This window comes from Thermobacillus xylanilyticus, assembly GCF_907165215.1.
GTDB lineage: Bacteria > Bacillota > Bacilli > Paenibacillales > Paenibacillaceae > Thermobacillus > Thermobacillus xylanilyticus.
In genome coordinates, this window is sequence record NZ_CAJRAY010000043.1 from 110,190 (window position 1) to 167,860 (window position 57,671).

44 protein-coding genes (1 of these 44 only partly in view) are annotated in these 57,671 nt (G+C 63.1%); 11 read left to right on the plus strand and 33 right to left on the minus strand.

Annotated features, from left to right (window positions below; translation table 11 throughout):
• The 3 genes from KJQ12_RS09555 to KJQ12_RS09565 form a co-directional block, all read right to left on the minus strand.
• Positions 1-1,712 (minus strand): extracellular solute-binding protein (locus KJQ12_RS09555; RefSeq protein ID WP_213484478.1); only part of this gene is annotated, 1,712 nt, incomplete at its 3' end.
• A gap of 72 nt (positions 1,713-1,784) precedes the next feature.
• Positions 1,785-2,672, minus strand: a complete 888-nt coding sequence (locus KJQ12_RS09560) for a carbohydrate ABC transporter permease (RefSeq protein WP_015256053.1) — start codon at positions 2,670-2,672, stop codon at positions 1,785-1,787.
• 28 nt (positions 2,673-2,700) lie between these two features.
• Positions 2,701-3,660 (minus strand): ABC transporter permease, encoded by a 960-nt coding sequence (locus tag KJQ12_RS09565; protein ID WP_041854570.1) that lies wholly within the window; start codon positions 3,658-3,660, stop codon positions 2,701-2,703.
• Between the two features lie 233 nt (positions 3,661-3,893).
• Between KJQ12_RS09565 and KJQ12_RS09570 the strand changes: the two genes are divergently transcribed.
• Positions 3,894-4,832 carry an aldo/keto reductase gene (locus KJQ12_RS09570; RefSeq protein WP_213484479.1) on the plus strand — a complete coding sequence of 313 codons (939 nt, stop codon included), beginning with the start codon at positions 3,894-3,896 and terminating at the stop codon, positions 4,830-4,832.
• Between the two features lie 231 nt (positions 4,833-5,063).
• On the opposite strand, the gene KJQ12_RS09575 is transcribed toward KJQ12_RS09570, so the two are convergent.
• The 6 genes from KJQ12_RS09575 to KJQ12_RS09600 form a co-directional block, all read right to left on the minus strand.
• Positions 5,064-6,524: an HD-GYP domain-containing protein gene (locus KJQ12_RS09575; RefSeq protein ID WP_213484480.1), complete on the minus strand. Its 1,461-nt coding sequence runs from the start codon at positions 6,522-6,524 to the stop codon at positions 5,064-5,066.
• Between the two features lie 157 nt (positions 6,525-6,681).
• On the minus strand, positions 6,682-7,197 hold the full coding sequence (locus tag KJQ12_RS09580) for a hypothetical protein (protein ID WP_213484481.1): 516 nt from the start codon (positions 7,195-7,197) through the stop codon (positions 6,682-6,684).
• 32 nt (positions 7,198-7,229) lie between these two features.
• Positions 7,230-9,197: an ABC transporter ATP-binding protein gene (locus tag KJQ12_RS09585; protein WP_213484482.1), complete on the minus strand. Its 1,968-nt coding sequence runs from the start codon at positions 9,195-9,197 to the stop codon at positions 7,230-7,232.
• A complete protein-coding gene (locus KJQ12_RS09590; RefSeq protein ID WP_213484483.1) occupies positions 9,190-10,938 on the minus strand; it encodes an ABC transporter ATP-binding protein in 1,749 nt (582 codons plus the stop codon). Before KJQ12_RS09590 ends, KJQ12_RS09585 begins: the two co-directional genes overlap by 8 nt.
• Positions 10,939-10,946: 8 nt before the next feature.
• Entirely contained in the window at positions 10,947-12,203 is a 1,257-nt protein-coding gene (locus tag KJQ12_RS09595; protein ID WP_213484484.1) for an MFS transporter, read from the minus strand.
• Between the two features lie 133 nt (positions 12,204-12,336).
• The gene (locus KJQ12_RS09600; protein WP_213484485.1) at positions 12,337-13,749 is read right to left on the minus strand and encodes a PDZ domain-containing protein; all 1,413 of its coding nucleotides are present in this window, start codon (positions 13,747-13,749) and stop codon (positions 12,337-12,339) included.
• Positions 13,750-13,859: 110 nt separating this feature from the next.
• Here KJQ12_RS09600 and KJQ12_RS09605 point away from each other — a divergent pair, with 110 nt between their 5' ends.
• From KJQ12_RS09605 to KJQ12_RS09640, 8 genes are all read left to right on the plus strand, one after another.
• On the plus strand, positions 13,860-15,761 hold the full coding sequence (locus tag KJQ12_RS09605) for an LTA synthase family protein (protein WP_213484486.1): 1,902 nt from the start codon (positions 13,860-13,862) through the stop codon (positions 15,759-15,761).
• Between the two features lie 250 nt (positions 15,762-16,011).
• Positions 16,012-16,212 (plus strand): PspC domain-containing protein, encoded by a 201-nt coding sequence (locus tag KJQ12_RS09610; RefSeq protein ID WP_213484487.1) that lies wholly within the window; start codon positions 16,012-16,014, stop codon positions 16,210-16,212.
• A gap of 87 nt (positions 16,213-16,299) precedes the next feature.
• Positions 16,300-16,992 carry a PspA/IM30 family protein gene (locus KJQ12_RS09615; protein WP_213484488.1) on the plus strand — a complete coding sequence of 231 codons (693 nt, stop codon included), beginning with the start codon at positions 16,300-16,302 and terminating at the stop codon, positions 16,990-16,992.
• 156 nt (positions 16,993-17,148) lie between these two features.
• Positions 17,149-17,691, plus strand: coding sequence for a PadR family transcriptional regulator (locus tag KJQ12_RS09620; protein ID WP_213484489.1), 543 nt, complete (start codon positions 17,149-17,151; stop codon positions 17,689-17,691).
• Positions 17,692-17,844: 153 nt separating this feature from the next.
• Positions 17,845-18,552 (plus strand): ABC transporter ATP-binding protein, encoded by a 708-nt coding sequence (locus tag KJQ12_RS09625; protein WP_213484490.1) that lies wholly within the window; start codon positions 17,845-17,847, stop codon positions 18,550-18,552.
• Positions 18,553-18,589: 37 nt separating this feature from the next.
• On the plus strand, positions 18,590-19,339 hold the full coding sequence (locus KJQ12_RS09630; protein WP_213484491.1) for an ABC transporter permease: 750 nt from the start codon (positions 18,590-18,592) through the stop codon (positions 19,337-19,339).
• A gap of 150 nt (positions 19,340-19,489) precedes the next feature.
• A complete protein-coding gene (locus tag KJQ12_RS09635) occupies positions 19,490-20,611 on the plus strand; it encodes an ATP-binding protein (RefSeq protein WP_213484492.1) in 1,122 nt (373 codons plus the stop codon).
• A gap of 70 nt (positions 20,612-20,681) precedes the next feature.
• Positions 20,682-21,575, plus strand: coding sequence for a J domain-containing protein (locus KJQ12_RS09640; RefSeq protein WP_213484493.1), 894 nt, complete (start codon positions 20,682-20,684; stop codon positions 21,573-21,575).
• A gap of 57 nt (positions 21,576-21,632) precedes the next feature.
• On the opposite strand, the gene KJQ12_RS09645 is transcribed toward KJQ12_RS09640, so the two are convergent.
• The 14 genes from KJQ12_RS09645 to KJQ12_RS09710 form a co-directional block, all read right to left on the minus strand.
• Complete coding sequence (locus KJQ12_RS09645; RefSeq protein ID WP_213484494.1) at positions 21,633-22,727, minus strand: AbrB family transcriptional regulator; 1,095 nt, start codon at positions 22,725-22,727, stop codon at positions 21,633-21,635.
• 551 nt (positions 22,728-23,278) lie between these two features.
• On the minus strand, positions 23,279-25,603 hold the full coding sequence (gene yicI, locus KJQ12_RS09650; RefSeq protein WP_213484495.1) for an alpha-xylosidase: 2,325 nt from the start codon (positions 25,601-25,603) through the stop codon (positions 23,279-23,281).
• Positions 25,604-25,673: 70 nt separating this feature from the next.
• Positions 25,674-26,645 (minus strand): 2-hydroxyacid dehydrogenase, encoded by a 972-nt coding sequence (locus KJQ12_RS09655; protein WP_213484496.1) that lies wholly within the window; start codon positions 26,643-26,645, stop codon positions 25,674-25,676.
• 4 nt (positions 26,646-26,649) lie between these two features.
• Entirely contained in the window at positions 26,650-27,483 is an 834-nt protein-coding gene (locus KJQ12_RS09660) for a carbohydrate ABC transporter permease (protein WP_213484497.1), read from the minus strand.
• Positions 27,484-28,404 (minus strand): carbohydrate ABC transporter permease, encoded by a 921-nt coding sequence (locus KJQ12_RS09665; RefSeq protein ID WP_244860540.1) that lies wholly within the window; start codon positions 28,402-28,404, stop codon positions 27,484-27,486.
• Between the two features lie 79 nt (positions 28,405-28,483).
• On the minus strand, positions 28,484-29,767 hold the full coding sequence (locus KJQ12_RS09670) for an ABC transporter substrate-binding protein (RefSeq protein WP_213484498.1): 1,284 nt from the start codon (positions 29,765-29,767) through the stop codon (positions 28,484-28,486).
• 178 nt (positions 29,768-29,945) lie between these two features.
• Positions 29,946-31,001, minus strand: coding sequence for a LacI family DNA-binding transcriptional regulator (locus tag KJQ12_RS09675; protein ID WP_213484499.1), 1,056 nt, complete (start codon positions 30,999-31,001; stop codon positions 29,946-29,948).
• A gap of 223 nt (positions 31,002-31,224) precedes the next feature.
• Positions 31,225-32,913 carry a glycoside hydrolase family 13 protein gene (locus KJQ12_RS09680; protein WP_244860542.1) on the minus strand — a complete coding sequence of 563 codons (1,689 nt, stop codon included), beginning with the start codon at positions 32,911-32,913 and terminating at the stop codon, positions 31,225-31,227.
• A gap of 141 nt (positions 32,914-33,054) precedes the next feature.
• Positions 33,055-34,065 carry a LacI family DNA-binding transcriptional regulator gene (locus tag KJQ12_RS09685; RefSeq protein ID WP_213484500.1) on the minus strand — a complete coding sequence of 337 codons (1,011 nt, stop codon included), beginning with the start codon at positions 34,063-34,065 and terminating at the stop codon, positions 33,055-33,057.
• Between the two features lie 106 nt (positions 34,066-34,171).
• Complete coding sequence (locus tag KJQ12_RS09690; protein WP_213484501.1) at positions 34,172-35,008, minus strand: ABC transporter permease; 837 nt, start codon at positions 35,006-35,008, stop codon at positions 34,172-34,174.
• The gene (locus KJQ12_RS09695; protein WP_244860543.1) at positions 34,992-35,801 is read right to left on the minus strand and encodes an ABC transporter permease; all 810 of its coding nucleotides are present in this window, start codon (positions 35,799-35,801) and stop codon (positions 34,992-34,994) included. The genes KJQ12_RS09690 and KJQ12_RS09695 overlap by 17 nt, the downstream gene beginning before the upstream one ends.
• On the minus strand, positions 35,798-36,814 hold the full coding sequence (locus tag KJQ12_RS09700) for an ABC transporter ATP-binding protein (RefSeq protein ID WP_213484502.1): 1,017 nt from the start codon (positions 36,812-36,814) through the stop codon (positions 35,798-35,800). Before KJQ12_RS09700 ends, KJQ12_RS09695 begins: the two co-directional genes overlap by 4 nt.
• A 279-nt stretch (positions 36,815-37,093) precedes the next feature.
• Positions 37,094-38,446: a GH1 family beta-glucosidase gene (locus KJQ12_RS09705; protein ID WP_213484503.1), complete on the minus strand. Its 1,353-nt coding sequence runs from the start codon at positions 38,444-38,446 to the stop codon at positions 37,094-37,096.
• Between the two features lie 48 nt (positions 38,447-38,494).
• Positions 38,495-39,658, minus strand: a complete 1,164-nt coding sequence (locus tag KJQ12_RS09710) for an NAD(P)-binding domain-containing protein (protein ID WP_213484504.1) — start codon at positions 39,656-39,658, stop codon at positions 38,495-38,497.
• Positions 39,659-39,844: 186 nt separating this feature from the next.
• On the opposite strand from KJQ12_RS09710, the gene KJQ12_RS09715 reads away from it, so the two are divergent.
• Positions 39,845-40,132 carry a hypothetical protein gene (locus KJQ12_RS09715; protein WP_213484505.1) on the plus strand — a complete coding sequence of 96 codons (288 nt, stop codon included), beginning with the start codon at positions 39,845-39,847 and terminating at the stop codon, positions 40,130-40,132.
• 260 nt (positions 40,133-40,392) lie between these two features.
• Here the strand turns inward: KJQ12_RS09715 and KJQ12_RS09720 are convergent, their stop codons facing one another.
• Complete coding sequence (locus tag KJQ12_RS09720; protein ID WP_213484506.1) at positions 40,393-43,776, minus strand: EAL domain-containing protein; 3,384 nt, start codon at positions 43,774-43,776, stop codon at positions 40,393-40,395.
• Between the two features lie 280 nt (positions 43,777-44,056).
• On the opposite strand from KJQ12_RS09720, the gene KJQ12_RS09725 reads away from it, so the two are divergent.
• Positions 44,057-47,053 carry a DEAD/DEAH box helicase gene (locus tag KJQ12_RS09725; RefSeq protein ID WP_213484507.1) on the plus strand — a complete coding sequence of 999 codons (2,997 nt, stop codon included), beginning with the start codon at positions 44,057-44,059 and terminating at the stop codon, positions 47,051-47,053.
• 52 nt (positions 47,054-47,105) lie between these two features.
• On the opposite strand, the gene KJQ12_RS09730 is transcribed toward KJQ12_RS09725, so the two are convergent.
• The 9 genes from KJQ12_RS09730 to KJQ12_RS09770 form a co-directional block, all read right to left on the minus strand.
• The gene (locus KJQ12_RS09730; RefSeq protein ID WP_213484508.1) at positions 47,106-47,861 is read right to left on the minus strand and encodes an AAA family ATPase; all 756 of its coding nucleotides are present in this window, start codon (positions 47,859-47,861) and stop codon (positions 47,106-47,108) included.
• 99 nt (positions 47,862-47,960) lie between these two features.
• Positions 47,961-48,953: an ABC transporter permease gene (locus KJQ12_RS09735; protein WP_213484509.1), complete on the minus strand. Its 993-nt coding sequence runs from the start codon at positions 48,951-48,953 to the stop codon at positions 47,961-47,963.
• Positions 48,950-50,470, minus strand: a complete 1,521-nt coding sequence (locus KJQ12_RS09740) for a sugar ABC transporter ATP-binding protein (RefSeq protein WP_213484510.1) — start codon at positions 50,468-50,470, stop codon at positions 48,950-48,952. The genes KJQ12_RS09735 and KJQ12_RS09740 overlap by 4 nt, the downstream gene beginning before the upstream one ends.
• A gap of 80 nt (positions 50,471-50,550) precedes the next feature.
• Entirely contained in the window at positions 50,551-51,708 is a 1,158-nt protein-coding gene (locus tag KJQ12_RS09745) for a sugar ABC transporter substrate-binding protein (protein ID WP_213484511.1), read from the minus strand.
• 381 nt (positions 51,709-52,089) lie between these two features.
• Entirely contained in the window at positions 52,090-53,763 is a 1,674-nt protein-coding gene (locus KJQ12_RS09750; protein WP_213484512.1) for a transposase, read from the minus strand.
• Positions 53,764-54,179: 416 nt separating this feature from the next.
• Positions 54,180-55,049, minus strand: a complete 870-nt coding sequence (locus KJQ12_RS09755; RefSeq protein WP_213484513.1) for a protein phosphatase 2C domain-containing protein — start codon at positions 55,047-55,049, stop codon at positions 54,180-54,182.
• Positions 55,050-55,065: 16 nt separating this feature from the next.
• Positions 55,066-56,013 (minus strand): MTP-1 family protein, encoded by a 948-nt coding sequence (locus tag KJQ12_RS09760; RefSeq protein WP_015256097.1) that lies wholly within the window; start codon positions 56,011-56,013, stop codon positions 55,066-55,068.
• Between the two features lie 31 nt (positions 56,014-56,044).
• Complete coding sequence (locus tag KJQ12_RS09765; protein WP_213484514.1) at positions 56,045-57,127, minus strand: glycoside hydrolase family 130 protein; 1,083 nt, start codon at positions 57,125-57,127, stop codon at positions 56,045-56,047.
• 43 nt (positions 57,128-57,170) lie between these two features.
• Positions 57,171-57,671: the 3' portion of a carbohydrate ABC transporter permease gene (locus KJQ12_RS09770; protein WP_213484515.1), read on the minus strand. It continues 375 nt past the right edge of the window; the window shows 501 of its 876 coding nt (coding positions 376-876); the start codon falls outside the window, past its right edge — the gene reads right to left on this strand; its stop codon occupies positions 57,171-57,173.

Below are 57,671 nucleotides of genomic sequence, written 5' to 3' on the forward strand. Positions count from 1 at the left end.
CACTCGAGGAACTCGGCCAGCTTCTTGACATTCTCTTCGTATTTCATCTGACGGTAGGCCTGGAGCTTCTCCCAGCCGGCCTTTTCGCGCTCGGCGAGATACTCGTTCCAGATCTTGTCGAACTCGGCTTCGCTCTTCGCGAGCAGCAGCTTCGGCAACGCCTTGCCGAACTCCTGGTCGATCTTCGTCTTCGCGATGCCTTCCTCGGAGTTGGCCGGCGGATCGAGCAGATCGAACTGCGAGAAGCTGTACGTCTTGCCCTTCGTCCAGTCTTCCATCTGCTTGAACGGCTCGACCGAAGGCGGCGCCCACTGAAGATTCATGTTCGTGTCCATCAGCATCCAGAACGTGAAGGAAGAGCCGTACTGCTTGTCGAAGGCCGAGCGGTCGGTCTGGAGCAGCTCGAGCGCCTCGGGCAGGAACTGGTCCTTGCCGTCGATCGTGTCATAGGAGACGCCCTTCTCGCCGAGATACAGGTCCTTCTGCCCTTCCTCGCTGATCAGGTAGGTGAGGAACTGGATGGCGCGCTCCTTGTCCTTTACGTCCTTCGAGATGAGCGTCAGCGTCCAGCCGGAGATCGACGGGCCCGCCAGTGTCGGCGGATCGAGGTTCGCGTTCGCCGGACCGTCGATGGCGATGTACACCGAGTTCGGATCGTTCGCGTACAGCACGTTCTGCTGCGCCGTGAAGTCCGAACGCTGATACAGCATCGCGAAGTAGCGGCCCTGGGCGATCTTCTCCTCCATCTGCGGACGCTTGTCGATGAAGATGTCCTTCGCGAGCAATCCTTCCTCGTTCGCCTGGCGGAACACTTTCAGCCAGCGCACATATTCCGGATCGGTCTGCCGGTCATACAGCTTGCCGTCCTTCTCATACGGAATCGCGAGGAAGTTCTGCAGATAGTCCTGCAGCGAGTAGTTGCCGGTTTCGCCGAACTCGTGCAGCCCGATCGGGATCAGCGGCTGCCCGTTCACTTCCGGGAACATTTCCTTCGCCCTTCTCAGCGCGTCGAGGAATCCTTCCGGCGTCCGCATGTCCGGCTTGCCGAGCGCTTCGTACATGTCCTTGCGCACGACGAACGTCTGGTTCGACGTATAATGCTCGCCGTACAGCTCGTAGTCCTTCGGCGACGACGACGCGTTCGGATAGCCGTACACGTTGCCGTCCGGCTGCGTGTACCACGACAGTTTCGCGGGGTCGGCGACCTTGAAGAAGTACGGGTCGTACTCTTCGGCCAGCTTGTTCAGCGGCAGGACGAGACCGCCTTCGATCATCCGCTTCACGCCGTCTTCATTCCAGCCGAGCGTGATGAAGTCGGGCAGCTTGCCGGACGCGATCATCGCGTTCAGCTTCTCGTTCTCGTTGCCGGCCGGGACGATGAAGTTGATGACCACGCCCGTCTTCCGCGTGACGTATTGGGACGTCGGATCTTCGCCCCATTTGCTCGGGAACCAGGCGAAGTTGATGTACCAGTCGAATGTAATCGGGTCGGTATTCGACTTCCAGCCCGGCTCGTCTCCTGACGGCTTCGCGTCGCCGCCGCCGGAATCTCCGCCCGTATTCTGGTTCTGCGAAGTGCTGTTGTTCGCCGTGCCGCCTCCGTTGTCGCCGGCGTTCGTGCTCTTGCCTCCGCCGGAACACGCGGCGGCGAGCGTCAGGATGAGCGCCAGGACGAGCGTCATGGCCATGAATCTCGTGCTCTGTTTCCGCATGAAGCGCATTACCCCTCTTTCTTGTGTCGTCGTTTATGGCATGAAGCCTGTTTCCAGGTCCGGAAACCCGTGTCACCCTTTGATCGAACCGATCATGAGGCCCTTCACGAAATATTTCTGCAGGAACGGATAGACGAACACGATCGGCAGCGTCGTCACGACCATCGTCGCAAGCTTGATCGACTGGCTCGTGACGGTCCGGTTGATGCCCGGCCCGACGCTGGCGACGATCTGGTTCGAGCTGCTCTGCGCGACGACCCGGTACAGGAACGTCTGGATCGGCTGCAGATCCGGATTGTTGATATAGATCATCCCGGTGAAGTAGTCGTTCCATTGCCAGACGCCGTGGAACAGCGCGATCGTCGCCACGACCGGCATCGACACCGGAATGATGATCCGGACGAAGATCGCCAGGTCGTTCGCGCCGTCGATCCGTGCCGCTTCCTCCAGCCCGTCCGGGATTTCCCGGAAGAAGGCGAGGAAGATGATCAGATCGAAGAAGCTGAACAGCGACGGAATAATGTACACGGCGAACTTGTCAAGCAGGCCGAGATCGCGGATGAGCAGGAACGTCGGAATGAGCCCGCCGCCGAAAAACAGCGTCACCGTGCCCATCATCATGTAAAATTTCCGCCCGATCAGCTCCCGGCGCGAGAAGGCGTAGGCGACCATCGCCGTGAAGAACACGTGGCAGACGACGCCGATCACCGTCTTCGCGGCCGTGACCCCCATCGCGGTCATGATGCCCGCATTGGCGAAAACAGCTTCATAGTTGTCGAGGCTGAACTTGCGCGGCAGCCAGTAGATGCCGCCCCGCATGGCATCCTGTCCGTCATTCAGCGAATTGACGAGCACGTACCAGATCGGGTAGAGCGTCACGAAGCAGAGGACGAGCATGCCGATGACGTTCGCCGCGTCGAAGATCTTGTCGCCCGTTGACAGTTGTTTCCGGGTAAGCATGGGGACACACCTTCTTTCCTCACGGATGTCAGAACAGTCCGGTGCCGTTGATCCGCTTCGTCACGCTGTTGGCGGTAAGCAGCAGGATCAGGGCGACGATCGATTTCAGCAGGCCGAACGCCGTCGCGTACGAATACCGGCCCGACTGCAGCCCGACATGGTACACATACACGTCGATCACGTTGCTGGCGCTCTCGTTCAGCGAGTTGCGCAGGACGAGAATCTGGTCGAAGTTCGAGTTCAGCACGCCGCTGACGGCGAGAATGAACAGGATGGTGATCGTGCCGCTGATGCCGGGAATGGTGACGTAGCGCATTTTCTGGAACCGGTTCGCGCCGTCGATGGTTGCCGCTTCGTACAGTTCCGGCGATACGCCCGTGATCGCGGCCAGGTAGATGATCGCCGACCAGCCGAGCTCCTTCCAGATGTCCGAGGTGATGACGATCGTCCAGAACCAGGACGGCTCGGCGAGGAAGTAGATCGGCTCGTCCAGAATGCCGAGCGCCATCAGCAGCTTGTTGATGAGTCCCACATCCGCCAGCCATGTCGCCAGGATGCCGCCGAGGATAACCCAGGACAGGAAGTGCGGCAGATAGGAGATCGTCTGCACCGCTTTCTTGAGCCTGAGCGAACGAAGCTCGTTCAGCAGGAGCGCGAACAGGATCGGCAGCGGGAAGCCGACCGCCAGCCGGATCAGGCTGATGCCGAGCGTGTTGCGGAGCACGCGCGGCAGCTCGTCATCCTCGAGCACGTCCCGGAAATGTTCCAGGCCGACCCACGGCGATTCGGCGATCGAACGGATGATGTCGTAATCCTTGAACGCGATGATGATGCCGTACATCGGGATGTAGTTGAAGATGAACATCCACGCCGCTCCGGCCAGCGCCATGAGCTGCAAATACCGCTGGGCGGCCAGCTTGCGCAGCAGCTTGACGAATTGCTGCCGGCGCGTCAAGGATGCTCGCTGAAGGTTAGCCTCAAGCTCCATGTCCAATCGCGAATCCCTCCCGAGTGCGGCCGCGCCCGCCGGGTGTCGGCATTTCGCCGGGCGGGGCCGTACAACCATTTTAAAGCGGCGGGCTGCGGGAGATAAGGGCGCTTTTTTTCAAACGGGTTGCAAGATTATAGGTCGGATTATGACGGTATCTTCCGTTCGTCCGATCCACTATAATCACAACAAGGACATCATTTCCATGCGGAATACGGGAGGAGCATGCGCCAATGGAGACAATTCGCATCGCGGGAGTGGAGAAGCCGGTTTCGCGGCTGATCAAGGGAACCGACTATTTCCGGCACAGCGATTACGAGACGGCGGCCGCCAATCTCGACGCATTCCTGGCGATCGGCGGCAACACGGTCGATACCGCGCGCATCTACTGCGGCGGCGAGAGCGAGGAAGTGCTCGGGCGGTACATGGAGGAGCGGAAGGCGCGGGACCGCTTCGTCATCCTGACGAAAGGCGCGCATCACGATGAGCGCGGCCCCCGGGTCAACCGGGAAGCGATCCGGGAAGATCTGCTCACCAGCCTGGAGAAGCTCAGGACCGATCATGTGGAATTGTACGCCTTGCACCGGGACGATCCGAACGTGCCGGTCGGGGAAATCATCGAAGCGCTCAACGAGCATATCGAAGCGGGCCGGATCGGGGCGATCGGCGGCTCCAACTGGACGTGGCAGCGGCTTCGGGAAGCCAACGCCTGGGCAGAGGCGCACGGACTCGTCGGGTTCGCGTTCAGCAGCCCCAACCTCAGCCTGGCCAAGGCGAACGAGCCGTTCTGGCCCGGCTGCGTTTCGGCCGATCGGGAGACGCTCCGGTGGCATGAGGAAGCGCAGATGCCGCTCCTGTCCTGGTCGTCGCTCGCGCGCGGCTTCTTCTCGGGAAGGTTCAGTCCCGTTCGGCGGGACGATCCGGACATCGTCCGGGTGTTCTACAGCGACGCGAACTGGGAGCGGCTGCGCCGGGCGGAGCAGCTCGCGCGCGAGAAAGGCGCGTCGGTCGTGCAGATCGCGCTGGCCTGGGTGCTGAACCAGCCGTTCCCGACCTGCGCCCTGATCGGCGCCCGCAACGCGGAGGAGCTGCGCTCCTGCCGCGAGGGCATGAACATCAAGCTGACGCGGGAAGAGCTGGACTGGCTCGATCTGATCGCGGAGGAACGGTGACTGGCCGGCCGGATGCCGCATAAGGTTGCGGGATAAGCGAAGATTTTTCTTCTATTTCGGGGAATCCGGGAATTTTCTCCGGAATAGCGGAAATCTCTTCGCTTATTTTTCTGATTTCATCCAATTTCGGTCGATTTCGAAGAAATAAACGAATTGATTTCGCCTATTCCGCCCCTCGCAGCCAAATCCGGCAAAATAGAAGAAATTTCTTCGCTTATCCGCGCTCGCCGCTCACGTCGCCCCCGTAGCCGGGACGGCCGCGGCTTTGACAGCGGCAGCCTTGCCGCGCATGGCGCGGAAAAATTGCGGATCATCCTCGGCCAGCGCCACCCAGGCGTCCACACACCTTGGATCGAACTGTCTGCCGCTCTCCTTCACGATGATCCTCATCGCATCTTCATGGCTCATCGCGGCCCGATAGGCGCGCGAGGAAGTCAGCGCGTCATAGACGTCCGCCACCGCGGCGATCCGCGCCAGCATCGGAATCGCTTCGCCCTTCAGCCGGTCCGGGTAGCCGGTTCCGTCCCACCGTTCATGGTGCGAGCGGATGATCTCCAGCTCCTCGGACATGAAGCCGAGCTGCTTGCACAGATTGTACCCGTAGACGGGATGCAGCTCGATGACCGCCCGCTCCTCCGGCGTCAGCTTGCCGGGCTTGTTCAGCACTTCGTCGGGAATGAACAGCTTGCCGACATCGTGCACGATGCCGCCCTGCGCCAGCGCCCGCAGCATCCGCGGCTGCACGCCCATATGCTCGGCGAGCCGCAGCGCGTACATCGCCACCCGGTAGTTGTGCCCCGCCGTGTAGGCGTCCTTGTTCTCGGTCTGCGCGATGAGCGACCGGACGCTCGGCGAAATGGACGATTCGATCAGGCCGCGGGGATCGGGTCGGAACAGCGTCTTGAACAATCCCGCGACGGACGGCTGCCCGATATATTGCACCACGACGCCCCCGACCATGATGAGCACCGACCCGAACAGGGTGAAATGGTACAGCCACCAGCTTGCTTCCCACACGGTTCCGTACACCATGATCATGATCGAGACGATCAGCAGGCCGGAGCTGCAGACGATGCCGAGATGAATCGGAAAGCGGGTCATGACATACAGCTTGCGGTAACGGTACATGGCGAACAGGCAGAACGCCGCCGTAAGCGCGCAGGGCACCCAGTGAGGCGCGGCGGGATGGGACAACAGCCGTTCCATGCGCCCGGCATTCGCGACGGCCAGCAGGATGCCGAGCGCGAGGACGGCGCTCCATGCCGGCAAGAGCGCGCGCTGCAGGCGCGACAGCCAGCGCACGACGGCCAGGTCGGTCGGCAGCGCCGACAGGAACACCCAAGCCGAGGCGATGACGACGCTGAGACTTCCCGCCAGGGCGGGCAATGCACGGCCTTCGGACACGACGAACCCCGGCGTCGACAGGCCGTGCAGCATGAACAATCCCGCCAGGGAAATAAACCCGATGGACAGGAAGGTAATATTCACGTTGCGAAGCTTGATTCCGGCCACCCCGACGGCTATCGACACCAGCATCGCCAGCAGCGATACGATGGCTACGATGTAGAAGTGGCCGACCGGGTGCTCCAGCTTCGCATGCGGGTGCGAAAGTTTGTCAATCGCGAAGAAGGCGCCGAGCGAAATGCCGATCAGCAGGCCCGGCGCAAGCCAGGACCACAGTTTCGTGCGCATGGAACCCCTCCCCTGCCGATCAACAAGGAAATATTTCCAAGTTATTGTCAATTACTTTCAGTATAATCGCTTCCGGCGCGCTGATAAATGTTCAATCTCACAACGCACAAGAAATCGCCGCCCGTCCTCCGTCAGCGGAGGCGGGCGGCGATCGCGATCATTCATAATAAAAATCCAAAGCGCCGATGCGTTCGCCATGTTCATCCTTGATCAAGATCGTGTACGCTGCTTGCTGCGCGAGCGGTTCTTCCGGCAAAAAGTTGAGTTTTTGCAGACCCCGGGCATAGAACCGCTCGCTGCCGGAAACCAGCAGCCGGCCCGGTACGTTCTCTCCATCGGCATCAAGCAGCGCGATTTCATACTTCTCCTGCTCGTCATCGCGGAAGATATAGCCGAAAGCCAGCTGCTGCAGCCCGGGATAATACAACACGTTCGTGAGTTTGATCCCTCTGCGGCCATACTCTGCCAGCCGGGTTTTGGTTCGGACGGGCTTTTCGTCCACCTCGGCAGTTTCCCCGGGCAAGATAATATAGGAACCGTACAATTGATAATGCCTGCTGATGACTTCCAATTTTGCAGCGGGATAACCGAGGAGCAGAAGAATCAGCAGCACAATCCCCGTTACGCAGATCACGAGCAATTTTTTCTTCTTTTTATCTCCCACCGGAACCATGATCCCTTCATCACAATATGTTGTTTGCCGGCTCACCCGACCGTGGCGGTCTGCGCCTGCTGCCGGGAATGGCGGTACAGCTCGGCATAATACCCTTTCTTGGCGAGCAGCGACTCGTGGTTGCCTTCCTCGACGATGCGCCCGGCGCGCATGACAATGATGCGGTCCGCGTGCCGGATCGTCGACAGCCGGTGCGCGATGACCAGCGTCGTCCTTCCTGACGAGACGCGGTTCAGCGCCTGCTGCACGAGCCGTTCCGTATGCGAGTCCAGATTGGCGGTCGCTTCGTCGAGGATGAGGATTTTCGGCTGAAAAACAATGACGCGCGCGAACGAAATCAGCTGCCGCTCGCCGGCGGACAGACCGCTTCCCCGCTCCGACAGCCGCGTATCATAGCCGTCCGCAAGCCGCATGATCATCTCGTCCGCTCCGACGAACCGGCACGCCTCGATCACCCGCTCCCGGCTGATCTCTTCCCGGAACAGGCGGACGTTGTCGACGATCGTCCCCGAATAGAGGAACGGTTCCTGCTGCACGAGCCCGACGATCCGGTGCAAGGTATCGAGCGGCAGGCGCCGGATGTCGACGCCGTCGATCTCCACGCTCCCCTGATTCACGTCATAGAAACGGGCGAGCAGGCTGACGAGCGAACTTTTGCCCGCTCCGGTCACGCCGACGATGCCGATGAACTCGCCGGGCCGGATATGCAGGTCGAGGCCGTGCAGCACCTCCTGGCCGTCGACGTACGAGAAGCGGATCCGGTTGAAATCGATCCGGCCGCGCACGTCCTCCCTGTCGAGCTTGGCCGCCGCCTCGGGCGCGGGGTCGCGCACCTCGGGCTGGACGGAGAAAATCCGCCACAGCCGCTCCATCGACACCATCGTCGACTGCAGCGTGTTCCATTGCTGGGTCAGCGCGTTGATCGGCTGGAAGAACTGCCGGATATACGTAATGAACGCGTAGAGCACCCCGAATTCGAACTTCTGGTGCAGCACGGCGTAGCCGCCGAGCCAGACGGCCGCCGCCACCGCGGCGTTGCCGAGCAGGTCGAAGGAGCGGTTGAACAGGATCGTCGCCCGCACTTCGCGCAAGTTTTCCTTGAGATAGGTCCGGTTCGATTCGGTGAACCGCCGGTTCTGCTCCTCCTCCTGATGGAACGCCTGGATCAGGCTCATGCCGGACAGGTTCTCCGCGGTGAACGCGATCAGCCGCGACAGCTGCGCCCGCGAGCGGTGGTACGCGCTGCGCAGCATGCGGCGGAACAGCAGCGCGATGGCCCCGATGACCGGGATCAGGATCAGCGCGTACACCGCCAGTTCGGCGTCCAGATAGAACATGAAGCCGATAGTCATGAGGATCATGAGACCGTCCCGGACGAGGCTGAGCAGCACCTGGGTGAAAAACTGGTTGATCGTCTCCGTGTCGCTCGACTCGTTCGTCACCAGACTGCCGATCGGGTGCCGGTCGAAGAACGACATCGACTGGCTCGTGATGTGGCGGAACAGGTCTTTGCGCAGCTGCGCGACGATTGCCTGCCCCGCCCGCTGAAGCAGATTGCTCTGCAGATAGGAGAAACCGAATCCGACAACCGCGAGCAGCGCGTACGCCGCCCCGAGCCCGATAAGGACGGGGATGCCGGACGAGCCGAGCGGGATCGTGTCGTCGATCGCCGTCTTGACGATGACCGGCTGCAGCAGATCGGCCGCGATCGCCAGGAATGTGCACAGGAAGCCGAGCAGGAACTTCCGGCGGTGCGGCCGCGCGTAGCCGAGCAGCGCCCGGATCGCCCGCCGGCGGTGCAGCGTCGGCTGCGGCGGTTCGCCGGATGGCCGCTCGTCCCCCGGCCGCGCCTCCGGTCCGCCGGGCTTCGCCGCGCCGGACTGCCGTGCGCCGCCGGACGGCGCCGCGTCGGACTGCCGCGCGGTGCCGGGTTGCGCGGTCAGACCGCCGGACGGCGCGCTCTCGGCCGGCGCCGGATTGCCGCGTTTCTCGTCAGCCATGGACCACCGCCTCCTCTCCCTGCAGCCGGGCCAGCTCCGCGTAATGGCCGCCCAGGCGCATCAGCTCGCGATGCGTCCCCCGCTCGACGATCCGGCCGCCGTCCATGACGATGATCAGGTCCGCATGCATGACCGCGCTGATCCGGTGCGCAATCATCAACGTCGTCTTGCCGCGGCGGGTCTTCCGCAAGTTGTGCAGGATGCGCGATTCGGTCACGGTGTCGACCGCGCTGACGCTGTCGTCCAGAATGAGGATCGGCGCTTCCTTGATCAGCCCGCGGGCGAGGCTGGTCCGCTGCCGCTGGCCGCCGGACAGCGTGAGGCCCCGCTCCCCGAGCTTCGTGTCGAAGCCGTCCGGGAACCCCGCGATATTGTCGTAAATGTCCGCCAGCCGTGCCGCGTCCTCGATCCGCCCACGCGATTCGGCGCGGTTGTGGAACGCGATGTTGTCCGCGATCGTCGTGCTGAACAGGAAGCCGTCCTGCGGCACATATCCGATGGCGGTGCGCAGACTCTCGAGCGTCGTCTCCCGGATGTCCTGTCCGGCGAGAAAAATGCTCCCGCGCGGCGGATCGTAGACGCGCAGCAGCAGCTTGACGAGCGTCGTCTTGCCGCTGCCGGTCCGGCCGACGATGCCGACCGTCATCCCCGGCCTTACGTCCAGCGTGATGTCCGACAGCGCCGGCCGTCCGGCGCCCGGATAGGTGAAGGTCAGGCCGCGGATCTCGATGGCCGCGGCGTCCTTCGGCAGCGACCGGGCGCCTTCCGCATCGGCGATGTCCGGCCGGATCGCAAGCAGCCGGTTCAGCCGCTCGAGCGAGGCGCGGGCGCGCTGCACCATGTTGATCACGTTGCCGATCTGCTGCAGCGGGTTCGCGATCATGCGCAGATACAGCGTCAGCTCGACGAAATGGCCGAGCGACAGTCTGCCCTGCAGCACGAGCACGCCGCCCCAGGTCATCGCCACCACGAGCGCCATGGCGCCGGCCAGCGGCAGCGACGCCTGGAACTTGCCGCTGAGCTTCACGAGCTCGTGCTGGTTCTCGCGGATCCGGTCGACCGTTTCTCCGAACCGCGAGCGGGCGATCGGCTCCGCCGCGAACGTCTTCGTCACCTTGATGCCGCCGAACTGCTCTTCCGCCGATTCGGTCATCGCCGCCAGCGATTCCTGCACCTTGAGCGACTGATTGCGGATGCGCGGGCCGAACCTGACGACGAGGAACGGAATGGCGCCGAGCGGCAGAATGCTGACCGCCAGCACATGCAGCGGAATGCCGCTCAGCAGCATGATGGTCACGGAGGAGCACAGCAGCACGACGGCGTTCGTCAACTGGTTGAAGCCGTTGGCGATCGACTCCCGCACCGTCGTCACATCGTTCATCACGTAGCTGAGCAGTTTCCCGATGCCGTTCTTCGAGAACCAGGCTTCGCTTAAGCCCGTGAAATGCCGGAACAGCCTCTGGCGCGTCGCAAACTCGAAATAGCGGCCGAGCCGATGATTGATGTACTGGCCGACGCCGAACAGGACGCAGTAGCCGGCACCGATCGCGAGCAGCTCCAGGCCGCTGCGGCGCACCGCTTCGGCGGTCAGGCCGGACGCTTCCACCTGATCGGCGAAGTCGCCGAGGACGGCCGGATACAGCGCATGGATCATGTTCGCCAGCGCGATGGAGAGCGCCGCCAGCACGTAGTAGAACCCGTATTTTCGGATCTGCGCGAGGATTAGACCAGGTTTGCCCAACCGGATGTTCACCTGCTTTCTGCCGGCTGCCGCCCCGGCTTTTCGACAAGGAAGACGATCAGCGTCTGCGTGATCGCCGCTCCGAACAGGACGACCGGAAGCTGCGCGGACTCGAGGTCGCCCGCGAACACGAGCAGCGCCGCGATGGACAGGACGCGGCCGGCGTTCAGGAACGTCTCCCGCATGACGACGGCTTCGTTGCGAAGCTGGCCTTTCAGCGGCAGCAGCGCGATTTGGCGATAGTAATGGTTCGACAAGGTATTGTGCATCAGCGGATTGCTGAGCGAGAACAGGATCATGAACACGGCGACGGTCCAGAACGTGAAATCGATGAACAAGAAAGCGGCGCCCAGCGAGACGCCGACCGACGACAGCAGGACGTACAGCCTGCCGAGATGCTCGCGGGCGAAGCGCGAGATGATGAAGCTGGACAGAATGACGAGCCCGGAGAAAAAGATCGTCAAATAGCCGACCCAATCCTCCCGCCCGACCGTTTTGTACAGCATGATGTTCGGCAGAAACAGCGTGATGCCCTGGAACAGCCCCCACAGGAAGAACGCGAGGAGCGCCTTCAGCCAGTCGGGCTGTCTGCGCAGCGCCAGCGGCACCAGATTCATGTAGAACGCCTTGTGGCGCAATTCCGAAGGCCGGATGCGCAGGCTGATCAGCGCCGCGGCGACGAACAGGACGAGCGACAGCGAGAACGTGGCCAGATAGCCCGTAAGCCCTTCCATCATGCCGATGATCGTGCCGGCGACCGCCGGACCGGCCAGCCCCGCCAGGTTGAAGAAGGTTGTGTTGAGCCCGAGGAACCGGATCCGGTTCGCGCCGGTGGACACGTCGTACATCAGGACGAGATAGGCCGTCCAGTACATGCCGGAAGCGAAACCGTTGAAGAGTCCGAACAGGATGTAATATTTGACCACGGCCGTGCCGGCGGCGATGACCAGCAGGTAGAACAGCGCCGTGAGCACGATGCCGATCCGGTACGTGACGAGCCGGTCGGTCCGCTTCGCGAGCCAGGCCCCGGCGAGAAATCCGACGGGGGTCAGCAGGAACACGATGATGTTGTAAATGCCGTTGACGGCAAGGTCCTCGGTCAGACGCCACAGATACAGGTTCAGGAACAGGCCTGCCATCGAAGCGCCGAACTGGAACAAACTGTGGATGCCGATCGTCAGGACCGCTTCGGCTGACAGGCGCCGGCTCGGATCGACGGTGCTTCCCGCCCGCGCAAGCGCCTTCATCCGGGACCATAAGCCCATGCTGTCTTCCCCTTCCGGTGCCATTGTCCGGTAATGCCGCTTGCCCCCTATTGTAGACCCCCCTGCCGTGAAAGCAAACGGAACAAGGCCGGCTCTGGCGCGTTCTCGCGTCATACCGGCCCGTTATCCCGCATTATCCGCCGCTTTTCAGCCAATTGAGCACGTCATCCAGCGTCTCGACCGGCACGATGGTCAGGTCCGGCGCGCCCCGGCGCGCCTCTTCCTCCTGTCCCGCCGGCACGAAGAAGACGTCCGCGCCCGTCCGGCTGACCGCATACGCCTTCTGCCGGACGCCGCCGACCGGGCCGATGACGCCGCCCGGGCCGATCGTGCCGGTGCCCGCGACGTGCAGTCCCCCGGTGACGCCGCCCGGCGTCCATTGGTCAAGCAGCGCGAGCGCCAGCATCGCCCCGTGCGACGGGCCGCCCTCGTGCATGAAATACCGCCGGTAGGCGATGCCGTCCGGCACATCCGGGTCGAGCGCGTTCTCGACGATGATGCCGAACACCGCCCGCTCCGGCTCGTCTTCCGCCGGCCGCGTCGCCGCCGTGACGACCGTCTCGGTCCCGCCCCGCAGCACGGTGAGCCCGGCCGGCTCGCCCGGCGCAATCTGCCGCATCGCCTCGGTCAGGTCGGCGATGGACTGGACGGCGCGGCCGTTCACCGCCGTAATGATGTCGCCCGCATGCAGCACGCCCGCGGCCGGGCTGTCCTTCAGCACGGCGGTGACGCGCGCGCCCCGCATGCGGATGCCTTCGCCGCGGCCCGCCCGCTCCCCGGCGATGGCGGCGCCCGCGGCTTCCGCATCGAGCTTCAGGCTGCGGACGAGCTCGTCGTATTCGGCGAGCGGCATGCCGATGGTCTCGATCGGCTCGAATTCGTAGTGGGGGAAGAGCCGCGCGTACAACCGGTCGGCGAGGAAAGCCGGCCGGCCGATGACGAGCACGCCGTCGATCCGTCCCTTCGGCTCGCCGTCCGCGGCGCGGGCGTACCGGCTGACGTCGAACGTCAGGCCGGGGGTGGTCACGATCTCGCCCGTCGGCCAGAAGAGCAGGGCCAGCAGGGCGAGCGTGGCCCCGAAGGCGCGCAGCGTGCGCGCCGGCACGCGCCGGTGCCGCCGGCGCCGCTCGGCGCAGGCCAGGTCGGCGAACGCCGCGAGCCACGCGACCCCGAGCGCGCCGAGCGCCGTGAACATGCGCGCCGGTTCCAGGCTGATCATGAAGACGGCCGCGCAGGCGGCCGCGCCCAGGACGGCGGCTGCCGCGGGCGGAATAAGCGCCCGCGCGTGAACGCCGTCCGCGAGCCCTTCCGCGAGGCGGAAGGCCGCTGCCGCCGCCCAGAGCGCCGGCGGCAGCGCGAGCGCGTACACGAGCGCGTCGAGCGCGTCGATCCAGCGCATGCCGCCGGGCAGCGGCAAGGGGTCGGGCAGCCAGACGAGCTGCCCGATGACGCAGAGCGCGAGCGCCGCCGCCATGCCCGCCGCATGCAGCCGCTCCGCCCGGCCGCCCGCCGGCGCCGAAGCAGGGACAGAGTCCTGTTTCTCCATATACGAAATCGCTCCGTTTCCGCAGATTCCGCCTCTATTGTATCACGGACTTCTCTTGGCCGCCCGCGTTGCGCTATGATGTTATGGTGAAGAGATAGGGGGATCATGAAATGAATGAGCGCGTACGTGAGGCGCTGCGCAGTCCGTTCGCGGTGTTCACGGTGCTGCTGGCCGTCAAGTTCTACATGGCATCAAGCGTCGTCTTCGACGGTTCCGTCTGGAACCCGCTGATCACCTCGCTGCCTTCGGTATGGGCGGCTTTCGCGCTGATCGAGCTGCTGGCGGACAAACGCAAGACACTTGCCTATGCGATCGTCGATCTCATTTATACCTGCGTCTATTTCGCCGTCATCATGTATTACAAATATTTCGGCATCATCGTCACCTACCACGCCTTTTCGCAGATCGGACAAGTCAAGGAAGTGAAGGGGAGCGTTTTTCAACTGATGCATCCCTACTTCCTGCTCATCTTCGCCGATCTCGTCGTCATCGCGCTGCTCGCCGCAAGGCACCGCGGATTCCGGCGCTGGGCGTCGCGTCCGCGGCCGAGCCGCGCATACCGCATGGGAGCGGCCGTCCTGTTCATCGTCATGCTCGTCATCTGCGCCCTGCAGGTCGTGCCGAACCGGGGCATCGTGAACGAGCTTGCGCGGGCCGAGCGGATGGGCATCATCAACTATGAGGTCGACGTCATGCTGACGTCGAGACGGGAAGCGCTGCTTGAGCCTTCCGTCGTCACGCCGGCCGCCGTGCGGGAAGTGAAGCGGCTGCAGCAGACGGCCGTCCCCGCGTACTGGAGTGCGGCGGGCGGGCGGCATGTGATTTTCATCCAGCTCGAAGCGTTCCAGACGATCCTGCTCGACCTGAAAGTGGACGGCGTCGAAGTCACGCCGGTCCTCAACCGGCTCAAGGAGGAAGGGGTCTATTTCCCCCGGTTCTTCCAGCAGGTCGGCGCGGGCAACACATCCGATGCCGAGTATACGGCGAACACATCCCTGCTGACGCCGCCGGCCGGCGCCGCTTCCGAGACATACGGCCGCAAGGCGCTGCCGAGCCTCCCGAAGCTGCTGCATGCGCGGGGATACGAGACGGTCACGTTCCACACGAATGACGTGAAGTTCTGGCATCGCGATGCGTTGTACCCCGCACTCGGCTTCGACCGGTACTACGACCAGCAGTTCTTCCGGGATGAAGACTTTGTCCATTTCGGCTCTTCCGACGAGGTGCTGTACCGGAAAAGCGTCGCCGAGCTCAAGGCTCTGGCGGACGAAGGGCAGAAGGTGTATGCGAATCTCATTTCGATGTCCGCGCATCATCCGTTCAATCTGCCCGCCCACAAGGACACGTTCGATCTGCCCGAGCGGTTCCGCGGCACGTTCGTCGGCGACTATCTGCGCTCGCAGCACTATGCGGACAAGGCGCTCGGCCTGTTCAGCGAGGAAATGAAAGCGGCGGGACTGTGGGAGAACAGTCTGATCGTCATTTACGGCGACCATATGGGCATGCCCGTCTACTCGCTGACGAAGGAAGACCGGTCGCTGCTGAAAGAGCTGCTCGGCAGAACGTACGGCTATTACGACATGCTGCGCGTGCCGCTGCTGATCATCGCGCCGGGCGCGCTCGAACCGCAGACGATCGAGACCGTCGGCGGCCAAACCGACATCATGCCGACCGTCGCAAATCTGGTCGGCGTCCGGCTCGACGGCAGCGTCGTCTTCGGCCAGGATCTGCTCAATTACCGCAGCAACCTGCTGCCGATCCGCTATTATCTGCCTACGGGATCGTTCATTAATGACTACGCCATCTTCGTGCCCGGTGAAAGGTTTGAGGACGGCACGGTCTATCCGCTGGACGGCGGCAAACCGGCCGGCACGGACAGCGTCGGAGCGGACGGCTCGCCGCTTGTGACCGAGGACGAGTACCGGCGCGCGCTCGACCTGTTCCGCATGTCGCACAGTTACGTTTCGCAGCTGCCCGAAAGGCCGCAGGAAGGCGGGCGGCAATCGAGCTGACGTTTTTGAGGTTACGTTGAGAAAAGCGGCTGCCTGACACGGATCGGGCGGCCTTTTTTGCTTGGGCTGCTTCCGCCATTCCGCCCCCGGGTGGGGCAAAACCCCGACCCCGGTCCAGACCCGAAAACCGCCGCGGGACCGTTACGGTCATCTTTTGCCGAACGCTACAATAAGATCAACAAGGGATCATTCAGGCGACCGAAGGATCGGCGCATCGGGCGCCGGCCCGCTCAGGAAAGGAGATACGCTCATGCGGAAACTTTATCGATCCAGGACGGACCACAAGCTGACCGGTCTGTGCGGCGGCATCGCGGCGTGGCTGGGCATCGATTCGACGATCGTCCGCCTCATCGCCGTCATTTCGGCGGTGTGCAGTTTCGGCACCATGGTGCTGATCTATATTCTGTGCAGTCTGGTCGTCCCGTCCGAGCCGCGCATGCACCCCTTTTGACCCGCAACTTGACCACCGGCAACGCTGGCGGACGCTGGTCTGACCATTTTTCCCATCCATAACCGATTTGCGAAAGGAGCACAAACGATGAGCAACCTCTGGAAACGACTCGCCGACGTCGCGAAAGCTACGGCCCATGAAGCGCTGGACAGACTGGAAGACCCCGTTATGATGCTGAACCACTACATCCGCGAGATGGAGGAGGAGCTGGACGACGCGCAGGAAGCGCTGCTCAGCCAGCGGGCGGTCGAACGGACCACGCTGCTCCGTCACCAGGAATACCTCCGGATCGCCGCCGAGCTGGAGACGCGCGCATCCGAAGCGCTGGCCGCCGGCCGGGAAGCCGAAGCGAAAGCCGCCCTTGCGGATAAGCTGGCTTTCGAGCAGAAGGCGGCGCAGTATCTGACCTGGCATGAGGAAGCCGGCGGGCGCGCAGCCGAGCTGGAAGCGAAGATCGAGCAGGCGAAGGCGGAACTGGCCCGTCTGCGCGAGAAGCGCCTCGAACTGACCGCGCGGGCGGAGAAGGCGGCGGCAGCGGGCGCCGGGAACACCCATTGGGGCTTCGGCGCCAAGGCGGTCGGCGGCATCTCCGAAATCGGGCGTGCCGCGGCGCGCGGGTTCGAGCGGATTGAGGAGAAAATTTTGCAGTGGGAAGCGGAAAATGAGTCGCGCAAAGCCCGCGGCGCATACTGGAACCCTCCCGCACCGCACACCGTCGACGCCGAGCAGGTCGACGAGCAGCTTGAAGCGCTGCGCCGCAAGCAGTCGGGCGCCAATTGACAGCATTCCGGGATGGAAGGCTTCGCGCATGGCGCGGAGCCTTCCGATCCCTCGTGTCCATCCCCCGTCCGTCTTGACACCCTTCCCGTACGGCCGTATAGTGGAAACCAGATAGCCAACGTTGGATATCCAATCTTAGGACAGGAGCATGCCGCTGTGAATGCAACGAATTTGATCGTGCTCGGCTTTCTCCGCATGCGGCCGATGCACGGCTACGAAATTCAGCAGTTGATTCAGCAGAGCCGCATGGACGACTGGGCGAATCTGCTCTCCGGCTCCATCTACTATGCGCTGGGCAAGCTGGAACAGGACGGCTTGATCCGCGCCGAGGCGGAAGTGCGGACCGGCAACCGGCTGCGCAAGATTTACGCCATTACGGATGAAGGCGAGGCGCAATTCCGGGAGATGGTCCGCGAAGCGTTGACGCTCAGCCCCCACTCGATGAAATCCGATCTGGCGCTCGGGCTCGCCTGGATTGACGCCGTACCGCGGGAAGAAGCGATCCGGATGCTCGAGCGGAACCTGGAGCAAGTGGAGCGGACTCGGGAGCAATGGCTCGTCGGCCGGGAGATCAAAGGCAGTTACGGTCTGTCGCCGATCGTCATGGCCGCCTTCGACAACGCCATCGGCGTGCTGGAACTGGACATCGCCTATCTGAAGCGTCTGATCGCGCTGCTGCGGGAAGAGCCAACGGACTGATATCCGACCCGGGACTGCGGCCTGCAACTGCCCCGGCCGCCCGCAGCCTTAAATCGAATACCGCACATGCCCGATGGCCGCGCATGCCGCGGCTCTTGCGTGCCTAAATATCCAACGTTGGTTATATAACATTGGCTAAAAGGAGTGTTCCCCATGGCAAACCAGCCTGTACTCATCCGCGCCGCATCGCTGGTGAAGCGTTACGGCCGGCGCACCGTCGTCGACGGCATCAGCCTCTCCGTGAACGCGGGCGAAGTGCTGGCCGTCATCGGCCCGAACGGCGCGGGCAAATCGACGACGCTTGATCTGATCCTCCGCCTTCGCACGCCCGATGAGGGAACCGTGGAATATGCGGAATCGCATCTCCGTCGCCGCATCGGCGTCCAGTTGCAGTCGACGCCGCTCTTCCCCGGCTTTACGGCGCTTGAGAACATGCGGCTGGCCGCCGCATTCCATCGCCTGCGGCTGCGGGACGCCGAGCTGCTGCGCCGCCTGGCCGCCTGCGGACTCGCCGACGCGGCGAAGACCGACGCCGCGCGTCTGTCCGGAGGCCAGCAGAAGCGGCTCGCCATCGCGATGGCGCTCGTCCACGATCCGAAGCTGCTCTTCCTTGACGAGCCGACGGCTGCGCTCGATCCCAGAGCCCGCCGGGAAGTCCGGGAGCTCATCGGCTCGCTGGCCGAAGGCGGCACCTCCGTCGTCTTCACGTCGCACGAGATGGAGGAAGTCCATCGCCTCGCCGACCGGATCGTATTCATCGGCGCCGGGCGCATTCTTGCGGAAGGCACGCCCGAATCGCTGCTTGACGCCTATCACGCTCCTGATCTGGAACAACTGTATCTCCGGCTGACGGCGGGTTGAACCGCGAAATCATTTCATAAAGGGAGGAATCCGCTCCGTGTTCGCTGTTTTTCGCACGCTGCTGATCGGCCAGTTCCGGGATGCGCACACGCTGTTCTGGACCATTCTGCTCCCGTTCGCGCTGCTGATCGGCCTCGGACTGTATTTCGACGAGCCCGTTTATGCCGAACGGCTGCTCGCAGGCGTAGTGGCCGTCAACATCCTGTTCGGTCCCGGCATGGTCACCCCGTTTCAAGTGATGACGCTCCGCAACCGGGGCGTGTTCAAACTGCTCCGGGCGGCATCTCTGCCGACTTCGGCGTTCATTGCCGCTTCCGCTCTCGCCCGCACGGCGCTGTCCCTCGTCGTAGGCGCCTGCCTGGTCGCGGCGAGCGCCGTCGGCTTTGGCGTCAAACCGACGATTCCCGGGCTTGCGCTGATGCTGTTTGCCCTGCTTCTCGGCTCTGTCTGCTTCACGGCCGTCGGATTCATCACCGGCAATCTGGCGCGGAACGAAAGCGACACCAGCATGATCTCGAACCTGGTCTGCCTGCCGATGCTGTTCGCAAGCGAAGCGTTCTACTCGCTCGAACATGCCCCGCAATGGGTCAAAATCGCAAGCCTCCTCCATCCGTTCTCGCATTTCGTCGATCTGCTGTCCGCGGCGGTGCACGGAAGCCGGCAGGCCGACACCTGGACCTCTGCCGCGGCGCTCGCCGGATTCACGGCCGTCTGTCTGGCCGTCGCGGCCGCCACATTCCGATGGGATCAAGAAGGCGTCCGTTTCCGTTTTTTGGTGAAAGATTGAAAAACAGTCCGGGGTGATGGATAATGGAGACGGATCGAACGTCTTAAGATGCGCCATCCGGAACGATCCGTACCGAGACCGGAAACCGGCCGGACCCGCAACGATTCGTCGCCGGCTGACGGTCATCTTGTTACGGGAGACTGCAGTTGAATGGTGAATCTTCGGGACGATTTCCGGCTCTATAAACTTGCATATCAACACGATCGAATCGGCAAAGCGTTCGTTGACCGTCAAGGGCGGCTGTCGGATGCCAATCCCGCCTTGTGCGGCATGCTCAGGCTCGGGCCGGAAGAGCTTGCCGGGCGCACCGTGCCGGACCTGTTCCCGGATCTGCCGTGGCGCGAGCCTCTGGAACCGCTGTCGGCCAAATGCCGGTATGAACCGCCCGCCGGAGAACCACGGTGGCTGCACGTCCACCTTACGCTGCTGGAAGACGGCGAAAGGCACGTCGGCGGGAGGTCCGCGGCCGGCATCCTGCAAGTGGAAGATTTGTCCGCCGCCGTTCATCTGGAAGAGGAGATCCGGAGGCTGAAGCGGGATGCGGACACGCTGGGCAGGGCGGAGCACATGCTCCAATCGGAGAAGCTCGCCGCCGCGGGCCAGCTTGCCGCCGGCATTGCGCACGAGATCCGCAATCCGCTGACTTCGCTGAAGGGGTTTCTGCAGCTGCTCAAATCGGGTTCGTCTTCGGCAGCCAAGCGCGACGCCTATCTCACCATCATGCTGGAGGAATTGGGACGGATCGAGCAAATTCTCGGCGAACTGCTCGTGCTCTCCCGCCCCAGCTCCGTGCAATACGCCAAGACCCGCATCGCGCAATTGATCCGCCATGTCGTGCTGCTGCTGCAACCCCAGGCCGTCATGCGCGGCGTCGAGATCGCGGTGCGCCCGATTTCGGAGACGGCCTACATCTACTGCGACGAGAATCAGATCAAACAGGTGCTCATCAACATCGTGAAGAACGGCATCGAAGCGATGGAGAACGGCGGCACGCTCTCGATCGAGGCCGCCGCGGATCAGGAGACCGCCGCGATCCGGATTGCCGATCAGGGAATCGGCATCCCCCCGGACAAGCTGGACCGGCTGGGCAGCCCGTTCTTCACGACGAAGGAGAACGGCACGGGCCTCGGCCTCACGGTCTGCTACAGAATCATTCGGAATCACGGCGGGCGGATCGAGGTGGAAAGCCGGCAAGGCGAAGGCACGACGTTTACCCTCTACCTGCCGGTCGAGGGCCGTCCGCCGGACAAGTCCAGAGACGCCCCGGTGTGAGCGGCTTCGCATCAACCGCGTGAAACCTGCGGCCGGCGACACCGTAGAATTGCCAGAGGTGAACCGACAGATGGATCTGAAGACAGCGTACGAACGGCTCGGGCTTCCCGAAGACGCCACCCGCGACATGGTGGAGAAACGCTACGACATGCTGCTGCGTCAGGAACGGCGCCGCATCCGGGAAGGCGGCGGAGAAAGCCCCGAATTTGCGGAGATTACGCGCGCCTACCGTTTCATCCTGGAACAGGAAGAGAAGCAGGCCGTAACGGAGCTGACCGAGCAGCAGTACGGCAAGTACAAACAGTTCGCCGGACTGGCCGAGAAAATCGACCACTTCTTCAGCTACTACAAATGGCACACGCTCGGCGCCATCCTGCTCATCGGAGCCATCATATACGGAATCAACGCCTACATCGAGCACAAGGAAGAACAGGCCCGCCTTGCCGCGCTGCCGCCCATTGATGTGGACGGCATGATTCTTGGGCAGTTTTTCGTTTCGGACGGCAGCGCGGACACGGAAAACCTTGAAGCCGTCATGCTCGGCCATTTCCCGGACTGGAAGCGCGTGGAGCTACAATTGCTCACGTTCTCCCTGGAAGGGCGCAGCCAACTGGACATCGCGATGCTCCAGAAGGCGTCGGTGCTGCTCGCCACGGAGAAGCCGGACATTTACATTCTGGACAGCGAGACGTATCCCTGGCTCGCGCAGACCGGCATTCTGATGGAACTCGATGAATGGGCGGCCGGCAGGTTCTCTTCCCTGCTCCCGGAAGGCGCAGCCGTCAAGGCGTTCGGCGGCGAGGAGAACGGCGAGCATATTTACGGCATCGATCTGTCGGACAGCCCGCTGATCGGCGAACTGCCGCTCTACAAGGAGCGCTTCATCGTCGGCATCCGGCGCGACGCCGAGCGCGCCGACAATGCGCTTCATCTGATTGAAACCTATCTGCGGTCGATACCATGACGGACATACGCGGAAGGCTCCCTCTGCCCGCATCGGGCGAAGGGAGCCTTCTTCGCATTACCCGGTCCGCACCGTCCGGCTCTTCCGCCATCTGAACGCCAGACGGATGAGCGGCGGCGCGGCCATCAGCACGAACAGCAGCCGGAACAACTGGTAGGCGGTGACCTGCGCTTCATCCGCCCCCAGCACGATCGCGGTCACGGCCATTTCCCCGAGGCCGCCGGGCGCGAGCGCGAGGAACCATGTCACGATCGAATCTCCTTCGAAAGCCGACCATACCCGTGCGGCCAGCGCCGTCAGGAGAATGAGCAAGACGGCGAAGAGCAGCGAGAGCGGTCCGAATCGGCGGTTCGTGAGCAGAATGCGCGGCTGCACCCGGCAGCCGATGAAGATGCCGATGGCAAGCTGGGCGGCGGCGATGAGCGGCCGGGGAGCGGCCGGCCACGGCCATCCGGCAACGGCCGCCGCTCCGACGATCAGCACCGGCCCGAGAAACTCCCCCGCCGGCAGGCGGAATCGCCGGCCGAGCCACGCGGCCAGCGGCACAAGCGGCAGCGCGGCGTATCCGGCCCAGGACGGCAGGCCGGCCAAGGCGCCGGAAGCGGCCGCTCCCCCGCCGGCCGCCGCTGCGCCCGATGCGCCCGCGGAATCGCCGGCGAACCACGCCGCCAGGAACGGCACCGTATACAACACGACAACGAGCCGCGACGTCTGCATGATCGCGACGTTGCCCGCATTCGCGCCCCGCATTTCGTCCGCGAGCAGCACCATCTGCGTCAGCCCGCCCGGCATGCTGCCGAGCACGCCGTCCTGGATGCTCAGGCCGGTCAGTTTCGCGAACGCGAGCCCGATCATCGTGCTGACGGCGGTCCACAGCCCTGCCGCCAGCACCATGAACGGCAGCTCCCGGGTGATCGTCATCGCCGCGCCGAGCGTCATCGTGCAGCCGAGCACATAGGCCACGACCATGACGCCGGCATCGCCGAGCAGGCGCGGCCACGCCGCCAGCCCGGGCCGGGTTGTGTTCAGCGTCATCACGCCGAACGCGGCGCCCAGTATCCACGGCAAAGGCAGTCCGAGCGACGCGAACAACCCGCCTCCCGCCGCCCCGGCGGCGAATGTCATCCATACTTTGGCATAAGTCCGATCCATGCTGCATTCCTCCCGGATCTCCCGGCTTCCATTATGACACCGAAACCGCTTTCCCGCCAACAAACCGGCAGCCGGACGCCTTCCGCGCCCGGCTGCCGTAACTGTGCCGATTCTTTCACCTGGTGAACCTTTCAGCCTATTGAAGGTTAACGGTGCTGACTATCAGCCCCGTCAAATCGGCCGGCGCGCCGTCCGCGCGCGTAATGCGCACCGTGCGAGGCTCTCCCGGCAGCAGGCCGAAAGTTCCATCTCGGATGCTCCTTCCGTGTTGTTCCGTCAGCCTTCCGGTCTTCGGATGCGGGAAGGCCCGGAACGGTCTCCCCCATTATAGCACAGCATTAACATGCGTTGCACGGAAGGAAGCGGCGCAATCGGCGTCCCGCGAACGGCTTGGGTCACGCTCACCGAAGAACAGCGGGGCGAAACGTTCCGCACGATGATCGAGCGGGTGCCACCCCATCGCCGGCCGAGGCCGAAACGCCGTTAAGCGGCCCCCCGCGCACGGGAAAGCCCCTGTCCGCTTCCGGACAGGGGCTTCGCTTGCATTGATCTTATTTCAACCGAACCTGAATGTGTTGCGTCCGCTCGTCCATGATCAGCCGAACGCCCTGTTCGCCCGCTTCCCACCGGCAGCCTTCCGCCGATTCGATCGCGTCGACATTGCGCAGCACGAGCGTCCACGGACCGGCGGCGCCTTCGGCACATACATCGATCGTCCGGCCGCTGCGCAGAGCCGTCACGCGCATCACGGGCTTGCCGTCCGTGCCGTGAATGACCGCGGCCGCTTCCGCGCCGTCCTGAAGCTCGAACGCGTGCAGCTCCGCACCCGCCGCGTAATCGTAGTCCGGTCGGCTGTCGACCGCCCCCATGGCCACGATGCTGCCCTGGCGGGCGAGCAGCGGAACGCCGAAATAATCGTACTGCTCGCGGACCCAGCGCCCGCCCTCGATTCTTTTGCCGGTGACAAGATGCGTCCAGACGCCTTCCGGCACGTAATAGAACGCTTCGCCCCGGTCGTTGAAGATCGGCGCGACGAGCAGCGAGCCGCCAAGCATGTACTGGCGGTCCAACCCGTGGCAGTTCGGATCGTCCGGAAACTCGAGCACCATTGCCCGCATGACCGGAACGCCCGTCTCGGAAGCCTCGCAGGCCGTGCGGTACAGGTAGGGCATGAGCCGGCACTTCAACTTCGTGAAGTAGCGCAGCACGTCGACCGCCTCGTCATCGAACAGCCACGGCACGCGGTACGACTGGTTGCCGTGCAGCCGGCTGTGCGAGGAGAGCAGGCCGAACGCCGTCCAGCGTTTGTACAGATCCGGCGTCGCGGTCAGTTCGAAGCCGCTGATGTCATGGCTCCAGAAACCGAACCCGCTCAGGCCGAGCGAGAGGCCGCCGCGCAGCGTCTCCGCCATCGAGGCGTACGTCGCCGAGCAGTCCCCGCCCCAGTGCACGGGGAACTTCTGCGACCCCGCGGTGGCCGAACGGGCGAACACCATCGCCTCGTTCTTCCCGCGGACTTCCTCCAGCGCCTCGAACACGGTTTTGTTGTAGAGGTACGTATAGTAGTTGTGCATTTTCACCGGATCGGAGCCGTCGTAATAGATGACATCCGTCGGAATGCGCTCGCCGAAGTCCGTCTTGAAGCAGTCCACGCCCATCTTCAGCAGCTCGATCAGCTTGTCCTTGAACCAGCGCGCGGCGGCGGGGTTCGTGAAATCGACCAGCCCCATGCCGGCCTGCCAGCGGTCCCATTGCCAGACGCTGCCGTCTTTGTTCTTGACGAGATAGCCGTTTTCCTTGCCTTCCCGGAACAAATACGATTTCTGCGCAATGTAGGGGTTGATCCAGACGCAGATGCGCAGCCCCTTGTCCTTCATCCGCTTCAGCATGCCTTCCGGATCGGGGAACACGTCCTTGTTCCATTGGAAGTCGCACCACTGAAACTCTTTCATCCAGAAGCAGTCGAAATGGAAGACGTGCAGCGGCACATCGCGCTCCAGCATGCCGTCGATGAAATGGTTGACCGTCCCCTCATCGTAGCTCGTCGTGAAGGAAGTCGTCAGCCACAGTCCGAACGACCACGCGGGCGGAAGCGCGGGTTTCCCCGTCAGGGTCGTGTAGTTCGTGAGCACGTCCTTCATGGATTCGCCGCCCACGATGTAGTATTTCAGCGATTCGCCCGGCAGGCTGAACTGGACCCGGGAGACGAGCTCGGAACCGATCTCGTACGAGACTTTCTCGGGATGCGCGACGAACACGCCGTAACCGTAGCTGGACAAGTAGAAGGGCACATTCTTGTACGCCTGCTCGCTGCAGGTGCCGCCATCCTCGTTCCACAGATCGACGACCTGACCGTTCTTGATGAACGGCGTGAACCGTTCCCCGAGGCCATAGATGCTCTCGCCGATGCCGAGATCCAACTGTTCGCGAATGTACGCTTCCCCGCTTGCGGCCTTGATATAAGCCGGGCCCTTCGAGCCGGAGCCGGTCAGCCGCCTTCCCTCATAAAAATAATCCACGTTCCAGCCGCCCTGCTTCCGGATGGAGACGGACAGCTTCCCGCTCGTCAGCGTGATCGCCTCCGGTCCGTCCTCGACGCTGACGCTTCCCGCACCGGGCGCGTGGAGCTCATACTCGGGGCCGGCCGGGTCCGCGCCCTGGAAATGGGAATATTCCACGCAGATGACGTCCTCCATGGGCGAGCTGAACTTCGCCGTGATCAGCGCCGTATTGAGGGTGTCGCCGGGATGGTTGATCTTCTTGGTGGACGCGTACACCGTCACCGATCCGCCATCGATCTCATGGTCGCGAATCTCGATCGGGTACAGCACGTTGTAACCCGCGCGTATATGCCAGTAGCCGTCTGTAAATTTCACTGATGGTCCCCTCCCGCTGTACTCCCATTGGTGATGGTCTTTCAATCTTTGCTTCAACATGCCGCTTTGTCTATGGCATCAAATCGGGTATGACATGGCGCGGATTACCGTGCACGAGGGCGTCCGTCAAATTGCGCACGGCCATCATCGCCATCGCGTGCCGCGTCCGCGCGGTCGCCGAACCGAGATGCGGAAGCGCGACGACATTGTCGAGCGCAAGCAGCGGGTGGTCGGGCGCGATCGGCTCCTTCTCGTACACATCCAGCCCCGCCGCCCGGATCGTGCCGCTCCTGAGCGCCCGGACGAGCGCCGCCTCGTCGACCGTCTCGCCCCTTGAGACGTTGACGAATACCGCGGTCTTCTTCATCAACGAAAACTGCCGCTCGCCCATCATGCGGCGCGTCTCCCGGGTCAGGGGCGCGAGCATGACGACGAAGTCGGACGACTGCAGGAGTTCCTCGAGCGGGCTGTATACGACGCCCAGCTTCCGCTCGGCCTCGACTTTCCGCGAACGGTTGCAGTAGAGCACGTCCATTTCAAAGCCGAAACGGGCCCTGCGGGCTACCGCCTCGCCGATTCTGCCCATGCCGATGATGCCGAGCATGGCGTGATGGACATCGAGTCCGAACCGGTCGCGGTCCGGTCCCGGCATCCATTTGCCGCTCCTGACGAACCGGTCCATCTCCGTCACCCGGCGGGCGGCAGCGAGCATGAGAGCGAACGTCAAATCCGCTACCGAATCATCCGTCACGTGCGGCGTATGCATGCCGATAATGCCGCGCCGTCTCATCGCCTCGAGATCCAGGTTGTTGTACCCGACCGACAAATTGCTGACCGCCCGCAGCCTGGGCAGCGCCTCCAGCAGCCCGGCGTCCACCGGCGTGCCGGTGACGATGATTCCTTCCGCCTCCGCGGCGGCCTCGCGCAATTGATCGGCCGCGATCGGTCCGGGCCCTGTCCAATAACCGCAGTCGAAATGTTCCTCCAGATGCGCCTTCGCTTCCGCGGGCAGTTCGCATGCCGCGTATACTTTCCGTTTCACGGGCTCACTCCTTCATGGAGCCGGCCACGATGCCGCCGACGACATAGCGTTGCAGCGTGATGAAAATCAAGATGATCGGCATCGCCGCGATCGTGGCCACCGCCATCAGATTGTTCCATTCCGTGCCGTATTGGCCGATGAAGCGGTACAACCCGAGCGTCAGCGGCCGCACGGCGTCCTCCGACGTCAGCGTAAGGGCGAAGATGAAGTCGCCCCAGCCGAACAGGAAGCAGAAGACCGAGACGGTCATCATGCCCGGCTTCACGAGCGGCAGGACCACCTTGACGAACGCCGTGAACTTGTTGCAGCCGTCAATCATGGCCGCCTCTTCCAGCCCTTTCGGCAAGGCCAGGAAGGAAGGACGGAGAACCAGAATGGCGAACGGCAAGGAATGGATCACGTCGGCAAGAATGAGCCCCAGGAAGTCGTTGATCAGGCCCAGCTTCGAGAACATGATGTACAGCGGCATCGCCATTGTGATCCCCGGCAGCATCTGCACCGCCAGGAGGAAGATCATGAAGACCGCCTTGCCCTTCAGGTCGAGCCGCGCCAGCCCGTAAGCCGCGGGCACCGCGAGCAGCAAAGACAGGAGCAGCGTCCCGAAGGCGACGATGAAGCTGTTGCCGATGTACCGCAGCATCTGCGCATCCCGTACGAAGTTGTCCACATAAGCCTGCCAGGAAATTTCGGTCGGAATGAATTTCGGCGGCGTCTGGAACACGTCGGTGATCGGCGTGATGGAGGTTTTCACCATCCAGTAAACCGGGAACAGGAAGACCAGCGTGATGACCAGGCCGATGACCGACATCCCGATGGGCTTCCATCTGGCCTGCGCCATCTATTGCACCTCCTCCTTGTTCATGACCCGCAGGTAGGCGATGGCGATGAACACGAGAATGATGAACATGATCATCGAGACGGCCGCGCCCTGGCTGAACTCAAGCTTCGTGAAGCTGAGCTCGTACGAGTAGATGGGCAGCACGGTCGAAGAGTTGACGGGACCGCCCGCCGTCATGATGTAGACCATGTCGAACACCTTGAACGTATAGATGATCCCGAGCATCAGCAGGATCAGAATGGTCGGCTTCATCAGCGGCACCGTGATCAGCCGGAACTGCGCGAACCGGCTCGCGCCGTCCAGCCGGGCGGCTTCGTACAGATGCTCGGGCAGCGCCTGCAGCCCGGAAAGCAGGATGATCATGTTGAACGGAATTCCCGTCCAGATGTTCGCGACGACCGTGGACAGCAGCGACGTGCGGCTGTCGCTCAGCCAGCTGCGCGGCTCGTCGATGATGCCGAGCGATTGAAGGAGAAAGTTGAGGACGCCGTAATCGCCGTTCATCATCCATTGGAACACCGAGGCGATGATGACGACGGGCAGCATCCAGGCGAGCAGCATCAGCGAACGCATCGTGCTGTATCCGGGAAACTTCTGGTTGAAATAGAGCGCCAGCGCGAAGCCGATCGCGAACTGGAAGACGATGCTGAGCACGGTGAAGACGGCGGAGTTCCGGAACGCCGTATAGAACACGGAGCTCTTGAACACTTTCTCGTAGTTGTCGAATCCGATGAAATGATGCTCGCCGTTCAGATTGTAGACATCAACGTCCTGAAGGCTGAGCACGACGTTGTACAGAATAGGGAACAGGACGAAAATGGCGAGGAACAGAAGAGCGGGCAGCAGAAACAGATAGCCGTTCCATCTGCCGAAACGTCTCGACAGGCCCGGCTTGCCAGCCAGCGTTCTCGGCTGCGACACGATATTACCTCCTCCGGTGAGAGACGGAGGGAGCGCGTGTCAAGACGCGCTCCCCTTGTCCCCGAAATGCGGCGCCGCGCTATTTCAGTTCTTCCTGGATGACCGCCGCGGCCGCCTTCATGGCGTCCTCCGGCTTTTTCGCGCCCGTGATGACTTCCTGCAGCATGGTCTGGACCGCTTCGGAAATTGTCGGATAGTTCGGGCCGTATGCCCGCGCCTTCGCGAACGCCATGCTGTCCGCGAACACTTTCATTTGCGGGTCTTCCTGCCAGAACGGATCGCCGATCAGGTCGCTCCGCGCCGGCATGCGGCCGTTGGTCATCAAGGTCGACTTCAAACGTTCCGGTTCGTTGGCGAACTTGATGATGTCCCAGGCGATGTCCTTGTGCTTCGAGTTTTTCGTAATCGCCCAGTTTTCGCCGCCCAGCACCGTACCGGCCTGCTTGTATACCGGCAGCTGCACGACGTCCCAATTGACGGTCGCGTTGGTAAGCAGGAACGGAATTTGCCAAGTGCCGTTCACCATCATGGCCACCTTGCCAGCCGCGAACTGGGTCGCCACGTCGGCCTGCTTGAGCGTGATCACTTCGCCGGACATGTATTTGTTGTCGATCATGTACTTGTACAGGTTCAGGGCATCCAGCGTGCCCTCGCTGTCAAAATTGGTGATGTCCGATCCTGCCTGATAGAGGAACGGGAGGAACTGGAACGTGCCTTCTTCACTTTTTACAGCGCTTACAGCAAAACCATAAACATCGCCTTTGGTGAGCGCCTTCGCCGCTTCCTTCAGTTCATCCCAAGTGGTCGGGGGCTCAATGCCGGCTTCGGCGAGCATTTCGGTGTTGTAATACAGTGCGAGGTTGTTGCTGCCGATCGGCACGCCGTAATTCCGTCCTTCATAGATGGTGGAAGACCACGGACCTTCGAAATAGCGGTCGCCTTGTCCCCATTCCTCGATCTCCTCGGTCAGATCGGCCAGAATGCCGGCCGCCGCATACGCCTGATGATCGGGATTGTCGATCCAGACGATGTCCGGACCATCGTCGCCGACCGAGCCGAGCAGCAGCTTCTTCTTGATGTCGGAGTTGGAGATGAAGGTCCGTTCGATATCGACGTCGGGATGCTCGCTTTCATAGTCTTCGATGATTTTGTTCAGCGCCGCGACGCTGGCATCGGACGTCATCGTGTCCCACCAGGAAATCTTGATCTTGCCGCCGCCCGAAGCTTCGGACGAGCCGGAGGCATTGGAACCACCGGAATTGCCGGAGTTGCCGGACGTGCTGTTCGAATTCGACGAACACGCCGTCAGCGCGGCGATCAGAACAATCGCCACAATCCATGTCGACTTGATCTTGCCCCACATGCTGATGATTCCCCCTTGACAAGGAAAAGTTCGGTTAAATATGATGAAGCGCCTTTGGGCGTTACATCCGGAACGCAGGAAATCAATTTCATCAGTAGAAATGATGTGTGTTTTCTCGTTTTTGATTAACGTACATCATTTACATCAGAAAAATAAATGCGCATTTCGGGCCTTGCCGTCAGATGTAGTACTGCGCATTTTCCTTCACAATCAGTTCCAGCTTCGTAATCATTTCGCTCCTGGCCACCTTCTCGCCGAAAGCCAGATGCGTGAACAGCGTCTTGATCGTCGTGTAGCCCTGGTTCTGCGGATCCTGACCGATCGTCGCGGTGATCGAACCTTGCTGCAGTCCCTCGTATATCTCCTCCGACATATCGTGTCCGACCAGCGGCAGCTTGCCGGCAAGCCCCTGATCCGCCAGGTATTTCGCCACAACGCTCAGCTTCGCGCTCGCCACGTAAACCCCGTCGACGCTGGCGAAAAACTCCCCGAACAACTCCGGATTGCCGTAGTCTTCCTGGGACAGTTTGAGCGGGCCGATCAATTCCATGTCGCCGCGTTCGGCCACGACTTCCCGGAAACCGGTGATCTTCTGCTGCATCTGGAACGAAATGCTCGACGATTTGGAGGAAGTGTCCGAGGTGATGAGCCCGACCCGCTTCCCGCCGCCGACGAACTTGCACAGGACGTCCGCGGCCAGCCGGCCGGCAATCCGGTAATCGCACCCGACATAGAACAGCCGCTTGCTCAGGGGCGCGTCGTTGTTGAACGTGCAGATGGCGATTCCCGCGTCGATCCCCTTGTCGATGATGTCCTCCATCTCCTGCGAGTTGCTGGGCGCGACCGCGATCGCATCATATTCGCCCGACCTGATGATTTCAAGCATCTTCTCCTGCTGTTTCTCCAGATCGTATTTCTCCGACTTGAAGATGCGGACGAGCAGACCGTAATCGCGCAATTCTTCGTATGCGGTCATGACGCCTTTCTCGATCTGCGTCCAGAAGTAGTCCGGATGCTCGGGAAACACGACCGCGAACCGGAGCTGCTGCTTCCGGGAGAGGAAGCTGGCGGACTTGTTCGGCATGTAGTTCAGCTCTTTGATTTTCTCCATCACCATGCGGTACGTCTCGGGCTTGACATTGCCTCGATTGTTCAGCACGCGATCCAGCGTCGCCGTGGACACTCCGATTTGCTCGGCGAGTTCCTTGAGTGTCAACCTTTTCCCTTGAACCATCTAATCCCCCGAATCGTATCTGCTGGTCCCAGAATATCACCATCCCAACAGGAGTGTCAACGTTTTCTTGATGGTTTCTTGATAAAAAATGATTTACGTAAATCAAATTTGCTCGCCCTACTCTTGATATCCCCTTTCACTCTCGTCTGACAAAAAAAGACGAAGGAGAGCGCACACTCTCCTTCGCCCTTTCCATCAATCCTCCCGCCGGCCCGGGGCCCGATCAGATCACACAGCTCAAGATCCGCGCCTCATGCGGCCGAAGCTCGAGCTTCCCCGCCCGCAGCAGCTTGTCTGCATCGGCATAATTGCCGAGCACCAGCTGCATCGTCTTTCCGGCGTACGGCTCCGGCAGCTCGAATGCGCCGGGTGCGTCGCTGTGGTTCAGCACGACGATCCACGCCGTATCGCCATGCTTCCGGACATAAGCGTACACATGCGGATCGTCCCCGCTGATGTCCTCGAAATCGCCGTACACCATGACCGGATGTTCCTTGCGCAGGGCGATCAACTTCCGGTAATAGTGCAGCACCGAATCCGGATCGGCCTCCGCCTCTTCCACGTTGATCGCGGTATGGTTCGGATTCGGACGGATCCACGGCTCGCCGGCCGAAAAGCCGGCGTTCCGTCCGGCATTCCACTGCATCGGCGTGCGCGAGTTGTCGCGGCTGAGCGGCTGCAGCTCGCGCAGCACCTCTTCCGGGCTGCGGCCCCGGCCGACTTCTTCTTCGTAGCGGCTCTTCATCATGACGTCCCGGTAATCGTCGATGGACGCGAACCGGACACCGGTCATGCCGAGCTCTTCCCCCTGGTAAACATAAGGGATGCCCGGCAGCGTATGAATCATCGTGGCGAGCAGCTTGGCCGACTGCACGCGATACTCCCGGTCGTTCCCGTAGCGCGTCACCTGCCGCGTATGGTCGTGATTGTTCAGGAACTGTCCCATCACGCCCCGCCCGCGCAGCGCGTCCGCCCAGCGGCGCTGAATCCGCTTGAACCGCACCATGTCCCAGGCCGGCATCTCGTCCGCCACTTCAAAATGGAACAACGAGTTCAGCTCCCGCCGCTCCTCGTCGACGAACAGCACGCCCAGCTCCGGCGTCGCGAAGGCAACCTCGCCCACCGTCATGATGTTGTAGTGGCGGAACACTTCGCGGTTCATTTCCTGCAGATAATCATGAAGCCCGGGATTGTGCGTCAGATAGCGGATATCGTAAGGATCGGCCGCATCCGTGAACGTCTCGGGCTTGGCGAGCAGCGCCAGCGCGTCGAGCCGGAGGCCGTCCACGCCCTTGTCCAGCCAGAAGCGGAGCATCCGGTACATCGCCTGCCGCACTTCGGGATTCGCCCAGTTGAGATCCGGCTGCCCGATGGCGAACGAATGCATGTAATATTGCCCGGTCGCCTCATCGAACCGCCAGCAGCTCGGATGGAAATAGGACCGCCAGTTCGTCGGCGGTCCGCCGTCCGGCGCCGGATCGCGCCAGATATACCAGTCGCGCTTCGGATCATCCTTCGACGACCGCGAAGCGAGGAACCAGGGATGGCGGTCCGACGTATGATTGAGCACGATGTCCATCATGATCTTGAGGCCCCGCCGATGCGCTTCCTCGATCAGCCGGTCGACATCCGCCATCGTCCCCGCTTCCGGCGCAACGGCATAATAGTCGGAAATGTCGTATCCGTTGTCCACGCCCGGCGATTCGTTGAACGGATTGAGCCAGATGAAATCGACGCCCAGCGAGCGGATGTAATCGAGCTTCTCGATGACGCCGCGCAGATCGCCGATGCCGTCGCCGTTCGTATCGAAGAAGCTTCGCCAGTACACCTGATAGACGACGGTTTCTTTCCACCAGGTCGGTCTGCCCAGCATGGTTTTCTCTCCCGCCGAAATGTTCTCTGTCTGTATCATCCTTTTACATATCCTCCCACAAGTCCATACACGAAATACTGCCTGAAACCTCTCGGTGCACGGGGTCGAAAAGCTTTTCAGCATCATGCGCATGTCCCCGAAACAGCCGGGGACGGCGGACTGCCCGCCTTGCCGCCGCGCTCAGACCCGAAGTCCGGCCGTCGATTCGCGAACGATCAGCCGGTGAGGCAGCCGCTCGTGCAGAACGGAAACTTCCCCGTTCACCATCAGCTCGTGCAATTTGTGAACCGCACGCACGCCGATCTGATAGACCGGCTGCTCGACGGTGGTCAGCCGCGGGATGAACATGCGCGCCATCCGGATGTCGTCGAACCCGACGACCGAGAGTTGATCCGGCACGCTCCTCCCGTGATCCCGCGCGTACGCGATCACACCCATCGCGAATTCATCCGATGCCGCGAAGACCGCCGTGATCTGCGGCGCCCGGACGAACAGCCGGCCGGCGGCTTCGCAGGCGTCTTCAAACCGATGGGCCGCAAATTCCACATGGGAAGCGCAATGGTCGAGCCCGGCTTCCGCCAGCGCCCGCCGAAAGCCCGCAAGGCGCGGCGCGCCGGATATCGTATTCCCGACCGGGAAGCCGATCATGCCGATCTCCCGGTGGCCGAGTTCGATCAGATGGCGCACCGCCTCGCAGGCCGCCTGCTCGTTGTCGATGTCCACGGACGGCGCGTCGTATTCCGGCGCATCGGTCGAGACGAGCACGAACGGCAGCCGGCTTCGCTTCAGTTCGTCATAGAGCTCCCGATGAAGCGAATCGCTCGCGAAAATGATGCCGTCCGCCTGCTTCTCGAACAGGTTCCGCACATAGGCGAGCATCCGGCTCCTGTCGCGGTCCGTGTTGCAGATGATGACGCTGTGGTTCATCTCCGCGGCGGCGTCCTGGATGCCGCGCAGCAGTCCCGCGTAATACGGATTCTCGATATCCGGGATCATGACGCCGAAGGTATCGGATTTCTTGTAGATCAGGCCGCGCGCGAAAGCGTTCGGCTTGTACCGGAGCCGCTCGATCGCTTCCTGGACGCGCTGCCGCTTCTCCGGCACGACCGTTTCGGGCGCGTTCATGACCCGCGATACGGTACTGATCGAAACGCCTGCCAGTTTCGCGACATCGCGAATCGTCGGTTTCATTGCAGCCACGCACCCCTGAATGAAACCCGAAACAAGCATGAAACGGGTTTGAAAAGCTTTTCAGGGTCATTATATACCCCTTGACCCGGCCGGGCAACTGCTTTTTTCAGCCGCGCATGGCCATCCGGTTGCCCGACGTGTAGCGCCTCACGCCGACGGCGAACAGCGAGACGGCCAGCAGGCCGAACGCGGCGACCGCGGCGGCGGCGAGCCAGACGAACGTCCCGTCGAACCGCCGGAGCAGACCGATTGGCGCGTAGCTGATGAAGCCGGCCGGCAGCACCGTGAACAGGACGATCCGTGCCGTTCCCTTGAAAATGTCCGTCGGATACGTGCTGAGCGCAACAAGTCCGTTGAAGAGCTGGAACGCCATCCCTTCCGCATGGCCGAAGAAGAACGCCAGCGAGCCGGCGGCGAGCGTCACGAACAGGAACAGCAGGCCGCTGATCAGGAGCCCCAGCGCATATTTCGCGGCGCCGATCAGCGTATGTTCGCCGGCCAGGGCGTAGATCGCGACGCCGAACAGGAAATCGCCCATCGCCGTCAGCGACATGCGGCTGACGAGTACGTTAAGCAGCAGCGGTTTCGGCTGCGTCAGGAACACGTCCAGCTCGCCGTTCGCCACGATCGGCGCGATGCGGGGGTAATTGCCGAACAGCACGCTCGACCAGCCGAATCCGCCCGCGCTGATGCCCCACAGCAGCATGACGTCCCGCAGCTCCCAGCCGTTCACGGCCGGAAACCGGTTGAAGAAGATCGCCCAGAACACGAGCCAGATGCAGTTGTTTACGAACATCATGACCGCCAGCATGAAGAAGCTCGCCCGATACTCCATCGCGGCGGCCAGGTTCAGCTTCCAGCACGTCAGCACGTACCGCGCGATGCCGGCCGCGCGCCGGATGCGGCTCCCGCGGCCGCCCGTCAGACTAACCGCCGTTGACATTCAGTTTCCGCACTCCTCTCCGATAGATGAACGCGCACAGCACCGCAAGCGCAGCGGCCCAGCCCCACTGCGTCAGCAGAAACGCGGCGAGCCGCCCGCCGTCGAACGCGACGCCCATGCGGGCCGGGAAATAGAGCACCGCCTGGAACGGCAGCCACCCGCAGACGCGTTCCAGCCAGTCCGGCATCAGTTCGAGCGGCAGCAGCATGCCGCCGACCGTGAAGTTCAGCTTCTGCAGGACGAACTCCATGCCGCGCGTCTCCTCGACCCAGAAGGCCAGCAGCGCGACGGCCAGATTGAGCAGGAACGCGACGGTGAACGCCCCGGGCAGGAGCGCGGCGAGCCCGGCCCAGCCCCAGCCGAAGAGCGGCGACCCCATGTAAGCCCAGGCGATCGCGCTTCCCGCGGCGAGCTGGACGATGAAGCGGAGCCCGGCCTCCGCCAGATACGTCATGTAATGAAAGCCGTTGTAGGCAATGGGCCGGATGAGACGGACCGCCACCTCGCCCTGCTTCACTTCTTCCTCGATCCGGACGCACAGCTGCGGGCAGGCCATCGTGACGGCTTCCGCGAAGACGAGATACCAGATGATCTGATTCAGCGCGAACCCCTCGATCGTCTCCGATCCGCTCGAGGTGTACGCTGCTCTCCACAGATGGATGAAAATGAACAGGATGAGCAGCAGAAACAGCGCCCGCACGATGAAATCGACCCGGTAATGGAGCTGCTGCTTGACCGTGATAATCCCGACCGCGCGGTACTTGTGCCACTTGGCCAAGGCGGGCGTCATCATACCGTTCCCTCCTCCGCCGGCCGGCCGCCGGCCTTGCCTTCGTAGACCGCCCGGATGACATCCTCCATCGGCGGATCTTCGATCGTCATGTCCTCGATCGCGCAATGTCCGACGAACGCGGCGAGCACATCCTCGATCGAGGCGGTGGTCGTGTCCACGGACAGCCGCCACGCGGACGGCCCGGCTTCCGCGGCCCGGACGCCGCCCGGCAGCTTCTCCAGCAGCCGCGCGCCGTCCCGCAGCTTGAGGCGGACCGTCTTGCAGGTCAAGACTTCGCGCTTCAGCCGCTCGACCGGGGCGTCGAAGATGACGGTTCCGTGATGGATGACGACCGCCCGTCGGCAGAGCTGCTCGATATCGGACGGATCGTGGGACGTCAGGAAAACGGTCGTCCCCTCCTCCCGGTTCCGCTCCGCGATCAGCTCGCGGATGCGCCGCTTCACGATGACATCGAGTCCGATCGTCGGCTCGTCCAGAAACAGCAGTTCCGGGCGGTGCAGGAAAGCCGCCGCGATCTCGCAGCGCATCCGCTCGCCGAGCGACAGCTTGCGGACGGGCGTCTGCATGTACGGCCCGAGCTCGAATCGTTCGACCAGCTCGTCGCGGCGGCGCAGGTAATCCGCCCGCCCCAGCTCATACATCCGACTGAGCAATTCAAACGTGTCCGCCGGCGGCAGATGGTACCAGAGCTGCGATTTCTGCCCGAAGACGGCGCCGATTCGGAACGCCAGCGCCGCGCGCTCCTTCCACGGCACCATCCCCAGCACGCGGGCATGGCCGGACGAAGGATGGAGAATGCCGGTCAGCATTTTGATCGTCGTCGATTTGCCCGCTCCGTTCGGCCCGAGAAAAGCCAGCGTCTCGCCCGCCTCCGCCTTCAGACGGATGCCGGCCACCGCCGTCTTCTCCGTCCACTCCGGCCGCAACAGCGAACGGACGCTGGCCTTGAAGCCCTCCGGTTTCCGCTTGACGAGGAACGTTTTCACCAGCCCTTCCACTTCCAGTGCCAACACGTCTGCATGCCCTCCCATCTCGCTCTGTTCTGCTAAAGCAACAAAGACCTCCGGCCCGCACCGCCGGTAATGGCGGAACTTGCCGAAGGTCTTTTATCCCTTACGGTGTATCGCGTCCTGCTTATTTAACCCCGAATGCCGACGCGACGATTTCGCTCGGTTCGCCCGGCCTTGCCGGCCGTCGGATCCCTAGAAATCCTTCCGTCAATCGCTTGTTGAGAACAGATATTACCACGGAATGTCAGGTTTGTAAATACCGCATTTTGGGGTGAACGCGCGTTAACGGCTCTCAAGCTCAATCCAGTTGTTGCGGATGATTTTCTTGTACCAGTAGAAACTGTCCTTCGGCGTGCGCTTCAGCGTGTTGTAATCGACATGCACGAGGCCGAAGCGGCACGTGTAGCCGAACGCCCACTCGAAATTGTCCATGAGCGACCAGGTCAGATACCCTTTCAGATTGACACCGGACTCAATCGCGCGGCCGAGCTCGGCGATATGGTCGCGCAGGAACGCGATGCGGCGGTCATCCCGGATCCGGCCGTCCGGTCCCGGCTCGTCGTTGTAGCAGACGCCGTTCTCCGTGATGTAGATCGGAATCGGGCCGAAATTATCCGTCAGCCAGGTCAGCATCTTGTACAGGCCTTCCGGATAAATGAACCAGCCCTTGTCCGACTTGGCATAGCCGAGATCGACATGCTCGAGGTCCAGGTAGTTGTTGCCCGGCTTGTGCCGCACGATGTTGCCGCCGTAGAAGTTCAGGCCCAGGAAATCCATCGGCTCGCGGATGATGTCCATGTCGCCCGGCTCGACGACCGGCTCGGCGCCTTTCGACTTGATCCATTCCGCCATCTTCTCCGGATACTTGCCGGTGAAGACCGGCTCCACGAACCAGTTGTAGATGGAAAATGCGCGGTAGGCCGCGTCGACGTCCTCCTGCTTGCGGGTGAGCGGCTCGTACCAGTACATGTCCGGCGCGTAGCCGATCTGCCCCTTCACGCCAAGCTCGCGGAAGCGGCGCACCGTCCGGCCGTGGGCGACCATGACGTTGTGGGCGACCTGAATGGCCGACTGCCAATTCGTGATGCCCGGCGCGTGCCGGCCGAGCAGATGGCCGTTGATCGCGATGCACCACGGTTCATTGAACGTCATGTAGTAATCGATCAGCCCGTCGAATTCGCGGAACATCGTCTCGGCGAAACGGACGAACGCATCGATCGTCGCCCGGTTTTCCCAGCCTCCCCGGTCCTGCAGCGCCTGCGGGAGTTCCCAGTGATAGAGCGTGCAGAACGGGGTGATGCCCGCCTCGCGCAGCTTCGTCACGAACCGCTTGTAATGCGCGATGCCCTTCGGGTTCACCTCGCCGTCCCCTTGCGGATAGATGCGCGGCCAGGACACCGAGAAGCGGTACGCTTTCACGCCGAGCTCTTTCATCAGCGCGATGTCTTCTTCATACCGGTGGTAACTGTCGCATGCGACGCTCGCGTCGTCGCCGTTCATGATGCGCCCCGGAATGGCGGCCAGTGTATCCCAGATCGACGGACCGCGGCCGTCCTCGGTCAGCGCGCCCTCGATCTGATAGGCGGACGTCGAGACGCCCCAGACGAAATCTTTCGGAAACGTTAATATGGTCACGCGTTTATACCTCCTGATCGTGTGACGTCAACCGCTGCGATCCGCGGCTCACCCTTCCGCCGGCACGACATCCCACTCGTGGATCTCATACCCGCGCGCGCCATGCACAATGTACGGGTCCTGCTTCACCCAGTTTTCCACTTCCTCGTACGAGCGCGCCTTGTAGATGACCAGACCGCCTGCGCCGTCGGTGAACCGCCCGTTGGCGAACAGCCGGCCGGCCGCGCGCTGCTCGGCCAGAAACTGCAGATGCTCCGGCCTGAAGCGGTCGCTCTTCTCCGCATCCTTCATCGGCAGGAAGACGGCGTAATGCTTGATCGGGCCCGCTTCGCTTTCCTTCGCGTCTTCGTCCGTCTGGAAGCGGAACATCGCCGCCATGTCGCGGTCGCCGTAGCCGGATGCGATCGCGCGGTGAAACAGGCTGCGCACACGCGCCCCGGCCTTCAGCCGGACGCCGCTCTTCTCCGCCATCTCGGCCGCCAGGTCGAGGTCTTTGCCGAGCAGCTTGATGGCGAAGCCGGGATCATACGCTTCCTTCGCGATGAAGCCCGAGTAATGGCGGTCGAGCATGCGGCTGCTGGCGAAGCTCGCCATCAGAATGTCGACAAGCGCCGCCTCGTCGAGCCCGGCCTTGCGCCCCAACGCCAGCGCCTCGCTGACCGCCTGCGTATGGATGCCGACCATGAGCTGGTTGATCAGCTTGACGACCGAGCCGCTGCCGCTCGGACCGACATAATAGATCTGCTTGCCCATCGCCTCGAAGGCGGGCCTCGCCCGGTCGAACGCTTCGCGTTCGCCGCCGACCATGATGCTGAGCGTGCCTTCGGCCGCGCCGACCGTACCGCCGCTTACCGGCGCGTCGAGAAACGCGATGCCGCGGGCCGCCGCCGCATCGAACAGGCGCCGGTTCAGTTCGGGGCCGACCGTGCTGCAATCGACGAGCAGGAGACCGGGCCGGCCGTTCGGAATCAGGCCGTCCTCCGCCGTATACACCGCTTCGACGTCGGCAGGCATCGGCAGGCAGGTGATGACCATGTCCATTTCGGCCGCCAGCTGCGCCCGGGTCAGCCCGGTCTTGCCGCCCGCCTGCGCGAATTTCTCCTCCGCTCCCTTGCTGCGGTTCAGTCCGTACACCTCGAAGCCGGCCTTGACCAGGTTGACCGCCATGGGCAGCCCCATGTTCCCGAGTCCGATGAACCCGATTTTCTTCATGTTTCACCGTCCCTTTCGCTGTTTGGCGGAAATGCGATTCCCGACGGCACCATTGTAAAACAGCGCGCACCCGGGGGACAAGGAACGTTTTCCCGCTGACTGGACATGCCGGCGGCGCATATACATGATGGTGGGTGCTGTCGCATGTGCATCCGGCGGAACCGGAGAGGAGGGGGCTTAAAGCCCATGTCAAATGCCAAAGCCATGAAACTGCTCACCGGCGTAATGGAAGCCGTCCTGGCCATTCCGGTGCTCGGAGGTCTCATTGTCCTGGCCAGTGCCTACTGGGCGCTGGTCGTCATGTGCATCCTGCATGCCGCAACACTCATCATTTCCGTCAAAAATCACGAATCGTACCACGGCTCGATCCTGGGCATCGTCACGTCCATGCTGGCCTGGATTCCCTTCCTCGGCTGGCTGCTTCATCTGCTGACCGCCGTGCTGCTGCTCATCTCCGCGCTCAGAAGAGACTGAGCCGAACGTCGGACCGTCATCAACAAGGAATCGTTCTACGGTTCCATTGTGGGCCTTGTCACCTCCTGCCTGGCCTGGATTCCGTTCCTCGGATGGGCGCTGCACGTCATTACGGCCATCTTGCTGTATGTCACCGCGTTCAAGAAAGAGAACAAGTCACTGGGAACTCCCCAGCTTCCGGCATAACAGGACAAAGCCGCGCGGCGGGCTCCTTCAACGGAACCGCCTGCGCGGCTTTTCACTTTGCGGGATCAACCGGCTCACGCGTCCTCCGGCGGATCGTCCGCCAGATATTGCCGTTCGAACAGATCGGGCGGAAGCGGCCGGCTCTCATAGTACCCCTGGTAGCCTTCGCAGCCGAGGCGGCCAAGCGCCTCGAGCTGTTCCTCCGTCTCGATGCCTTCGGCGATGACGGACATGCCGAGTCCCTTCGACATGGCGATGATGCCGGATACGATTGAAGCCGTCGCGCTGCTTGCGAGCAGATCGTGCGTGAACGAACGGTCGATTTTCACGATCGACAGCGGCAGGCTCTTCAGCAGCAGCAGGGACGAATAGCCGGTGCCGAAGTCGTCCAGCGCGATCCGGATCCCCCTCGCGCGCAGTTCATTCAGAATCTGGGCGCACGATTCGAGGTTAAGCAACGCCGCGGTTTCCGTAATCTCGAAGCAGAGCCGCCCGGGGTCGACGCCCGACTCCGCCACAATCCGGTCGACGCCGGCGACGAAGCCCGGCTGCTGCAGCTGCTTCACCGACAGATTGACCGACAGGTGCCACCCGCCGGCGAACCGGTCGGACCACGCCTTGAGCTGCCGGCACGCCTCGCGCAGCACCCACTCGCCGATCGGGGCGATCATGCCGAACTCTTCCGCGAGCGGGATGAACATGCCCGGCGGCACGCTGCCGATGTCCGGCAGCGTCCAGCGGATCAGCGCCTCCGCGCCGATCAGCCGTCCGCTCTTCAGATCAAGCTGCGGCTGGTACAGCAGATAGAAGCCCGCCATCGAGTCCAGGGACAGGCGCAGCCGGCTGCCGATCGCAAGCCGTTCCCGGACCACTTCCTCCATCGTGCCGCTGTAGGTCTCCATGCGGTTCCGGCCCTGCTGCTTCGCCCGGTACATGGCGGTGTCCGCTTTCTTGACCAGCTCGCCGATATCGACGCCGTCCTCGGGATAGCGGCTGATGCCGACGCTGGCCGTGGCGAACAGGTCGTGGCCGGCGACCGTGAACGGCTGCCGCAGCTTGTCCACGATGCGTTCCGCCAGCCGCCCCGCCGCTTCCCCGGCTTCGCCGCCGGTCAGCATGATCGTAAATTCGTCGCCGCCGATGCGGGCGACGAGGCCGGCGCCGCCGACCATGTCGGCCAGCTGGCCGGCGACCAGCCGGAGCAGGGCGTCGCCCATGTCGTGGCCCAGGCTGTCGTTGATGACCTTGAAATGGTCGAGGTCGATCATCATGACGGCGACGCGCGTCCCGCCCGCTTTCGCCTCGCCGATGGCCTGCTCCAGCCGTTCATAGAACATCCGCCGGTTCGGCAGCCCGGTCAGCGGATCGTGGTAGGCGAGAAAATGGATCTGCCGTTCCGCCCGCTTTCTCTCCGTGATGTCGCGGACCGAGAGGTAGATCCGCGCCTGCCCCGGTTCGCCGTAACGCCGGCCGTTCACCAGCCCGTCGATCGTCTGGCCGCCGCGCGTCACCCACTGCAGCTCCATGTCGGCAATGCCCGTCTCCGCTTTCCCGTTTGACCAATGGGCGCGCCATTTTTCCTCCGATTCCGGCGTCAGAAACGACAGGCAGCTCGCGCCGATGACTTCCTCGCGCTCGTAGCCCATTGCCTCCAGCCAGCACGGATTCGCATCGGTGATGACGAATTGCTCGTCGAGAGACAGCAGCATGACCGGCGTGTTCCGGAAGAACGCGCGGTATCGCTCCTCGGAAGCGAGCAGCGCGCGCTCGGCCATCTTGCGCAAATGGATGTCCGTAATGGCGCCGAGGAACCGGACGGCGTTGCCGCCGGCGTCGGTCACGATCTCACCCGCCGCCGACACCCAGATATATTCATCCCCGCGATTCAACCGGAATTCAATGTGGAGCGGCAGCCGGTGTTTTACCGCCGCCTCCCATAGGACCTTGACGCGCGGCACGTCCTCGGGGTGTACCAGATTGAGGAATGCCTGGCCGTCGGTCGGCCATTCCTCCTGACGGACGCCCGGCAGCGACTTGATGCCGGTGATCCATTCGATCCGGCAGGACGGCAGCTTAAGTTCGAAGACGCCGTCATGCGTCGTGCGCGAGACGATGCCGAGCCGCTCCGCCAGCGCGGCGTAGCCGGCCTCCCGCTGCTCGAGTTCGGCGAGCAGCTTCCGGTGGTCGATCATGGCGCCGAGCAGCGAAGGCAGCTGGCGCGTGTCGTGGCCGCGGATGAACCGCTCGTTCACCGGTCCCGCGGTGACGAGAAGCCCCCAATTCCGCGTCTCCGACTGGATGAGCTGCACGAGCACGAATTCCGGGTCGTCCGCTCTGCGCTTGAGCGGAGGCATCGGGGGAAAACGCTCCGCCATCCAGCGGCTGCCGGTCTCCGGCACGCCCGTGCTGTTCACGCTGTAGGCGCTGTCAAGGATGAGATCGGAGGCGCCGGGCTCGCCTTCCCACAGGCCGACGATGCCCCAGTGCTGGTTCGTATAGCGCAGCCACGACATGTCCCGGGTGTCGATCAGACGCAGGCTGAGCCGGCGGTGCGATTCGATCAGCTGCTCCAGCTCTTCGCCGGGGATGTTCTTCCAGGACAGCGTCTGATCGTTCTCCGACAGATCGTCGGACGCCTTCCCGCCGCTCGATTCGCGGATGACCACCCCGACCGGCAGGACGGTCGTGCCGACCCGGCCGGATCGGCCTTCCAGAATGTCCATCGTCCGCCGCAGTGCGCAGCGGCCGAGCTCGATGATCGGCTGCCGGGCCGTCGTCAGACTCGGCTTGCACGTCTTCGCGATGCCGCTGTCGTCGAAGCCGACGACCGCCACATCTTCGGGGACGCGCACGCCCGCTTCCGTCAGCTGCTGAACCAGCGCGGAAGCGACCAGGTCCGAGGCGGCGAACACCGCCGTGTACGGCAGGCCTTCCTCCAGCATCAGGCGGGCGGCCGCGTCGCCGCTCTGCACGTCGTACACGTTGCCCGCGCCCATCCCGATGCCGGCTTTCTCCATGGCGTCCTTGCAGCCTTGAAAGCGCTCGCGGTAATCCGCATTCGCCAGGCTGCCTGCGAACGCGATGCGCCGGTGCCCCATTTCGATGAGATGCCGGGTAAGCGCTTCCGATGCGCCGCGGTTGTCGCATTTGACGACATAGGCCGAGTCCGACAGCCCGGCGTGATCCGCGATCGTCACGAGGGGCTTTCCGGTGCCCGCCAATTCCCGCGCATAGGCTTCCGACACCGCCTGCGCCACGATAATCCATGCGTCAACCAGATCCCAGCCGACCCGGGCGTCATACGAGATGCGCAGGCCGAAGCTGTCGAACGTCGCGGTCGAGACAACCAGAACGTCGAGATCGAGCATCAGCGCTTCGCGCGATATACCCCACAGAATATCGCCGTAATAAAACCCGTCCGGAACCGGAATCAATACGCCGATCGTCCTGCGACTCACATCATTCCCCGCCCTCTGCCAGGATGTAAGTCCATGCCGGTTAAGGAAGAAAATTGATAAAAACAAAGCAGGATTGACGTAAATTATAGCTTGTAGTGCTCAAGTTTGACAAGTAAAGCAGCATTACACCATCCCGAGAACTAGGTATAAACACTTATTTTTATATGAAAGGAATAGCCGGAATCGGCTTTCCCCCGCTGTGTTATAATGATGCTGGTTTATTGATGCGTCCGCCTTCCGCCGCGGCCGCGATGCGCGCGGCGGAAACGGGAGAGAGGAAATGGCGATGAAAATGGACCTGGGTGCGATCGATGTCCGGCTCAGCCTGACGGAGGACGGCGATGCGCTGCTCTACGGACTCGACGGAACCGGCGGATTCGTGCCGGGCATGCGACTGAAACAGCTGCTGTTCGCCTGGCACGAAGACTCGTTCTACGGCACGGAACTGGAAATCCGCAGCCTGCGGAACATCGAGATCGTCGAATTGCCGGCGGAGTTCGTCATTCCGTTCTTCGCAGAGCTGCCGCTGCTGGGGCATGTGGACTGGGCATGGGGCGGCGAGGCCGAGCTGCTCCGGCGGCTGGCCCCCGCCCTGATGGCGTGCGCGGCGGCGAAGCGGTATGCGCCGAGCCGCGAAGCGATGGCGGCGGGCCGGCTTGAGTGGCAATGGGAAGACCGGGAGATCGACCGGCGGATCGACGCGCTGGTCGCGTCGGGCGAAGCCGACGATGATTTCGGCCGGCGGCTCCGCGCCGCGTTCACGGCGGCCGTCTTCGACCGGCATTACGGCACGGAGGAACGGGCGGCCGACCTGCGCCGGGAATTTCCGCGCCTCTTCGAACCGGGCGCCGGCGAGGCGGCGCGGAGCCTGAGCGATGACGACTGGCTCGTCCACATCGGCTGGCGGCAGGACACCGCGCCGTTCCGTCCGGCGCTGCAGCTCATCGAGCCCGGTCCGATCGATGCCGAATGGCGGCTCCGGATCGTGCTGCAGGACAAGGAACGCCCCGATGCGCTCGTGCCCGTCCGGCTCGATCCGGACGGCCATGTCTCCGGCGGCTGGCCGGAGGAATGGACGGACGCCGTGCGCGGGCGGGCCGACGGCTGGCTCAAGCGGCTGCGCGCCGCCCTGCCGGACCTGGCGCCGGACGGCGGGTGGCAGCCGGAAGGCACGGCGCTGGATGACGCGGCGGCCTGGCGCTTCCTCAGCGCGGACAGCGTCCGGCTGATCGCCGCGGGCTGGCAGGTGCTGCTGCCCGCCTGGTGGGAGGAAGCCCGCCGCGCGCGGCCGCGCCTGCGCGCCCGCATCCGGTCGGACGCCGGCGAAGGTCCGTCGCTGTTCGGCCTGGAGTCGCTCGTCGATTTCGACTGGCGCATCGCCTTGGGGAGCGCCGAGCTCTCGGAGCAGGAGTTCCTCGAGCTGGCCGCCCGCGGCCGGCGGCTCGTCCGCGTCCGCGGACAGTGGGTCGCGCTCGATCCGGCGATGCTGCCCGTCATCCGCAAGGCGATGGCGCAGTACGATCCGTCCCGCGGCCTGTCGTTCCGCGACGTGCTGCAGCTGCATCTGCTCGGCGGCGCGGCCGGCGATGACGCGCCGGAGGACGGCGGAGCGGAAGCCGGCGGCGCGGCCGAAGAAGCCCGCGTCGCGCTCGAGGTGGAGCTGAGCGGCCGCCTGCTCCGGCTGATCGGGCAGCTCGGCCGTCCGGAGGACAATCCGCTGCTGCCGGCGCCGGAAGGGCTCAAGACCGCGCTGCGCCCGTACCAGCAGATCGGGTTCTCGTGGCTCGCCTCGCTGCGGCGCTTCGGCCTCGGCGCCTGCCTCGCGGACGACATGGGGCTCGGCAAGACGGTGCAGCTCATCGCCTACCTGCTGCATGCGCGGGAGGAGATGCGGGCCGCCGGCCGGATGATGCCTTCGCTCATCGTCTGCCCGACATCGGTGATCGGCAACTGGCAGAAAGAACTCGCCCGCTTCGCGCCATCGCTGCGCGTGCTGCTGCATTACGGCGGCGGACGACACTCGGGAGCCGAATTCCGCGAAGCGGCCGAGGCGGCGGACGTCGTGCTGACGTCGTACACGACGGCGGCGCTCGACCGGAAGACGCTCGCCGCCGTCTCCTGGGACGCGGTCTGCCTCGACGAGGCGCAGAACATCAAGAACTACGCGACGAAACAGGCCGCGGCCGTGCGCAGTTTCCCGGCGCGCCACCGGATCGCGCTCACCGGCACGCCGATCGAGAACCGGCTCGCCGAGCTGTGGTCGATCTTCGACTTCCTCAATCCGGGATACCTCGGCAGCCAGCGGGCGTTCAACGAGCGCTACGGCGGCGCCGCCCTGAAGGAAGGCGGCGATGCGCGGCTGGCCGAGCTCCGCAAGCTGGTGAAGCCGTTCCTGCTCCGGCGGCAGAAGCAGGACCCCGCCGTGCAGCTCGACCTGCCGGAGAAGAACGAGATGAAGACCTACGTGCATCTGACGGCCGAGCAGGCCGCATGGTATGAGCGGACAGTGCGGGATTTGCTGGATCGGTCGGGCGAGCTGACCGGGATCGAACGGAAGGGCGCCATCCTGGCGGCGATCACGAGGCTGAAGCAATTGTGCGCGCATCCGGCGCTGGTGACGAAGGAGCCGCTGCCGGCCGTGCGCACGGCGTTCGATGCGGACGGAGATGGCCGGCCGCAGGCGACGGACGGACCCGCGGTGGACGTTGCGGCGCTCGCCGCCCGGTCGGAGAAGCTGGAGCGGCTGCTCGAGATGGTGCGGGAACTGCGGGAAGCGGGCGAACGATGCCTCATTTTCACCCAGTATGTCGGCATGGGCAGGCTGATCCAGGCGGTGCTTCAGGAAACGCTCGGCGAGCCGGTGCTCTATCTGCACGGCGGCACGCCCCGGGCCATGCGCGAGCGGATGATCGAGATGTTCCAGTCGAACGCGCTGCCCGCCGGCAGGCAGCCGCATGTGTTCGTCCTGTCGCTGAAAGCCGGCGGCGTCGGGCTGAATCTGACGGCGGCCAGCCACGTCTTCCATTACGACCGCTGGTGGAATCCGGCCGTCGAGAACCAGGCGACCGACCGCGCCTATCGGATCGGGCAGGTGAAGAATGTCCACGTTTACAAGCTCATTGCGCTCGGCACGCTGGAGGAGCGGATCGACGAGATGCTGGAAAGCAAGCGGCAGCTGAGCGAGACGGTGATGGCCGGCTCCGAGAACTGGATCACCGAGCTGTCGACGGAGGAGCTCAGGGAGCTTGTCACGCTGCGGCGCGATCTGGTGCGGTAATGCCGGCCGCGCCCGCGGGGCGCTCCCGCTCCCGGCAGCCCGGCCGCGGCGGTCAGTCCTCTTCCCCTTCTTCCGGACGGAACAGCTCCTGCAGGTACAGCTCCGGCCGGTTCAAAAAACCTTTCGTGATCTGGTAATGTTCCGTCTCCTCGTAACCGACCTTCCGGATTTCCCCGCCGTCGAAGCTGTAGATGACCGCGCCCGGGAAACCGAGCAGAATCGGCGAATGGGTCGCGATGATGAACTGCGCGCGGCCGCTCGCCGCGTGTTGGTGCAGGATGCGGAGAAACGCGAGCTGCCGGGCCGGCGACAGCGCGGCTTCGGGCTCGTCCAGCAGATAGAGGCTGCGGGTCCGGCTGCCGAACCGGTTCAGGAACAGCGACAGGAACGATTCGCCGTGCGACTGCTCGTGCAGCGATCGTCCGCCGTATCCGCCATAGTTGAACGAAGGATCCTCGCTCGCCAGCCGGTCGAGGTACGAAGCGAAATGATAGAAGCTCTCGGCCCGCAGGAAGAAGCCCGACGTCACCTTCGGCAGCCAGGACAGCCGGATGTGAGGCCCGAGCGGGGCATCGGACGCTTCCACTTCGTGCGTGTGGTTCCGCCCGCCGCCGGCCGTGTTGAACCCGCACTGCCAGGCGATCGCCTCGAGCAGCGTCGATTTGCCGGAGCCGTTTTCCCCGACGAAGAACGTGACCGGCGCCGTGAACGGCAGGGTATCCAGGCTGCGGATCGCCGGAATCGCGAACGGATAGCGGTCGAAATCCGTGCCTGCGCCGCGGAGCAGGGTGACACTGCGCAGAAACATGAAGGGCGTGGCTCCTTTCGCGATTGGAGTCACGCCCAACGTATCAGAATGCCCGGCCCGCCGTCAACGCCGTCCGCGCCGTCAACGCCGTCCGCGTCGTCAATGCCGCCCGCGGAAATACGTGATCGCCAGCGCGGCGGCGAGCACGCCGCCTTTCACGATGTCCATCGCGTAATACGGCACGGACAGCATGATGAGTCCGTTCGACAGCACGCCGATCAGCACCGCGCCCGCGAACGTGCCGAGCGCGTTCGGCTTGCCGGAGCCGAGCACGGAGAAGCCGATGAACGCCGCCGCGACGGCTTCCATCAGGTACGGGGCGCCGGCGTTCACCTCCGCGCTCCCGACGCGCGCGCCGAGTACGATGCCGCCCAGTCCGGCCAGCAGCGCCGAGATGACGTAGGCCAGGAGCCGGTACCGGTTCACCGGAATGCCCGACAGCTTCGCCGCTTCCGGGTTGCCGCCGATCATGTACATATAGCGGCCGTATTTCGTGTAGTTCAGGAACAGATGCACCGCCAGCACGACGATCAGCATGATGATGATGATCCACGGCACGCGGCCCAGCAGACTGAACGACTGCGGAATTTTGCCGGTTGCGAAGTCGCCGCTCGGCAGGATCATGTTCTCGGAGATCGTCGCCCCGCGGGAATAGGTGAGCGCAAGTCCCTGGAAGACGAACATCGTCGCCAGCGTCATGAGCATGTCCTGAATGTTGAAACGGGTGACGAGCAGCGCGTTCACCAGCCCGACGACGAGGCAGGCCATAAGCGCCGCCGCAATGCCGACTCCGAGCGGCTGGCCGTGCCAGACGAACATTGAAATGACGACCGCGCAGGCGACCGACGCCGTCGAGCCGACGGACAGGTCGAAGCCGCCGACGGCCAGCGATACGGTGAGCCCGGTCGCGATGATCGTCACGATCGAGATCGACCGCAGAATGTTGATCAGGTTGGTGTTGCTGAAAAAATGATCCGTCGACGCCCAGAAAATGACAATCAGCAGCACGATGGTCAGCAGCGTTCCGTATTTGTACAGCCAGTCGAACAGCCGAAAACCTTTGAGTGCCGCACCCGTGTCCGTCGTCTTCATGATCCCGTGCCTCCCGTACTGTAGAGCATGATTTCATCTTCGCTCGTGCGATCGGTCTCAAGCTCCCGGACGATCCGTCCGTCGTACATGACGTACACCCGGTCCGTCAGCCCCATGATCTCCGGCACTTCGCTGGACGCGTAGAGCACGCATTTGCCGCGGGCCGCCAGCCCGGCGACCAGTTCGTAGATGTCCCGCTTCGCCCCGACATCGACGCCCTTCGTCGGCTCGTCGAAAATATACACTTCGGCATCCGCCAGCAGCCATTTGCCGATCGCGATCTTCTGCTGGTTGCCGCCCGACAGGTTCGCGACCCTGGCGGAACCGTCCGGCGTCTTCACGCCGAGCCGGGCGATCATGCCGCCTGCCGCCAGCCGCTCCCGCGCCGCGCTCAGCCATGCGCCCAGGCGCGTGTATTGCGGCAGCGTCGCCACCGTCAGGTTGGCGGTCACCGTCTCCTCCACGAAGACGCCTTCGCGCCGGCGTTCCTCGGGAACGAGCGCCAGACCGCTTCGCACCGCGTCGTGCGGCGAGGCGACGGCGAGGCGGCGGCCGCCCAGCTTCAGCTCGCCGGCAACCTGCCCGGACGCGCCGAACAGCGCCCGGCACAGCTCGGTCTTGCCGGCGCCGACCAGTCCGGCGAGGCCGACGATCTCACCGGCGCGGATGAAGAGGCTTGCGCCCTTCACCTTGTCCCCGTCGCGGATGTCCTTCGCTTCGAACATGACCTCGCCCGGCGTGTTCGTCCGCCGCGGGAACTGCCCTTCCCACTTGGAGCCGAGCATGTGCTCGACGATCTGCTGCTGGGTCATGTCCTTGATTTCGCCGCGCGCGACCACCCGGCCGTCCCGCATGATCGTGATATCTTCGCAAATTTCGTACAGCTCCGGCAGCCGGTGCGAGATGAAAATAATCCCCGTGCCCTGTGACTTGAGCAGTCGGACGAGGCGGAACAGCCGCTCCGTCTCCGCTTGGCTGAGCGGCGCCGTCGGCTCATCCAGAATGAGAAAGCGGCAGGCGGTGGTCATCGCGCGCGCGATCAGCACCATCTGCTTCTCGGCCAGCGACAGTTCCTGTACCAGCTTCCGGGTCGGGATGCTCACCTCCAGCCGTCCGAGCACCGCTTGCGCCGCCCGGTGAATGTCTCCCCACCGGACCCGGTGCCGGCCTTTCATCTCATGGACGAGCTTCTCCATCATGATGTTCTCGCCGACGCTGAGATTCGGCACGAGCGCCGTGTCGACTTCCTGATAGACGACCTGGATGCCGTGCGCCTTCGCGTCCCTCGGCGTGCGGATCTTCGCTTCCCGGCCGTCGATCCGGATCGATCCCGTGTAATGGCCGTAGGCGCCCGCAAGCACCTTCATCAGCGTCGATTTGCCTGCGCCGTTCGCGCCGATCAGCGCGTGCGCCCGTCCCGCGGCCGCGGTGAAATCGGCGCCGCCCAGCGCCTGCACGCCGGGAAACGCGATCGAGATGCCGCGCATCTCAAGCAATCCCGCCGCTGTCTGCGTCATCCGGCTCACCTCCCATGCACAGATCAAGCGCCCTCGTCCAGCCGGACAAGGGCGCTGTCATCAACCGGTCTTGACAGGCATTACTTCGCGTTTGCCGCCTTGAGTTCCTTCATCCAGTCCTCTTCGAACGCGTCCGTCTGTCCCCATCCCGGAATGATATCGGCCAGCGTGGCCATGTTGACCGTTTCTGCGGATTTGCCGAGCGTTTCCTGGTCGATCAGCGCGGCCTCGAGATTGTATTCGGCCGGCGTCTCTTCACCCGCCAGTTTCTTCGCCAGCAGCCTGACGTTCACGGCGCCGATCATCTTCGGATCGACGGCGGCCGTCGCCACCCACGGGCTGCCTTCTTCCTGCATGATCTGCAGGTCGGCGTTCGAAACGTCGATGCCGTAGATCTTGATCTCCGTCCGGCCGGCCTCGATCAGCGCCCGCGCGGCGCCGATGGCGAAGGCGTCCCACGTCGCGAAGATGGCGTCGATCTCGCCCTTCGGATACTTCGTGAGCATCGCCGCGACGGCGTTCTGCGTCTCCACCGACGTGTTCTCGTTCGCGACGCCGAACCGCTCCAGCTCCTTGATGCCCGGGTTGGCGTTCAGCACTTCCTGATAGACGGCGTTGCGGCGCACCATCGGCGGGAATCCGTCCACCCACAGATAGATGATGTTCGCGTTGCCGCCCGTGTCTTGCACGAGGCGGTCCAGCGCGTAGCGCGCCAGCGCCTGGTCGTCCTGCGCCGTGAGCGTGACACCCTCAACCGAAGCCAGATCGCCGATCGAGTCGAACGTGACGACTTCGATGCCCTTCTCGCGCAGCTTCTTCACCGCTTCGACCGTTGCCGGATCGTCGCCGTGGGAGACGATGACGCCGTCCACGTCTTCCGTCGCCGCCTGCTCGAGCGCTTCAAGGAACTTCACCGAATCGCCGTTCGCGGCGAACGTGTCGACCTTGAAGCCGAGCGCTTCGCCTTCCTGTTTCGCGCCGGCCAGGAATTGCGCCGTATGATCGTCGTTGCCGATCTTGCGGATGACCTTGATCTTCACGTCGCCCCGCTCGGCGAGCGCAGCCGGCACGTTCAGCTCGACGCCGCTTTCGCCGCCGTTGTTCCCGCCGGCGGCTGTGCCGCTTGCGTTCCCGCCGCCGTTGCTTCCGCCCGAATTGCCCTGCCCGCAGCCCGTGACGGCCAGCGCTGCCGCCAGCACAAGCGCGAGAACGCCGCGGACTCCGACCTTGCGTTTCATTCCACAGTTTCCCCCTCGGAATTGACAGTGTTTTAATACCAGTAAATCTATCGGAAATTAATAGACCTGTCAACAGAGAAGATTTTTCCTGATATGGGAAGGGGTGAGCAGGGGGTTGTGTGCCGCTCTGCTTTATCAGCGTCCCGTTGTGCCGCACGGCACCACGCCTCTTTCCGCAAAATTCGTCCCTCAGTTCCGCTGCCGCGGGACGCCATGGCGTGTCCTTCATTTCTAACGGAACGGAGGAAGCTGTCTATTCACTGTGGAAAAACAAGGCTCCATCCCCTACTGAAACTTGCAATTCTCGTCCACAAGCCGTTGTGGGTCGGATTGGGGGGATATCCGCCATCATCATGGGTCTTACCTTTCGTGTGCTTTGCTTCATCCGACCGCGATTGGCGCACGACGAAGAAACCCGGGTTTGGGGTTTCCGAGTTTTCGGACCAGGAGTTTGAGGTTTACGACCATCGCCGAAGTCTGTGCCTTGATTTGCAGGGTAACGCGGCTGCGGGTTCGCGCTCCATCCAGAGCGCAGTCGTTCTTCAGTTCCTTGTTCTTCCGTTCGACGACGAGCCACTCTTGCAACTCGGCTCGCCCGGTCAGACTGTCGTTGTATACCCGGGCGGCTTCGTACAGGTCTGCGTAATCGCTCCGGAATACACGCCGGCCCCCCTTTTCACTGCTCGTGCACGCCTTGCGCGACGGGCAGGAAAGACAAACGTGCGGTGCAAAGCTGTACTGGTGACCTTCCGACTGGCGGATATATTGCTTGTCGACGCTTTGTTGGCCTTCCGGGCAAATGTACACATCCTTCTCCGCATCGTAGACAAACCGGGACGAATGAAACAGACCGGTCGGGTTTTCGGCAATCGGAACCGGAGCGACGACGGGGATCCCCAGTGCGGCCAGTCGCGCCCGGTTTCTCCCGTGGCCATAAGCCGAATCCCCCAGCAGAGCGGAAGGCGTCACGCCAAAGAAACGCTTGATCGTCGCGGTCATGTCGGCTGTCGCATCCTGATCGTGTTCATTGGCCGGAATAGTGCGCACGTCGAGAATGACGCCGCCCGTCGTGCAGAGGTTTTGCGTTTTGTACCCGTAGATGGTTTTCGACCGCTTGGCGATGCGCGCTTCCGGGTCAACCGCGCTCACGATGCGGTTTTTCGGGCGTTCGGCTAGCGGAATCTTTTGAAACCGAACGAGCTCGGGAACGTTCGTCCCGGTCTCCTCGTTCCGGCCTTCGGACGCTTCATCCGCTCCATCGCCGGGGTCGACAGGCGAGCTGTTCTCTTGGAGAATGCGCCGCAGGATCGCTTGCAGCTCCCGCGAACGCTTAAGATGCTTCCACTCCGCCAGAAACGGCTTGATGTTCTCGTTCTCGAACCAGGCCAACAACCCGTAGGCTTGGGAGACCAGCTTGCTGAAGGCCAGCATGCGAGCCGACGCCGAGGCCGACTTGCTCAGCCGAACGGTTGCGCCATCCAGCGGCAAAGCCTCCAACGCCTCAAGCATCGGTTTTGTCCCGTGCTTGCGCAAATGTTGCGCCAGACGAATCAGGGCATGCTGAATCAGCCGATAGGCGCCCGGGAACTTCAGGTTCACATTGGTCGGGAACGAGTCGATGATCCACTGTTCGTTCCGGTCGCCCCACAGTCCGTACTGGTACATCTGGGCCAGAATGTAGAGATGGCAGGCCCGGAACATGGCGGCTCCCATGCGGCTGCGATCCAGTCCGATCGTGCTGTGGTCGAAACCGATGAAATCCACGGGCAGTTGCAGGAAGCGCTTGATGAACAGGTCACCGATGATTTTTTCTTCGGTCTGACGATCCGACAGACCGTAGTAGGCCTGAACCAGATGGATTTTCAACTTGAGAGACGGCGCATACGGGTACTGTCCTCTGCCGGAATAGAGCACCGCGCACAGCCGATCGGCGAACGAAAAGTCGACCTTGCTGTCGACATGGCTCCAGAACGGATGCGGCGGCAGCTTGGTGTACACTTGCACATCGGCAAAGGAAAGTTGGTCGAACGTTTTGTACCGAACCGAAAAAGTCATATGCGTCGCCTCCTGTAAACACCTTGCTACCATTATACCACGAAAACGGGTGTAATCGTGAGAACGGAAAAGAAAACATCGTATTTTCCAAAGTATTTCGCAAAAATTGATTATCTGTCGCACGATCGTTGTGCACAGTTAATCGACAGCTTCCGGAGAAGCGTTATCTGCAGAAAAGAACGTCCGCACACCCGCCAAACGCCGCAATAACGCCACTGAGTTCCGTTGCCGCCCGGAGCCGCGCCCCTTTTCCGTCAATAACGTCTCTGAGTTCCGTTGCGATTTCCCCTCACAAAAAGAAACGCCGGAAGAGCGCATCTCTGCACTCCCCGGCTGTCTCGCCAATCGTATTCACCATCTGCCCGGTGATCCCGTCCGGTCCCACGAGCTGACACGGATACCAAAACCGCCAGCCGCTATACTTCCGGAAACTCCAGCAGCACCGCCGTCTTGTCGTCCGATCGCTTGACCCGCGGAAATCTCGTGCAATCGGGATCGGACCGCTCATATTGCACGAGCCATTCCGCGTACGCTTCGAGCCCCATCCGACCGACAAGCCGCGCGGTCTCTTCGGCGTCGAACGCTTCCGCCGGATCGGCCTTCGGCACGTACAGTCCATCCGTCATCAGCAGCAGCGAGCGGAGCCCGAGCCGGTTAATCGTGCCGGATTCGACATAGCGGGCGAACGCGGGATCGCCGTTCAGCACGGCGTACCCTTCGGGCCCCGGAGCGTTCGCCAGCCGCCGGCCCGCTTCGATGGTCGGCAGCACCGCCTGCCAGCGCGCGTCGCGCCCCGTGATGCCGGAGGCCGCCGCTTCCGCCCACCGGCGCAGCGTCGCCCGGTCTGCGGCGGCGAGCTGATCCCGCGTCAGGACGCGGTACGAGCCGTCCCGGTAGCCGGCGACCAGCATGCAGTCGCCCGCCTGGGCGTAGTCGACGGCGTCCGGCCGGACCCGCACGATGAGCGCGCCGGCGCTCCACAGCGCCTCCTTGCGCGCCGGGTCGATGCCGCATGCCGCCATCTCCGCGGCCAGCCGCCGGTTCGCTTCGGCCAGCATGTCCGCCAGCGCCGCGGCCTTGGCATCCGCGCCGAGCGGCATGCCCATGACGGTCTCCGCCGTGATCCGCGACGCCAGCACGCCGCCCGTCTCGCCGGAGGGCGCACGGAACGGCACGAGCGATGTGGCGCCGTCTACGACGCCGAACAGACCGTCCCGCTCCCTGACGATGAGCGCGTCTTCGTTCCACTCGCCGCTCCCCCGGATGCAGACCGTTCGGAACGTCAAGCCGCCCATCCCGCGATCACTTCTCGTACGCGGCGAACGGGTCCGCGATCGTCACCCGGTGCGCTTCCGCGTCGCTGATGCCGGCGTACAGGTCGGCCGTGCCGTTCGAATGCCGGATCAGACCGCCGCTGAAGACGACATCGACGAGGTCCGGACGCTTCGCGGGTCCGGCCGGGAAGTCGGCCCGTTCCGCGATGATCGACATGTCGGAAAATTTGCCAGTCGTCGGATCGAATACGAATGTCATCGGATAATAATGCCGGTTGCCCTGCTCGTCGAACCTGGCGATATGCCCGAGCACGCCGAGCAGCCCGTTCGAGAGCACATGGATTTCGTTGCATCCGCCCCACTCTTCGTCCAGGAACTGGCCTTCGAGCAGCGGCGCCTGATGGATCACGTCAAGCGACAGGTCGTCCAGCTTGCCGATGCGGGCGTAGCCGATCTTGCCTCTTCCGCCCTTCTCGCCCTGCGGACGCGTGAACACGCCGATGCTTCCGTCCTTGAGCTGGACGAGACGCAGATCCTTCATCTGATCAGGCCCCTGGAAGAACGGTTTCTTGTCCACGAGGCCCGACTCTTTGTAGAAAACCGTCCGCCAGCCGAGTTTGCCCGGATCGACCGGATGGGGATAGGTCTCCACACCCCCGATGATCAGTTCGCCCGAAATGCGTGTATAGAACGGGTCTTGCAAGGCCAGGACGGGGGAATCGCTCCGCTGCACCCATTTGCCGTCCCGATTGACGAAAAAGTAAATCTCCGATTGCTCGCTGTCCCGGCGCTCGACCCGTCCCGCAATCACGATCTCGCCGTTCAGCACGAACGGCGCCGTGATGTTGTACACGTCGCGCCCTTCCACGCCGTCGAACACGATTTTCTCGGCGTAGAACGGACGCTTGCCTCCCGCGCGATAGACCTCAAGCAACTCGACACAGGATTTGACCCCGCTGTTCTTCCAGAGTGCCATGACCACTGATGTCCTTTCCGTCTGTATAATCCTATTTTAAAAGATTAAACACTTCTTCGAGTTGGAAAGTTGCGGATGCTGTCGATTCGTCGGAGACGCCGTAGTACATGGTCACCCGGCCGTCCTTCACAATCGCGCCGCATGCGAAGACGACGCCGGCGAAGAACCCGGTCGTCTCGTATTCCGCTTCCGGCGACATGAACGGTTCCGCCGTGCGCGCGATGACGCGGCCCGGATCGTTCAGATCGAGCAGCACCGCGCCCATGCAATAGCGGTGGCCGCTGTCGGCTCCGTGATACAGGAGCAGCCAGCCTTCGTCCGTCCGGATCGGCACGCAGCCCGCCCCGATCCGCGCGCTGTCCCATCCGCTCTCGGAAATGCCCATGAGAAACCGATGATTGCCCCAATGGATGAGATCCGGCGATTCCGCGATCCACATCTCGGGCTTGCCGATGCCTTCGGGAACCGGACGATGCACCATCATGTACTTCCCGTTGATTTTTTCGGGGAACAACACAACGTCCTTGTTCGTCGGCGCAAGAATCGTCCCTTCCCGTGTGAACGACCGGAAATCGCGGGTCGACAGCAGGCCGACGGCCACCCCTTTCTCGGAAACGGCGCTGTAGGTGACAAGAAAGCGGTCGTCGATTTTCGTGATGCGCGGATCTTCGATCCCCCACGTCTCCAGCGGTCCCGCCGGAACGACGCTCGGCTGTTCGTCAATCGTGAACCGCTCGCCGTCCCGGCTTCTCGCCACCCGGAGATGCGACAGCGTCGTCAGATAGATCGTTTCGCCGCGACGGTTCTTCACGACGCGCAAATCGCTGAAATCCAGATCCGGATCGATTCGATCCAGCTCCACGATGCATACCGACGACTCTCCGAAACCGCTCGCATCCGCGCGCAGCACCGGCACGGTCACCTTGCCGGGATCCGTCTGGCGCGGCCGTTCCGCCACGCGCAGGAGCAGCACAATCTCATCGCCGCATTCCGCCACGCCGGCATTGAAAGCGCCGAGCACCTCCCAGTCCGGAAAAGACGGCTTCACATCGGCCGGCGTAATCAGCGGATTCAGCGGCGAACGCCGAACGCCGATTTGCGGTTTCACTCTCACCAGTTTCTCCTCCCATCCATTCCAAACCGGATCTATATTTCATTTAATCTTTAAGTCCCGTAAAGGTGATACCTTCGATGAAGTAACGCTGCGCGACGAAGAACAGCAGCACGACCGGCAGCGCGATGATGATGGACATGGCCATCAGATAGTTCCATTGCGGCGCCTCGTTCACCCCGCCCATGAAGAAGTACATCCCGACGTTCATCGTGTACAGCTTCATATCGGTCAGATAGATGAGCGGGCCGAGAAAATCGTTCCAGTACCCGCGGAACGCGAAGATCGCGACCGCGAGCAGCGCGGGCCGGATCTGCGGCAGCATGATCAGGAAGAACGTCTGCAGCGTATTCGCGCCGTCGATCTCGGCCGCGTCGTCCAACTCCCGCGGAATCGTCAGGAAGAACTGGCGCAGCAGGAAAATGTAGAACGGCCCCCACGCCGTCCACGCCCGCAGCACGAGCGGATCGAACTCGCCCACCAGTCCGAAGTGCTGCCAGATCAGGAACGTCGGAATGAGCGTCACGTGGAACGGCAGCATCATCGT

Coding starts and splice junctions, on each gene's coding strand:
- KJQ12_RS09560 (WP_015256053.1), bottom strand. CDS start 2,672: ATGCTTACCCGGAAACAACTGTCAACGGGCGACAAGATCTTCGACGCG.
- KJQ12_RS09565 (WP_041854570.1), bottom strand. CDS start 3,660: ATGGAGCTTGAGGCTAACCTTCAGCGAGCATCCTTGACGCGCCGGCAG.
- KJQ12_RS09570 (WP_213484479.1), top strand. CDS start 3,894: ATGGAGACAATTCGCATCGCGGGAGTGGAGAAGCCGGTTTCGCGGCTG.
- KJQ12_RS09575 (WP_213484480.1), bottom strand. CDS start 6,524: ATGCGCACGAAACTGTGGTCCTGGCTTGCGCCGGGCCTGCTGATCGGC.
- KJQ12_RS09580 (WP_213484481.1), bottom strand. CDS start 7,197: ATGGTTCCGGTGGGAGATAAAAAGAAGAAAAAATTGCTCGTGATCTGC.
- KJQ12_RS09585 (WP_213484482.1), bottom strand. CDS start 9,197: ATGGCTGACGAGAAACGCGGCAATCCGGCGCCGGCCGAGAGCGCGCCG.
- KJQ12_RS09595 (WP_213484484.1), bottom strand. CDS start 12,203: ATGGGCTTATGGTCCCGGATGAAGGCGCTTGCGCGGGCGGGAAGCACC.
- KJQ12_RS09600 (WP_213484485.1), bottom strand. CDS start 13,749: ATGGAGAAACAGGACTCTGTCCCTGCTTCGGCGCCGGCGGGCGGCCGG.
- KJQ12_RS09605 (WP_213484486.1), top strand. CDS start 13,860: ATGAATGAGCGCGTACGTGAGGCGCTGCGCAGTCCGTTCGCGGTGTTC.
- KJQ12_RS09610 (WP_213484487.1), top strand. CDS start 16,012: ATGCGGAAACTTTATCGATCCAGGACGGACCACAAGCTGACCGGTCTG.
- KJQ12_RS09615 (WP_213484488.1), top strand. CDS start 16,300: ATGAGCAACCTCTGGAAACGACTCGCCGACGTCGCGAAAGCTACGGCC.
- KJQ12_RS09625 (WP_213484490.1), top strand. CDS start 17,845: ATGGCAAACCAGCCTGTACTCATCCGCGCCGCATCGCTGGTGAAGCGT.
- KJQ12_RS09635 (WP_213484492.1), top strand. CDS start 19,490: ATGGTGAATCTTCGGGACGATTTCCGGCTCTATAAACTTGCATATCAA.
- KJQ12_RS09640 (WP_213484493.1), top strand. CDS start 20,682: ATGGATCTGAAGACAGCGTACGAACGGCTCGGGCTTCCCGAAGACGCC.
- KJQ12_RS09645 (WP_213484494.1), bottom strand. CDS start 22,727: ATGGATCGGACTTATGCCAAAGTATGGATGACATTCGCCGCCGGGGCG.
- KJQ12_RS09660 (WP_213484497.1), bottom strand. CDS start 27,483: ATGGCGCAGGCCAGATGGAAGCCCATCGGGATGTCGGTCATCGGCCTG.
- KJQ12_RS09670 (WP_213484498.1), bottom strand. CDS start 29,767: ATGTGGGGCAAGATCAAGTCGACATGGATTGTGGCGATTGTTCTGATC.
- KJQ12_RS09675 (WP_213484499.1), bottom strand. CDS start 31,001: ATGGTTCAAGGGAAAAGGTTGACACTCAAGGAACTCGCCGAGCAAATC.
- KJQ12_RS09680 (WP_244860542.1), bottom strand. CDS start 32,913: ATGATACAGACAGAGAACATTTCGGCGGGAGAGAAAACCATGCTGGGC.
- KJQ12_RS09685 (WP_213484500.1), bottom strand. CDS start 34,065: ATGAAACCGACGATTCGCGATGTCGCGAAACTGGCAGGCGTTTCGATC.
- KJQ12_RS09690 (WP_213484501.1), bottom strand. CDS start 35,008: ATGTCAACGGCGGTTAGTCTGACGGGCGGCCGCGGGAGCCGCATCCGG.
- KJQ12_RS09695 (WP_244860543.1), bottom strand. CDS start 35,801: ATGATGACGCCCGCCTTGGCCAAGTGGCACAAGTACCGCGCGGTCGGG.
- KJQ12_RS09710 (WP_213484504.1), bottom strand. CDS start 39,658: ATGAAGAAAATCGGGTTCATCGGACTCGGGAACATGGGGCTGCCCATG.
- KJQ12_RS09715 (WP_213484505.1), top strand. CDS start 39,845: ATGTCAAATGCCAAAGCCATGAAACTGCTCACCGGCGTAATGGAAGCC.
- KJQ12_RS09725 (WP_213484507.1), top strand. CDS start 44,057: ATGGCGATGAAAATGGACCTGGGTGCGATCGATGTCCGGCTCAGCCTG.
- KJQ12_RS09730 (WP_213484508.1), bottom strand. CDS start 47,861: ATGTTTCTGCGCAGTGTCACCCTGCTCCGCGGCGCAGGCACGGATTTC.
- KJQ12_RS09735 (WP_213484509.1), bottom strand. CDS start 48,953: ATGAAGACGACGGACACGGGTGCGGCACTCAAAGGTTTTCGGCTGTTC.
- KJQ12_RS09740 (WP_213484510.1), bottom strand. CDS start 50,470: ATGACGCAGACAGCGGCGGGATTGCTTGAGATGCGCGGCATCTCGATC.
- KJQ12_RS09745 (WP_213484511.1), bottom strand. CDS start 51,708: ATGAAACGCAAGGTCGGAGTCCGCGGCGTTCTCGCGCTTGTGCTGGCG.
- KJQ12_RS09750 (WP_213484512.1), bottom strand. CDS start 53,763: ATGACTTTTTCGGTTCGGTACAAAACGTTCGACCAACTTTCCTTTGCC.
- KJQ12_RS09760 (WP_015256097.1), bottom strand. CDS start 56,013: ATGGCACTCTGGAAGAACAGCGGGGTCAAATCCTGTGTCGAGTTGCTT.